This is a genomic window from Micromonospora sp. NPDC049240, assembly GCF_040647835.1.
Taxonomy (GTDB): Bacteria; Actinomycetota; Actinomycetes; order Mycobacteriales; family Micromonosporaceae; genus Micromonospora.
Genome location: NZ_JBEZCX010000002.1, coordinates 1 through 57,671 on the forward strand (window position 1 = coordinate 1; position 57,671 = coordinate 57,671).

A 57,671-nucleotide genomic window follows, 5' to 3' on the forward strand; every position below is an offset into this window, starting at 1 on the left:
CCTGTACACGCTCTACGACGGGTCGCTTCCCCCCGGCTACAGCCCGATGAAGAAGCAGGGCGCGATCATCCTGGGCAGCGGCGGCGACTGCTGCAAGCCCGGCGGTGGCGCCAACCTGAGCGCCGGCACGTTCTACGAGGGCGCCATGGTCGCCGGTTATCCGTCCGACGCGACCGAGAACGCGGTCCAGGCCAACGTCGTGGCCGCCGGCTACCGCTGAGACCACCCGCACCCCCCACCGGAAGGACAATGATGTTAGCGCTATCAACGAGACCTGATCGCCGTGGTCGGCGCAGGCTCGCGCTGCTCGCGAGTCTGCTCGCGATGATCGGGCTGTTCCCGGCGATCGCCCGGGCGGACAACCCGATCGTGCAGACGATCTACACGGCCGACCCGGCACCACTTGTCTACAACGGCCGGGTCTACCTCTACACCGGTCACGACGAGGACAACTCGACCTGGTTCACCATGAAGGAGTGGCGGGTCTACTCGTCCGACGACATGGTCAACTGGACCGACCACGGTTCCCCGCTCAGCCTCGCCACCTTCAGCTGGGCCAAGCAGGACGCGTGGGCCGGCCAGGCGATCTACCGCAACGGCAAGTTCTACTGGTACGTACCCATGGTCGTGCGGGCGACCGGCCAGATGGGCATCGGGGTGGCGGTCGCCGACAGCCCGACCGGCCCGTTCCGGGACGCCATCGGCCGCCCCCTGGTGAGCAACGGCGAGATCGACCCCACCGTGTTCATCGACGACGACGGCCAGGCGTACCTCTACTGGGGCAACCCGCGGCTGTGGTACGTGAAGCTGAACGCGGACATGACCTCGTACTCCGGCAGCCCGACGCAGATCCCGCTGACCACCGCGGGTTTCGGCACGCGGACCGGGGACGCGAACCGGCCCACCCTCTACGAGGAGGGGCCGTGGGTCTACAAGCGCAACAACCTCTACTACAACGTGTTCGCCGCCAAGTGCTGCTCGGAGTTCCTCGCCTACTCGACGGCGCCCGGCCCGCTCGGGCCGTGGACCTACCGCGGCACGGTCATGCCCACCCAGGGCAGCAGCTTCACCAACCACCCCGGGATCGTCGACTTCAAGGGCAACTCCTACCTCTTCTACCACAACGGCGCGTTGCCGGGCGGCGGCGGTTTCACCCGGTCGGTGGCGGTGGAGAAGTTCACCTACGGCGCGGACGGCTCGATCCCGACCATGTCCATGACCACCACCGGGCCCCCGCAGGTCGGCACGTTGAACCCGTACGTCCGGCAGGAGGCCGAGACGATCGCCTGGGGGCAGGGCGTCGAGACCGAGGTGGCCAGCGGCGGCGGCATGAACGTCGGCTACATCGACAACGGGGACTACATCAAGGTCAAGGGCGTGGCGTTCGGCACCGGCGCGACCTCGTACACCGCCCGGGTGGCCTCGGCCGGCAGCGGCGGCACCATCGAGCTGCGCCTGGACGGCACCAGCGGCCCGCTGGTCGGCACCTGCCGGGTGTCCGGCACCGGCGGCTGGCAGACCTGGGCCGACACCACCTGCCCGGTCAGCGGCGCCACCGGCACCCACGACCTGTACCTGCGGTTCACCGGCGGCAGCGGCTCGCTGTTCAACCTCGACCACTGGCGGTTCAGCTCCGGCACCAGCACCCCGCCGCCCACCACCCCGCCGCCGACGACCCCGCCGCCCACCACTCCCCCGCCGACCACGCCGCCGCCGACCAACGGCCCCTGCACCGCCAGCTACCGCACCACCAGCACCTGGTCCGGTGGCTTCCAGGGCGAGGTGACGGTCACCGCCGGCGCCTCGGCGATCAACGGCTGGACGGTGGGCTGGAGCCTGGCCGGCGGCCAGAGCATCAGCCAGATCTGGGGCGGGACGCTGAGCACCAGCGGCTCCACGGCGACGGTCCGCAACGTGTCCTACAACGGCTCGGTGCCGGCCGCCGGCTCGACCACGTTCGGCTTCCTCGCGAACGGCTCGCCGTCGACCCCGTCCCTCACCTGCACCAGCCCCTGAGAGGAGCAGACATTGCGTACCGGAAAATGGCTCGCCGCGGTCGCGGCGCTGGCCCTGTCGGTCACCGGCGTGCTGGCCCCGGCCGGCCCGGCGGCGGCCGAGTCCAACGGCGGGGTGCGGGTGATGCCGCTCGGCGACTCGATCACCGAGGGCACCCAGGTCCCGGGCGGCTCCCGGATCGGGCTGTGGCAGCGGCTCGCCGCCGGTGGCTACCGGGTCGACTTCGTCGGCTCCCAGTTCAACGGGCCGAGCAACCTCGGCGACCACGACCACGAGGGCCACCCGGGCTGGCGGATCGACCAGATCGACGCCAACATCACCGGCTGGCTCAACACCTACCAGCCGCGCACCGTGCTGCTGCACATCGGCACCAACGACATCCTGCAGAACTACAACGTCTCCACCGCGCCGAACCGGCTCTCCACGCTGATCGACCGGATCACCACGACGGCGCCCAACGCCGACGTGTTCGTGGCGCAGATCATCCCGTTGGCCAACGCCGGCCAGGAGTCGGCGGTGCGGACGTTCAACGCCGCCCTGCCCGGCATCGTGCAGTCCAAGGTGAACGCCGGCAAGCGCGTCCACCTGGTCGACCAGCACGCGGCGCTGACCACCGCCGACCTGATCGACGGCATCCACCCGACGGCCACCGGCTACGACAAGATGGCCGCCGTCTGGTACGCCGCGTTGCAGTCGGTGTCCGGCAGTATCGGCACGCCGGGCACCGGCGGCGGCACCTACCAGAACGTGCAACTGGTCGGTGCCGGGTCGGGCCGGTGCCTGGACGTGCCGAACGGCAGCACCACCAACGGCACCCAGGTGCAGTTGTACGACTGCTGGGGCGGCACCATGCAGCGCTGGACGTACACCGCCAGCAAGCAGTTGCAGGTGCTCGGCAACAAGTGCCTGGACGCGAACGGGCGCGGGACCGCGAACGGCACGGCGGTCATCATCTGGGACTGCAACGGGCAGACCAACCAGCAGTGGAACGTGAACGCCAACGGCACGATCAGCGGCGTGCAGTCCGGTCGCTGCCTGGACGCGGCCGGCTACGGCACCGCCAACGGCACGCGGATCAACCTGTGGGACTGCCACAACGGCTCCAACCAGCTCTGGAGCACCCGCAGCTGAGGTGAAAGGCGGGGCCCCTTCTTAACGCCTCCGGCATAGAAGGGGCCCCTTCTCACCCTTGACGGAAGGAGTACGTCATGCCGAGACATCGGCTCGTCGTCGGGGTCATCGCGGGGGTGGCGGGGCTCGTGCTCGCCATGGGCGGCGCCGCGCTCGCCGCCGGGCAAGGGCCCGTCGGCGTCGGCCCGCTGGCGGCGACCGCCGGCTGCGGCAAGGCGCCGGCGCTGACCAGCGGCTCGCACACGATCTCCAGCGGCGGCCAGAACCGCTCGTACATCCTGCGGATCCCCGACAACTACGACAACAACCGCCCGTACAAGCTGATCTTCGGCTTCCACTGGAACGGCGGCACCGCGGGCGACGTCGACTCGGGTGGGACCAGCGGCTACCTGTGGTCCTACTACGGGGTCCGGGCGCTGGCGAACAACAGCGCCATCTTCGTGGCGCCGCAGGGCAACGGCAACGGCTGGGCCAACCCGAACGGTCAGGACCTGACCTTCGTCGACGACATGGTCCGCACGTTCGAAGCCGGCCTCTGCGTCGACACCACGCAGCGGTACGCGATGGGCTTCAGCTACGGCGGCGGCATGAGCTACGCCATCGCGTGCGCCCGGGCGAACGTGTTCCGCGCGGTCGCGGTCTACTCGGGCGCGAACCTCAGCGGGTGCAACGGCGGCACCCAGCCCATCGCGTACCTGGGAATTCACGGGCTGCGGGACGGCACGCTGCCGATCTCGGCGGGGCGTTCGCTGCGCGACCAGTTCGTCCGGAACAACGGCTGCACCCCGCAGAATCCGCCCGAGCCGGCGCAGGGCAGCCTGACGCACGTCGTCACGTACTACTCGGGCTGCCGGGCCGGCTACCCGGTGGCCTGGGGCGCGTTCGACGGGCCGCACGCCCCCAATGCCGTGGACGGCACCGCCGACCCGTTCGCACCCGGCGAGCGGTCCTGGACCCAGGCGGTGGTCTGGCGGTTCTTCACCCAGTTCGACGGCACCACGCCGACGAACCCGCCGACCACCCCGCCGCCGGCGTCCGCCCGGCAGCTCGTCGGCGGGCAGTCCGGCCGCTGCGTCACCGCACCCGCCCAGACCTCCGGTACGCAGGTGCAGTTGCAGGACTGCGCCGGGCAGTCCGGCCAGCTCTGGACCGCCACCTCCGGCCGGCAGTTGCAGCTCGCCGGCAACCTCTGCCTGGACGCGAGCGGCGCCGGCACCGCCAACGGCACCGCGGTGATCGTGTGGACCTGCAACGGCCAGGCCAACCAGCAGTGGACCGTCAACGCCAACGGTTCGATCATCGGCGCGCAGTCGGGGCTCTGTCTCGATGCCAACGCCGCCGGCACCGCCAACGGCACGCGGCTCATCCTCTGGGCCTGCAACGGCGGCGCCAACCAGCAGTGGAGCTGGCGCTGACGTGTTAAGCGGGGCCCCTTCCCATGCCGTAGGCGTTAGGAAGGGGCCCCGCCTTACGTCAGCTCCGGAGGGTCCAGCGTTGGTTGGCGCCGTTGAGGCACTGCCAGAGCTGGACCTTGGTGCCGTTGGTGGTGCCGAACGCGCTGGCGTCCAGGCACAGCCCGGACTGTACGCCGGTGATCGAGCCGTCGGCGTTGAGGTTCCACTGCTGGTTGGCCTGGCCGTTGCAGTCCCAGACGACCACCGCGGTGCCGTTGGCGGTGCCCTGACCGGAGGCGTCCAGGCACTTGGTGCCGTACACCGTGAGCTGCTTGCCCGTGGTGTAGCTGAAACGCTGGTTCGTGCCACCGTGGCAGTCCCAGAGCTGGACCTGGGTGCCGTTGGTGGTGGTGGAGCCGGGCACGTCCACGCACCGGCCGGACTGGCCGCCGACGATCTGGACGTTCTGGTTGGTGGGTACGCCGCCGCCGGGCGGCAGCAGGGTGACGGTGGACGTGTCGTTGATGTTCGCGTGCGACACGGTGACCGTGGTGCCGTTGTTGGCCAGGGTCACCACGCTGTCCCGGACCGTGACCGGGCCGGCCACGGCGCCGCCGCTGTTGTACGGGATGTTCTGCACCACCACCCGGACCTGGTTGTTCACCACGATCCCGCTGGTCGCGTCCAGGCGCTGGACGTTGAGGGTGACGTTGCCGGTGGTCGAGTTGCCGCCCACGAGGATCTTCGCCGAGCCGGCGTCCCGGGTGGCGAACGCGTCGTAGGAGGCGCTCGGCGTGACCGCGACGATCTGGCCGGTCATCGAGCCGTAGAACTGGTAGGCCCACCATTCGCCCCTGGGCTGGTACTGCCCGCTGGAGTTTCGGGTGAGCAGGCTGGCCAGGTCGTTGTGCAGGTTCTGACCGCCGGCCCAGTTGGCCCGCAGCCCGTCCGCGCCGGCGCGTTCCAGCCGGGCCAGGTACCACGCCCCGCCGGCCGGGTTCTGCTGGTTGGACGCGCCGTACTCGTTGATCTGGTGGGGTCGCGGGTGCGGGATGCCCCGGGAGTCGAGCGTCTGGTTGGCGGTGGCCACGTTCGCCACCGGGTCACCGGGCAGCGAGTGCCAGCTGAAGATGTCCGGCACCACGTTGTTGGCCTTGACGTAGTCGAGATACTGCGTCCACCAGCCGCTGGTGGACGGCACGCACGCGCAGCTCGGCCCGACGATCAGCATGCCCGGGAACGTGGCGCGGATGCGTTGGTAGGTGCGTCGCCACAGCTCGAAGTACTGCGACTGGGGCCGGTTCCAGAACAGGCTGATGTTCGGCTCGTTCCAGATGTCCCACTGCACCGTGATCCCGGCCGCGCGTACGTCGGCGAAGAGTCGGTCCAGGAAGCGGTCGTAGTCGCTCCAGTCGCCGTTGTCGCCGGGGAAGCGGCTGATCGCGGCGCCGTCGGCGCCCCACAGGTCGTGGTCGAGCAGCACGAACGTGCCGCCCAGGGCCGCGGTGCGTCGGGCCTGCGCCACGGTGGCGTTCCACCGGCGGTCGTAGCCACCGCCGACCCAGCCCTGGCCCGGCAGTTGGGCGCCCCCGGCGCGCATGGCCCGGAACCGCACGTCCCGGAAGTAGTTGTCCGGCGGGTTCTGACCGTTCTCGGTCATCCCGTAGATCCAGCCCGAGCCACGGTAGGTCGGCGTACCGAGCGCGGTGGAGAAGGTGACGGTGAGCGACTCGTCGGCGGCCCGGGCGGGGGCCGCGACGACCGCGAGCGAGCAGACGACGGCGACGGTGCCGGCCGCGATCCGGGCGGCGAGGCCACGGATCCGGGGTGCCCGGGGGCGGGGGAGGTCCACTGGTGACTCCTTCGGCAGGGCGGGGATGCTGCGGAGGACGTCCTGGCGAATCGATTCGCCGCGCAGCTTAGGCGTTGACATCGATAAATGTCAACGCAATGACCCGGCTGTGACATCGGTGTTTCCTGAGCAGGCATCGAACATCTTGACCGTCTCGCCGGAGCGGCCTATGTTCGGTCGAACCGATTCGCCCACCGCTTGCCGAGGGGGCACACCATGACGACATCCGCGTGGCGGCGGGGCGTGGCCGGCGCCGCCCTGACCGCTCTCGTCCTCGCCGGCGGCGCCTGCGCCGCGACGGACGGCCCGGACCGCGGTACCGGCGGGGCCGCGTACACGGTCTGGGACCCGTATCCGCAGTTCGCCGCCGGATCCGACTGGGAGAAGCTGCTCCAGAGTTGCGGCAGCGCCGCGGGCGTGACGGTGCGCCGCACCGGTTACGACACCACGGACCTGACCAACAAGGCGCTGCTCGCGGCCCAGCAGAGCAACTCACCTGACGTGCTGATCATCGACAACCCGGTGATCTCGACGCTGGCCCAGGCCGGCGCGTTGACCTCGGCGGACGAGACCGGGCTGGACACCTCCGCGTCCGCGCCCAACCTGCTCGGCGCCGGCCGGCTCGACGGCAGGGCGTACGGCGTCCCGATCGGGGCCAACACGCTCGCGCTCTGGTACAACAAGGATCTGCTGGGTCGGGCCGGCGTGGACGTCGCGTCGGTGACGGACTGGCCCTCGCTGACCGCCGCGCTGGCGAAGGTCACGGCCGCCGGCAAGAAGGGCATCACGTTCTCGGCGATCGGCACCGAGGAGGGCAGCTTCCAGTTCCTGCCCTGGTTCTGGGGTTCCGGCGCCCGCCTCACCGCGCTGGACTCGCCGCCGGCGGTGTCCGCGCTGACGCTGTGGAAGGACTGGCTGACCCGGGGGTACGCGCCGAACTCCGTCATCAACAACACCCAGACGACCAGTTGGCAGGAGTTCGCCGGTGGTGACTTCGCGTTCGCCGAGAACGGCACCTGGCAGCGCGCCAACGCCGAGAAGCTCGACTTCGCGTACGGGATCATCCCGGTGCCGGCCAGCGCCGGCGGCACCGCACCGGCCCCGACCGGCGGCGAGTTCGTCTCCGTCCCGGTGCAGCGCGACACCGGCCGGTACGACGTCTCGCGCCGCCTGGTGTCCTGCCTGACCAGCCCGGACAACCTGCTGACCACCGACACCACGCTGTCGTACGTCGCGCCGGTGGCGGCCGTGCAACAGAAGCAGGTCGCGGCCGATCCCGCGCTGAAGGTGTGGGTCGACGCGGTGAACGCCGCCAAGGGCCGCACCGGCGACGACCTCGGCACGCGGTACCCGAAGATCTCCGAGCAGCTCTGGACCGCCGTGCAGGGCGCGCTCAGCGGCGCGAAGACGCCGCGGGCGGCGCTGTCCGCCGCCCAGGGCGCGGTCGCCAAGTAGCTCCATGAGCCGAAACCGCACCGACCGGTGGACGGCGTGGGCGTTCCTGGCCCCGGTCACGATCTATCTGCTGGCCTTCTACGCCTACCCGCTCTACCGCAACGTCGAGCTGAGCCTGCGGCGTTACACGGTCCGGTCGTTCGTCTCCGGCGGCGCCCCGTTCGCCGGGCTGGACAACTACCGGGACGTGCTGACCCACCCGACGTTCGGGCCGGCGCTCGCGCACACGGCGGTGTTCACGGCGGTGTCGCTGCTGTTCCAGTTCGCCATCGGGCTGGCGCTCGCGGTCTTCTTCCACCGGCACTTCCCGTTGTCGCCGACGCTGCGGGCGTTGTTCCTCGTACCCTGGCTGCTGCCGCTGATCGTCTCGGCCTCCACCTGGTCGTGGATGCTCAACAGCGACGCCGGCGTGGTCAACGCCGCGCTCGGCGCGCTCGGCGTCGACCCGGTCAACTGGCTGACGTCGCCGCGGTGGTCGCTGGTCTCGGTGATCATCGCGAACATCTGGATCGGCGTCCCGTTCAACCTGGTGGTCCTCTACAGCGGCCTCCAGGCGATCCCGACCGACGTGTACGAGGCCGCGGCGCTGGACGGGGCGAGCGGGTCACAACGGTTCTGGCGAATCACGTTCCCGCTGCTGCGGCCGGTGTCGGCGATCACCCTGCTGCTCGGGCTGATCTACACGCTGAAGGTCTTCGACATCATCTGGATCATGACGCGGGGTGGTCCGACCGACTCGTCCACGACGTTCGCCACCTGGTCCTACCGGCTCGGCTTCGGCAGCCTGCTGCCCGAGTTCGGGCCGGGCGCGGCGGTCGGCAACCTGCTGATCGTGGTCGCCCTCGGGTTCGGGTTGGCCTACGTCCGGGCCCAGCGGAGGCAGCGGTGGTGAGCAGCGGGCGGGGCCGGGGCGGCTGGTGGCGTACCGGCCTGGGGGTGGTGTTCACCGCGCTGATGCTGTTCCCCGTCTACTGGATGGTCAACGTGTCCCTCACCCGGGACACCGACCTGCGCGCCGACCCGCCGCACCTGTTCCCGACGCACGGCACCGTCGAGGGCTACCAGGTGGTGCTGCGGGACCAGTTGCCGTACCTCGGCACCAGCCTGCTGATCGGGCTCGGCACGGTGGCGCTGACCGTGGCCCTCGCCGCGCCCGCCGGCTACGCCCTGGCCACGTTGCGCCCGGTCGGCGGCGGCGTGCTCCGGTTCGTGCTGCTGATCGCGCAGATGATTCCCGGGATCATCATGGCGATGGGGTGCTACGCCATCTATCTCCGGCTCGGCATGCTCAACTCGGCGGCCGGCCTGGTGCTGGCCGACTCCACCATCGCCGTGCCGTTCGGCGTGCTGATCTTCACGGCGTTCATGTCCGGCATCCCGGGCGAGGTGCTCCAGGCCGCCGTGGTGGACGGCGCGGGCCGGTGGCGGACGTTCCGCTCGGTGGTGCTGCCACTGAGCCGCAGCTCGATCATCACGGTGTCCCTGTTCGCCTTCCTCTGGGCCTGGTCGGACTTCCTGTTCGCGTCCACGCTGGACGCCGGCGGCGCCGCGCGGCCGGTGACACTCGGCATCTACCGCTACATCGGCAACAACAACCAGCAGTGGAACGCCATCATGGCGACCGCCGTGATCGCCTCCGTCCCCGCCACCGTCCTGCTGATCGTGGCCCAGCGGTACGTCGCCGCGGGCGTGACAGCCGGCGCGGTCAAGGACTGAGCGAGCCGTCCGCACCACAGAAAGGCAGTCACCCCCGATGACCGTCGCCCCCTCCGGCCCGACGTTCTCCGTCCGGGAGATCCCGTTCAGCCACTACGGGTCCTGGCTCAGCGTCTCCCCCGTGGTCGCCGAGCACACCTGGGCCGACGACCTGCACCTGGTCTCGCACCGCAACGGCATGCACCCGGTGCTCCGGTTCACCCCGCCGGCCGACGCCGAGGTGACGGCCCGACCGGCGCTGCTGAGCTGGCACGACCGGCACGGCCGGGTCGAGGTGACCTACGCGGGCCCGGACACGCTCCGGCTCCGCGGCCGCGGGGCCGGGCTGCGGATCAGCGCCGCCGCCGCCACGCTGACCCCGTTCAGCGGCACGTACCTCTACGACGACCCGGTGGACTCCGCGTTCGTGTTCACCTCGTACGAGACCGGCCGCCGGTACCGGGCCACCGTGCTCACCGGCGCCGCCGAGGCGGTCGGCACGCAGGCCCTCGGCACCGCGGCCCGCGGCCTGGTCCTGCCGGCCGACCGGCCGTGGGAGGTGGCGATCGAGGAGTACGCGACGGCCCGCCGACCGTACGCGGCCGACACGGACTTCGACGACCTGGTCGCCGCCGCCGACGCGGACTTCACCGCGTTCGTCGAGGCGGTCGCCCCGTGGCGCGGCCCGGCGACCCCGGCCGCCGAGCTGGCCGGGTACGTGTTGTGGTCGGCCACGGTGGCGCCGGCCGGCTTCGTCACCCGGCCGGCCACGCTGATGTCGAAGCACTGGATGAACAAGGTGTGGAGCTGGGACCACTGCTTCAACGCGCTCGCGCTGGCGGCCGGCCGGACCGACCTCGCCCGGCACCAGTTCCACCTGCCGTTCGACCATCAGGATCCGGCCGGCGCGCTGCCCGACTCGGTGACGCACTCGGAGGTCCTGCACAACTTCGTCAAGCCGCCCGTACACGGCTGGGCGTGGCGGCAGTTGCGGCGACGGTCCGGTCGGACGGTGCCGCGCGCGGAGCTGGTCGAGGTCTACGAGCGGCTGACCCGGTGGACCACGTTCTGGCTGGACCACCGGCGGGCGCCCGGCCGACGGCTGCCGCACTACCAGCACGGCAACGACAGCGGCTGGGACAACGCCACGACCTTCGACGACGACCGGGTGATCGAGGCGCCCGACCTCGCCGCCCTGCTGGTGACGCAGGTGGAGTGCCTCGCGGAGCTGGCCGCCGAACTGGACCGCCCGGCGGAGGCGGCGCGGTGGGCCGATGTCGCCGGCGAGGTCCGCGACGCGCTGCTGGGCGAGCTGTGGACCGGTGAGCGGTTCACCGCGCGCAGCGCGCGGACCGGCGCGAGCAGGTCCAGCACCAGCCTGCTCGACCTGATGCCGATCGTGCTCGGCGAGACGCTCCCGGCCGGTGTCGCCGCCACGCTCGCCCGCCGGCTCGAGGCCCACCTCACCGAGCACGGGCTGGCCACCGAGCCACTCGACTCACCGCACCACGTGGCCGACGGGTACTGGCGCGGCCCGATCTGGGCCCCGGCCACCGTCCTGATCGAGGACGGCCTGCGCCGGGCCGGGCACGTCGCGCTCGCCGACGAGGTCAGCCGGCGGTTCCGGCTGCTGTGCGAACGGTCCGGCTTCGCCGAGAACTTCGACGCCAAGACCGGCGCGGGCCTGCGGGACCGGGCGTACACCTGGACCGCGAGCGGCTATCTGCTGCTCGCCGGCGACGACCGGCGGCGGCGGGGGTGAGCGGAAGGCCCGGGGTGCGGTCAGGACGCGCCGCGCCGCGCCGGCGCCGGGCCGGTGCTGGCGCGCAGCGAGACCGGCGGGCGGTAGAGCCGGTGCCGTGGCGCGGTCCCGGGCGCGGCGATCCGCTCCAGCAGGAGCGACACCGCCTCCGCGCCCATGTCGACGATCGGCACGTCCGCGGCGGTCAGCGGCGGACGGAGATTCTCCGCCCAGTGCCGCGCGGCGACGCCGGTGAGCGAGAAGTCGCGCGGCACCACGAGCCCGGCGGACTCCAGTGCCCGCTGCATGCCGGGCAGCGCCGCCTCGTTGACGGTGGCCACGGCGGTGACCTCGGGACGGGTCGCCAGCAGCTCCTCGACGCACGCCTCACCGGCGGCGACGTCGTCGCCGCAGCAGACGTCGACGCCGGTCAGGCCACGTTCCGCGACCGCCGCGGCGAAGCCGCTCAGCGCCCGGCAGCCGGGGCCGTAGCCGGCGGCGACGAGTTCCGCCGAGCGGTTGACCAGGGCGACGTGGCGGTGCCCCAGGTCCGCCAGGTGGTGCACACAACTGGCGATGAGACCGTCGTAGTCCACGTCCACCCAGCTCGTGCCCGCCGGCCGGGCGGTGCGGCCGATGGTCACGAACGGCAGGCCGGTCTGCTCCAGCCGGGTCACCCGCTCGTCGGTGAGCCGGATCTCCATCAGCACGACGCCGTCGACACGGCGGCCGGTCACGATCCGTTCGAACGACCGGTCGTGGTCACCGCCGGACGGCGACAGCAGCACGTCGAGGTCGGCCCGCGCGGCGGCCTCGACCACGCTGGCGACGAAGCCGAGCTGCATGTCGGTGAGGCGTCGGCTGGCGGGCGGGATGACCAGGCCGATGGTGCGGGTCCGGCCCTCCTTGAGGGCGCGCGCGCTCGCGTTGGGGCGGTAGTCCAGCTCGTCGATGACCGCCTGGATGCGCTGCCGGGTGGCCGCCGAGACCGGCCGCTTGCCGCTCAGCACGTACGACACGGTGCTGCGGGACACCCCGGCCCGCCGGGCGATCTCACCGATGTTCATCCCGCTCCCGGCAACGGTCGTCGAATCGGTTCACCTGGTGGGACGACCCTAGGTCGGGGCGGTGACGGGTGTCAACGCGCGTTTCCGCCAACCAATCGACTTGTTTCGATATTGACAACTGCTTAACATGAGACGTCATACCTATAAGCGCCGCTGGAGGTTCCGTGAACGCATCCGCCCTGCGACGGTCGGCCGTGACCGGCCTCGCGCTGGCCACGGCGATCGCCGGTGTCGCCGTCGCGGCCTTCGCCACGTCCGCCTCGGCCGCCGCCACCACCGTGTACGCGTCCCCCGGCGGCACCGGCAGCGGCTGCACCGCCGCCCAGCCATGTTCGTTGTCCACCGCCCAGGCCACCGTGCGCTCGCTGGTCGGCGGCATGTCGGACGACATCGTGGTGCAGCTCTCCGACGGCGTCTACCGGGTGACGTCACCACTGACGTTCGGCGCGGCCGACTCCGGCACCAACGGCCACACCGTGCGGTGGCAGGCCGCCTCCGGGGCCCACCCGGTGATCAGCGGCGCGAAGCAGGTGACCGGCTGGTCGGTCGCGGACTCCGGCCGCAACATCTGGCGGGCGAGCGTCGGCGCCGGGCAGAACACCCGGCAGCTCTACGTCGACGGCCAACTGGCCACCCGGGCCCGGACGGCGGTGAGCCGGTCGGACTTCAGCGCCTCGGCCACCGGCCTGCGGATCACCAACGGCAACCTGAACTACCTGAACAACCTGGCCAACGCCAACCGGGTCGAGGTGGAGGGCATCAACTCGTTCACCGACCGGTACTCGCCGGTGCAGAGCATCAGCGGCGGGCTGCTCACCATGGCGCAGCCGGCCTGGAACAACAACAACTTCGGCTACGACACCCTGATGAACCCGTTCCGCGCCGGCCCGTTCTACCTGGTGAACGCGTACGAGTTCCTCGACTCCCCCGGCGAGTGGTACGTCGACACCGGCACCGGCACGCTCTACTACATCCCGCGCTCCGGGCAGAACATGTCCACCGTGGACGTCGAGTTCCCGGTGACGCAGTCGCTGGTCACCGTGGGCGGCAGCTACGCCAGCCCGGCGCACCACATCGCGTTCTCCGGCCTCACCTTCACCGGCACGAGCTGGCTGGGCCCCAGCAGCAACCAGGGTTGGGTCGACCAGCAGACCGGCTCCTACATCGCCGGCACCTGGTCCTGGCCCGCGTGGGGCTCCTGCACCTCCGGCTGCCAGCAGTTCGAGGCGGCCCGACCGAGCTGGTCCCAGATGCCCGCCGCGGTGCAGATCTCGGCCGCCAACACCATCACGTTCAGCGACTCCCAGTTCGTCAACCTGGGCCAGACCGCCGTGGGCATCGGCAACGACGCCAACGCGCACGCCACCGGCGTCGGGCTGGGCGCCAGCAACATCACCGTCACCCGGTCCGAGATCGCCCGCAACGCCGCCGGCGGCTTCGTCATCGGCGGCGTGCGCGCCGACGCGCACCACCCGAGCGACTCCCGGATGACCAACCGGGACATCACCGTCAGCAACAACCGGATCCACGACCTCGGCCTGGACTACCGCGGCATCAGCTCGGTGCTGCCCACGTACGTCACCAACGCCACGATCAGCCACAACGAGATCTACAACCTGCCGTACTCCGGCCTGACGATCGGGTACGGCTGGGGCGCCAACGACGCCGGCGGCAACAACGAGTACGCCCGCCGTGGCCTGTACAACTACCAGCCGCGCTACAGCACCCCGACCACCGCGTCGAACAACCGTGTGGTCGGCAACCACGTCCACGACGTGATGCAGCAGATGAACGACGGCGGGTGCATCTACACGCTGGGCTGGGACCCGAACGCGTTGATCAGCGAGAACTACTGCCTGCGGACCAACGGCTACTTCGGCGTCTACTTCGACGAGGGCTCCAAGTACTACACCGTCACCAACAACGTGTTCTCGAACACCGGCACCTGGGCCACCGCCAACTACTGGGGCGGCGAGAACATGGGCAACTGGACGCTCACCAACAACTGGTCGACCAACAACAGCACCAACGTCACCAACGGCGACCGCGGCAACGTGGTCTACGGCAACACGACGGTCAGCAACGGCAACTGGCCGGCCGGCGCGCAGACCGTGATGAACGCCGCCGGCCCGCAGGGTTCCGGCGGCCCGACCACCCCGCCGCCGAGCGGCACCGCCCAGCAGATCGTCGGCGGCCAGTCCGGTCGCTGCGTGGACGTGCCCAACTCGTCCACCACGAACGGCACCCAGGTCCAGCTCTGGGACTGCGGCAGCGCCACCGGGCAACGCTGGACCGTCACCGCCGGCCGGCAGCTCCAGGTGTACGGCAGCAAGTGCCTGGACGCCAACGGCCAGGGCACCAGCAACGGCACCGCCGTGATCATCTGGGACTGCAACGGCCAGCCCAACCAGCAGTGGACCGTCAACGCCAACGGCACCATCACCGGCCAGCAGTCCGGGCTCTGCCTGGACGCCAACGCCGCCGGCACCACCAACGGCACCAAGCTGATCCTGTGGGCCTGCAACGGCGGGGCCAACCAGCAGTGGAGCCTGCGGGGCTGACCGGGGCGCCGGCGAGGAGACGAACGTGAGGGTCACCGGCTACCGCAGCCTCACCACCGCGCACGACTGGGGACGGCTGATCGGCGACGCCAACGGGGTGATGCCGCGGACGCGTACCGACGTGCCCGTGCTGATCCTGGAGACCGACGTCGGTCTGGAAGGCGTCGGTCTCGGCCCGCACGGGGACGTCGAGCGGGTCTTCCGCGCGGTCGACGGCGCGGACCCCCGCGCCGCCCCGGCGCTCTACGACCGGATGCTGAACCAGGTCTTCAAGACCGGCCACGCGGGTGCGACGTTCGGCACCGTCGGCGCGCTCGACATGGCGTTGTGGGACCTCAAGGCGAAGGCGGCCGACGAGCCGCTCTGGCGCACCGTCGGCGCCGCCGACCGGTTCGTCCCCGGCTACGCCTCCGGGCTCGACATCGCCCTCGACGACGACGCGCTCGCGCGACTGTACGAGCGCTTCGCCGAACGGGGCTTCACCGCCGCCAAGCTCAAGGGCGGCCACGACGTCGGGCGGGACCGACGCCGGCTGGAGGCGGTCCGGGAGATCCTCGGCCGCAACACCAGCCGCCCGGCGCTGATGGTCGACGCCAACGAGTCGTGGAACCGCGCCCAGGCCGTCCGGTTCGTCACCGCGCTGGAGCGCACCGTCGACCTGACCTGGGTCGAGGAGCCGGTCCGCCGGTGGGACGCGGCCGGCCTCGCGGCGGTGCGGCACGGCGTCCGGGCGGCGGTCGCCACCGGCGAGAACCTCACCGGCCTGGAACAGTTCCGGCCCCTCCTGGACGCGGACGCCGTCGACGTCGTCCAGGTGGGCAGCGTCTGGGGCGTCACCCACTTCCTGCGGACCGCCGCGGTCGCGCACGGGCGGGACCTGCCGGTGAGCCCGGTGGCCTACCACGCCAACCCGCTGGCCGCCGCCGCCGCGGCGGTGCCCAACCACCTGTCGTGCGAGGTCCAGGACTTCACCTGGCCGATCGGGCTGACCGTGGACCAGGAGATCGCGGACGGCGGCATCGTCCTCGGCGACCGGCCGGGGCTGGGCATCGAGGTCGACGAGCAGCGCCTCGCGCCCACCGACGCGCCCCGCTCGGCGACCGGCCCGCACGTCCGGCCCGACCGCGCCGGCCTGCGGCTCGTCCCCGACCCCTGAGCTAGCGCGCCGTGCCGCCGCCCGGCCCCACCAACCGGCGCCGCTGCCACGAGGTGACGATGTGGTCCCGCATGGTGCGTTCGGCGGCGGCCACGTCCTGCCGGGCGATGGCGTCGACCACCCGCGCGTGCTCGTCGAGCGTCGACTCGAACGCGCTCTCGTACGCCATGCCGTGAAAGCGGCTGCTCTCCATCGCCCGCCGGTAGAGGCGCTTGCAGATGTTCTCCGCCAGGCGGTTCCCGGACAGCTCCATGACGGTGAAGTGGAAGACCACGTCCGCCTGCCGGAACGAGTCGCTCTCGTGCCGGATCTCGCGCATCACGGCGAGCGCGTGCTCGACCCGGGTCAGCTCCTCCGGCGTACGCCGGCTCGCCAGCGTGCCCGCCATGGCCGCCTCCAGGCTGCCCCGGACGATCGTCAGCTCGTCCAGGACGCCCAACGACTCGTCGTTGTCGATGAGCGCGGAGAGCACCACCGGATCCAGCATGTTCCACGAGCCGACCCGGGCCACCTGGGTGCCCCGGCCCTGCGAGACCACCACCAGGCCCTTCTCCTCGAGCCGCTTCACCGACTCCCGGATGACCGTCCGGCTCACGCCGAAGTGCTCGCTGAGCGGCCCCTCCGGCGGGAGGAGCTGCCCCGCGTCGAGCTGCCCGGTGACGATCAGCTCGACCAGCTCACTCACCACCGCCACCCCCAACCGTTCGGCCGGGCGGCGGGGTGGAAAGGCGAACCCGTCCAGGCGAGCCGTCATGAGCACACCCTAGTGCAGCGCCACGGCCACCCTGGGGCGTCGTGACCGGGTCACGCGCCGACCCCGTCCAGCTCGGTGAGGGCGTCGGCGGGCAGTTCCAGGGCCGCGCCGGCGACGTTCTCGCGCAGGTGCGCGACCGCGGACGTGCCGGGGATGAGCAGGATGTTCGGTGCGCGGTGCAGCAGCCAGGCGAGCGCGACGGCCATCGGCGTGGCCGCCAGCCGGGTCGCGACCCGGTCCAGGACGTCGGACTGCATCGGCGAGAAGCCGCCCAGCGGGAAGTACGGCACGTACGCGACGCCCTCCCGGGCGGTGCGGTCGACCAACTCGTCGTCACCCCGGTTGGCGAGGTTGTAGAAGTTCTGCACGCACACCACCGGGGCCATCGACTGCGCCTCGGTGAGCTGTTCCGAGGTGACCGTGCTCAGCCCCAGGTGCCGGATCAACCCCTGCTCCCGCAGGTCGGCGAGCGCGCCGAACGGCTCGGCGATCGAACCCGGCACGGGTGCGTCCATGCCGCCGACCCGCAGGTTCACCACGTCGAGCGCGTCCAGGCCGAGGCGTCGCAGGTTGTCGTGCACCTGCTCGGTCAGCTCGGCCGGGGTGCGGGCGGGCGGCCAGCCGCCCTGCGCGTCACGGCGGTTGCCGACCTTGGTGACGATGTGCAGGTCGTCCGGGTACGGCGCGAGCGCCTCGCGGATGATCTCGTTGGTGACGTGCGGCCCGTAGAAGTCCGCCGTGTCGATGTGCCGGATGCCCAACTCCACCGCCGTGCGCAGCACGGCAACCGCGGCGGCCCGGTCCCGGGGCGGCCCGAACACGCCCGGACCGGCCAACTGCATGGCGCCGTAGCCGACCCGGGTGAGGGTCAGGTCGCCCACCGGGTAGGTGCCGCCGGGAAGTGCGTGGTCCGTCATGGTTCCCTTCCGCGCGCCGGAGTCTCCGGCCCACGACCCGTACGATGCCCGCCGCCGGCCGGCGCGACCAGGGTCCGCCGGTCCCGGGATCGGCGGACCCTGGCCGGGTGCCGTCACGCGGTGAGCAGGCGCTCGATCCGCGCGTACTCGGCGGCCATCTCGGGGCTGGCCAGGAAGTCGTCGAGATCGGCCGGGACCCGGTGGTCGACCTGTTCGACGGCGCGGACGGCAAGCTCGTGGATCTCGTCGCGGCGGCCGGTCTCCAGATAGGTCGTCCAGTGTTCGAGCGCCGAGACGGCGATGAGCAGCTCCGGATCCATGTCCCCGTCGCTGAGGACGCCGTCGTCGATGCGGCTGAGCAGCGCGCGCAGTTCGGCCGCGCCGGCCGTCGCGGCGTTCGCCCGCGCGACGGTGAACGCCGCCACCGCGTCGTCGTCGAGCTCACCCGCGGCGGCGATTCCGGTCAGTTCGTCGTCCCGGACGACCCGGGCCACCGTCTCGGCGCCGAAGGCGCGCACGGCCTCGTCGCGGGCACCGGCGACCAACCGGCGGACGGCCGCCTCGAATTCCTGGTATGTCACGGCCCGCAGTCTAGGGACGGCCGGTGACAGGTTCACCGGGACCGGAGCAGGCCGCGTCCGGTCAGGAACGCGCGCAGCGTCTCGGCGTCCCCGGCGGGCATCAGCCGGCGCGGGATCACGGTGGCCGGCATCCGGCCGACGTACACGATCCAGAACTCCGGGGTGTCCGTCACCCGGCTCACCCCGTCCCACGCGATGCCGGCGGACTCCGAACCGCTGCGCATCATGATGTTGTCGTCGGTGATCTCGTAGCCGCCCTCGACGGCGTACTCACCGGAGCGGCGGCGGGCCCGCCACTGGACCCACGGCGCGTACAGCATCGACAGCACGCCGGCCACGAGCAGCGACGTCCACAGCGGCGCGGCCCGATCGGCCCACCCGAACGCCCACGCGGCGGCCAGACCGACCGCCCCGACCGTGGCCAGCGCCGCGCCGAGGCGGCCGAACGGGCGCAGCCGGACGCCGCTGAGCGCGGCGGCCACCCGGCCCGGGTAGGTGGGATCGGCGGGTATGTCGAAACGGATGTGCACGCCTCGCACCCTAGTGGCCGGGCCCGAGTTGTGATCGCTCACAGTGGAGACCACACCTCCGGGGCAGGCGCTTCCGGGGGGATCGGGCGAGAGTTTCGGGCCGAGGCGGCGTTTTTACCGGAACGCTTCCGGTTGAAGATGTTATCGATAACCTGCTATCTTTCGGCACGGGAGCGCAGGGCACGCTTCCACGATCCGGTCGACCGGCACGGCGCTGCACCGGCCTTCTTCCGCCGCCCGACCGGCCGGTGACCGGTCCGGGCCGTTCCGCCGACGCCAGCCGACCGGAGGTCGCTGCCGGATTCCGTTCCGGCCCGGCCGAACCGCTCTCCCCCGCCACCTCGCAGGCGACCCGGCACGGCTTCCGCTTCCGGCGGCACGTCAGCGGTCGCCGGGCGCCCACGCGCACACCACCGCCACCAGACATCGACGGCACGGAGGCAAGCAATCGTGAAACGTACCCCGCTTCTCTCATCCCTCGCCGCCGCGGCCCTGCTGTTCGCGGCGGCCGCGGGCGGCGTGCTGAGCGGCGGCCTCGGCCCCGCGGCGCAGGCCGCGACGAACGGCACGCTCGCGGCGACCGCCGGCTGCGGCAAGGCCCCCACGCTCACCAACGGGACGCGCACCATCTCCAGCGGCGGACAGAACCGCAGCTACATCCTGCGGATCCCGGACGGGTACGACCGGAACCACCCCTACCGGCTCGTCTTCGGCTTCCACTGGCTGAACGGCTCCGCGAACAACGTCGCCTCGGCCGGCTACTACGGACTCCTGCCGCTGTCGAACAACAGCACGATCTTCGTCGCGCCGCAGGGCATCGACAACGGCTGGGCCAACACCAACGGCCGGGACCTCACCCTCTTCGACGACATCTCCCGGCAGGTCGAGAACGACCTCTGCGTCGACACCACCCAGCGGTTCGCGCTCGGCTGGAGCTACGGCGGCGCCATGAGCTACGCGGTGGCCTGCGCCCGGCCCACCGTCATCCGCGCGGTGGCGGTGCTGTCCGGCGCCAACCTGAGCGGCTGCAACGCCGGCACCCAGCCGGTCCCCTACTTCGGCATCCACGGCACCCACGACAGCGTGCTGAACATCTCCATGGGCCGGTCGCTGCGGGACACGTTCGTCCGCAACAACGGCTGCACCGCGCAGACCCCCCGTGAGCCGGCCCTGAACAGCTTCACCCACATCACCACCGTCTACTCCGGCTGCCGGGCGGGTTACCCGGTGCAGTGGGCCGCCTTCGACGGGGACCACACGCCGAGCCCGGTGGACGGGTCGGGCAGCCCGAACGACTCGCGGACCTGGACCTCCGGGGAGATCTGGCGGTTCTTCAGCCAGTTCGCGTCGACCACGCCGCCCACCACCACGCCGCCGACCAGCACGCCGCCCACGAGCACGCCGCCCACGAGCACGCCGCCCACCTCGACCCCGCCCACGACCACGCCGCCGACGACTCCCCCGCCGACCGGCTGCGCGGCCAGCTACCGCACGATCAACACCTGGCCGGGCGGCTTCCAGGGTGAGGTCACCGTGGCCAACAACACCACCGCCACGATCAACGGCTGGACGGCCCGCCTGACCCTGGCCAACGGCCAGGCCATCAGCAGCCTCTGGGGCGGCGTCAACACCGGCACCACCGGCACCGTCCAGGTCCGGAACGCCCCCTACAACGGCACGTTGGCCCCGAACGCGTCGACCACCTTCGGGTTCACCGCCACCGGTGACGGCGGCACCGCGCCCGGCAACGTCGGCTGCACCGCTTCCTGACGGCACCGAACCGGGTCCGGAGCCGGACGGCTCCGGACCCGTTTCCCTGCACGGGACACGGCCGGTACGTACAGTGCGGGGACAGCGCTGCCGCGAAGAGGAGAGCCATGTCGAAGCCACCGCTGCCCGAGCCCGCCGTCGCCATGCTCCGCAAGCCGAACCCCGCCGTGATCGCCACGCTGCGCCCCGACGGCCAGCCGGTCTCCGCGGCCACCTGGTACCTGTGGGAGGACGGCCGGATCCTGGTGAACATGGACGAGGGGCGGCGCCGGCTGGGCCACCTGCGCAACGATCCCCGGGTCACCCTCACCGTGCTGGACGAGCAGGGCTGGTACACCCACCTCAGCATCGTCGGCCACGTGGTGGAGCTGCGCGACGACACGGACCTGGCGGACATCGACCGGCTCGCCCGGCACTACACCGGGCAGCCGTACCCGCGGCGGGAGCGCGGCCGGGTCAGCGCGTCGATCGAGATCGACCGTTGGCACGGGTGGGGCGCGCTCAAGGACAACAGTCAGGTCGGCTGAGCCGGCCGGGCGAGGAGTGCGCATGCCCGCTCGACCGGGCCGGTGGCGGCGCTGGCGCTGGGTGGTGGCCGCCGTGGTCGTCCTGACGGTGACCGCGACGGCCGCGCTGGCGCTGGCGTACCCGTCGGTAGCCGCCACCACCTGCCCCCGCTGCTACGGGTTGGTGCCGGTACGCGACGGTCTCTACGCCGAACCCGACCTGTCGGACGCCGACCGGCGGCGGCTGGTCGAGGTGTACCGCGACGCGAGCCGGCGGGTCGACGACTTCTACCAGGGGCGGAAGAGCGACCCGGCGGTGCTCGCCTGCCTCACGTCCGACTGTTACCGGCGGATCGGTGGCGGCGGCGAGCGCGGGATCGCGATCCGCAACCGGGCGCTGATGCTCTCGCCCCGCGGCATCTCCCCGGAGATCGCCGCGCACGAGTTGTCGCACGTGGAGTTCCACGCGCGCCTCGGTTCCCGCCGCGACGAGGTTCCCCAGTGGTTCGACGAGGGGCTCGCCGTGCTGGTCTCCGACGACCGGCGGTACCTCGCGCCGCCGACCGCGCCGGACCGCTGCCGGGACACCGCGCCGGGGCCGCTACCGGAGACGCTGACCGACTGGTTGCGCGCCGCCGGCGCGGACGAGCAGGTGTACGCCAGGGCCGCCTGCCGGGTCCACCGGTGGGTGGTGGCACACGGTGGGCGGACGGCTGTGCTCGACCTCGTCGATCGGCTCCGCCGCGGCGAGTCCTTCGCGACGGTCGTCGACGACTGAACCGTCCACCGGGAAGAAAACAACAAAGGCAAGGAGCAGAACTCCTCGCCACTATTAACGTATACCGCACCCCCGGGCTTGCGGCAAGGCCCCGATCGTGACGCACAATCGTCGGCCGAACGCAGAAATCGGCCCACCATGGGGGAAATGACATGTTCGATGTGATCGTCGTCGGCGGCGGCCCGACCGGCATGATGCTGGCGAGTGAACTGCGCCTGTACGGCGTCGACGTGCTCGTGCTGGAGAAGGAGACCGAGCCGCCGCCGTACGTGCGGTCGCTCGGGCTGCACGTCCGCAGCATCGAGATCCTGGACCAACGGGGACTGCTGGAGCGTTTCCTCGACCACGGCAGGACGTATCCGATCCGCGCCGGTGAGATCCGGGGATTCTTCGCCGGAATCGAAAAGCCCGCGCCCGCCGGATTGGACACCGAGCACGGATATGTGCTCGGCATTCCACAGACGCTCACCGACCGGCTGCTCGCCGAGCACGCGGCCGAGGTCGGCGCCGAGATCCGGCGCGGTGACGCCGTGGTCGCGCTGGACCAGGACGACGACGGCGTGACCGTCGGCCTCGACAGCGCGACCGCGACGCCGTTGCGGGCGCGATTCGTCGTCGGCTGCGACGGTGGGCGCAGCACGGTCCGGAAGCTGCTCGGGGTCGGCTTCCCCGGTGAGCCGTCGACCGTCGACACGTTGCTGGGCGAGATGGAGGTGACCGCGTCCCCGGAGCACATCGTCGAGGTGATGACCGAGGTACGCCGGACGGAGAAGCGGTTCGGGCTGGGCCCGTCCGGCCGGCCGGGCGTGTTCCGGGTGGTGGTGCCGGCGGCGGGCGTGGCCGAGGACCGGGCGACGCCGCCGACGATCGAGGAGTTCCGCAGCCAACTCCACCGGTACGCCGGCACCGACTTCGGCGTGCACTCCCCCCGTTGGCTGTCGCGCTTCGGTGACGCCACCCGGCAGGCCGACCGCTACCGCGTCCGGCGGGTGTTCCTGGCCGGGGACGCCGCGCACGTCCACCCGCCGATGGGTGGGCAGGGGCTCAACCTCGGCCTCCAGGACGCGTTCAACCTGGGCTGGAAGCTGGCGGCGGCGGTCACCGGCCGGGCGCCCGACGACCTGCTGGACACCTACCACGCCGAGCGGCATCCGGTGGCCGCCGACGTGCTGGACAACACCCGCGCGCAGATGCACCTGACGAGCACCGAACCCGGGCCGCAGGCGGTCCGGCGGTTGCTGGCGGAGTTGATGGACGTGGACGCCGTCAACCGGCTCCTGATCGAGAAGATCACCGCGATCAGCGTCCGGTACGACCTCGGCCCGGGCCACGAGTTGCTCGGGCGGCGGCTGCGCGACGTCCGGCTCCGGTCCGGACGCCTGTTCGAGGTGATGCGCACCGGCCAGGGGCTGCTGCTCGACCGGACCGGACGGCTGTCCGTGGCCGGCTGGGCCGACCGGGTCGGCCACGTCACCGACCCGGACGCCGACCTGGACGTGCCGGCGCTCCTGCTCCGGCCGGACGGGCACGTGGCGTGGGCCGGCGACGACCAGCGGACGCTCGACGTGGCGCTGGCCCGGTGGTTCGGCGGCAGCCGCGTCGGCGTCGGCCGGGACGCGCCCGCCCACTAGCTGTCCGGCCCGGCAGGGCCGTCGACGTGGGTGACGGGTGGTCCGGGGTGTGGTCGCGCGGTCGGACCACACCCCGGACGCCTTCAGCGATCCCCGACGGGTCAGCAGCCGATCCGGCTGGACCCGACCGCGACGTCGTCGTACCAGAGCGTGTCGGACCCGCCGCCGTAGCTCTCCCAGCCCAGCTTCAGGTCGGTGAGCTGAGGCCGCCAGGTGCGGTTGTACCACTGGCCGTCGATGTCGTGCGTCGGTACGCCGTCCGCGGTCAGCCCGGGCACGGCGACGCCGTCCAGCCAGGTACGGAGCTGACCGGCGGAGCCGTCCACCATGAACTCCAGGCAGGCCCACCGGTTGGTGGGCAGCGGCAGGCTCTGCGCCACCCCGGCCGGGCTCTGCTCGGGCAGCGTGGCGTCGTCCGAGGCGCGGTTCCACTGCATCGCGCCGTTCTGGCCGCCCATCCGCAGGTCCTTGTTGCCGTCGGCGGCGTCGGTCATGGCCATCATCGTGGTGTGGTCGGTGGGCTGGGCGGTGGTGTGCCGCACCCAGATCCGGCCGTACCGGACGCTGCCCAGGCTGCCGAGGTTCTTCGTGGACCGGATGAACACGTGGTTGCAGTAGCCGGCGGCGCCGTTGATCCGGACGGCTCGGCTACCGCTGTGCGTGGTGGTGGTGTCGACGGTGGCCGTGCCGGCGCCGGCGCAGTCCGGGTTCACCACGGTCCAGTCGCCGGACGGCGTCGCGCCGGTCTGGTTCTCGAAGCCGTCGCAGAGCGCCGCCCCGGCGCAGCCGGCCGGCGGCGGCGCGGTGGTCGGTGGGGGCGTGGTCGGCGGCGGCGTCGTCGGAGGTGCGGTGGTGGGCGGCGTGGAGGTGGGCGGCGCGGTGGTCGGCACCATCGTGGTGGGCGCGCCGGTCGGCCCGGCGCCGTTGCACGGCACACCGTTCAGGGTGAACCCGGTCGGCGCGCCGCCGCCGGCGGAGAACGTGCCCTGCACGCCGAACTCGGTGGCGCCGCCGGCCGGGATGCTGCCGTTGTACGACACGTTGCGGGCGGTCACCGTCGATCCGGACTGGGTGACCGTGGCGTTCCAGCCGTTCGTGACGCGCTGGTCGCCGGGGTACGTCCAGGTGACCGTCCAGCCGGAGACGGCGGTGTCCCCGGGGGAGACCTTGACGTTGGCGGTGAACCCGCCGGACCACTGGTTGGGCGTGTAGTCGACCCGGCAGCCCTGGGCGGCGGCGGCCGGGCCGGCGAGCAGGGCAGTGCCGGTCGCGGCCAGGGTGGCGGCCAGCGCGGCGACGGCCGCCAGGATCGGGGCGGGGCGGGCGCGGAGAATCGTCATGGAGGGTCCTTCTGCCATCGAGCGGGGCGGAGGCGACGCGGCGGCGCGCGGCCCGGACGGACGCGGCGCGGCAACGTGCCCTGGATGTGGCGCGGCGGTGCGCCACGGCGACCGGTCGGCGCGTACCGCCGACGTGCCCGGCTCGGGGTGGAGCTGTCAGCCGCCGACGGCCCGGTCGGAGGACCTCGGCGACGCCCACCCCCAATCTATTGACAGATCCCTATTCAATCAAGCGTCGGCGGTCCACCCTCCGGACAGCTGATCGACAACGGCCAGCGCATCGCAGACCATCTATCCCATGGAAGCCCCATCCACCGACGCTCGGGACCGCACCGAGAGCGCACCCCCCGAACAGCCCACCGCCGACCCGGCCCCGGGCCGGCCGTGGTGGCGCCGCACCCGCACCGAATGGGTCCTCGCGGCGCTGGCCAGCCTGCTGGTGTCGGTGGCGCTCACCTGGCCGACGCTGCGGCACCCGGCGAGCACCATCCCCGGCGACCTCGGCGATCCCACGTTGCAGGCGTGGCAGGTGGCCTGGGCGGGGCACGCGCTGCTGACCAACCCGCTCGACCTCTGGCACTCGAACACGTTCTATCCCGAGCGGTACACGTACGCCTACAGCGACACGCTGCTCGGCTACGCCCCGGCCGGGATGCTCGGCACCGGCTTCGAGGCGGCCGTGATCCGGTACAACGTGCTCTACGTGCTGCTGCACGCGCTGGCCTGCTTCGGGGCGTACGCGCTGGCCCGGCAGCTCGGCGCGAACCGGTGGGGCGGGGCGGTCGCCGGGGTCGCCTGGGCGTTCGCGCCGTGGCGGCTGGCGCACTCCGGGCACCTGAACATCCTGTCCAGCGGCGGCATCGCGCTGTGCCTGGCGATGCTGGCCCGGGGGCACGGGTGGTCGCTGCGGCACGGCTACCGGCCGGAGCGGCGGCGGCCCGGCTGGGCGTTCGCCGGGTGGCTCGTCGCCGCCTGGCAGGTCAGCCTCGGCTTCGGCATCGGGCTGCCGCTCGTGTACTTCCTGCTGGCCGCCGTGCTGGTGGCGGCCGGCTGCTACGGCTGGTCCTGGTGGCGCCGACGGGAACGACCGCCGTTCGGCCGCCGGCTGCTGCTGGCGGACCTGGCCGGCGGCGCCGTGTTCGGCGCGGTGACGCTCCTGCTCGGCCTGGTCTTCCTGCGCGTCGTCGACCTCAACCCGCAGGCCCAACGCACGCTGGACTGGACGAAGATGTTCTCCCCGCCGCTGATGGGGTTCCTCACCGCGCCCGGGGACTCGTGGCTGTGGGGCGAGCGGCACGCCGCCGCACGCGAGCAGCTCTCCTGGCCGCCGGAGATGGCGCTGCTGCCGGGCATGACGCTGATCGGGCTGGCCGCGGCGGGGCTGGTCGTCTCGGCGTACCCGCTGCGGCGCCGGGTGGCGCTGGGGGTGGGGGTGCTCGGCACGGTGCTGCTGGGGTTGGGCGCCACGCTGGGCGGGGACGGCGATCCCGGCTACCTGACGTTGTCCACGCACCTGCCGGGCTGGGACGCGTTGCGCACGCCCGGCCGGATGATGCACTGGACCAGCCTGCTGCTCGCGCTGCTGGCCGCCGGGCTGGTGACCGCGTTGGCCGAGTCGCCGGGACGGTCCACCGGCCGCCGCTGGTCACGGTTCCTCATGCCGCTGGTCCTGCTCGCGCCGCTCGCCCTGGTCGTGGTGGAGGGCGTCAACACCACGCCCCACCCGGAGGTGCCCCGACCACCGGCGGCCATGCGGGCGGCCCGGGATCCGATCCTGGTGCTGCCGGCCGGTGGCGTGGGCGACCTGACGTACATGCTGTGGACGACCGACGGCTTTCCCCGGGTGACGAACGGGCTGGCCGGCTTCGAGCCGGTCAGCCAGGCGCAGACCAAGGCGGCGATCGCGTCCTTCCCCGACCCGGGCAGCGTGGCGTACCTGCGCGGGATCGGCGTGCGGTCGGTGGTGGCCGTCCCGAGCCGCGCCGCCGGCACACCCTGGGAGGGCATCGAGGCCCGGCCCGTCGACGGGCTCGGCATCACCCGGGAGGATCTCGATGGCACGCTCGTCTTTCACCTCTGACCGGGGCGGGCCGAGGTGACGCGGGTGCGGCTGTCCGTGGTGGTGCCCTGCTTCAACGAGGAGGCGTCGGTCGAGCGGCTGCACGGGACCGTGCGCGCCGCGCTCGCCGAACTGCCCGACGTGGACGTCGAGGTGGTCTACGTCGACGACGGCAGCACCGACGGCACCCTCGCGGCGCTGCGCCGGCTCGCCGCCGCCGACGCGGACGTCCGCTACACGTCGCTGAGCCGCAACTTCGGCAAGGAGGCGGCGATGCTCGCCGGGCTGCGGCGGACCACCGGCGACGCGGTCGTGATCATGGACGCCGACCTGCAACACCCGCCGCGGCTGCTGCCCGAGATGCTGACGCTCTACCGGCAGGGCTTCGACCAGGTGATCGCCCGCCGGGACCGGCGTGGTGACCGCTTCGTCCGGACGCTCGCGTCCCGGTCGTTCTACCGGGCCATCAACTGGTGGATCGACGTACGCCTGCTGGACGGAGCCGGCGACTTCCGGCTGCTGTCCCGGCTCGCGGTGAACGCGATCCTGGCCATGCCGGAGTACAACCGGTTCTCCAAGGGTCTGTTCTCCTGGATCGGCTTCCGGACCGCGGTGGTGACCCACCGCAACGAGATCCGGCAGGCGGGGCGGAGCCGGTGGACCTTCGGCAAGCTCTTCAACTACGCGTTCGACGGCCTGCTGTCGTTCAACAACCGGCCGCTGCGGCTCGCGATCTACGGCGGCCTGTTCCTCACCCTGATCGCGGTCGCGTACATGGCCTGGGTGGTCGCGGACGCCGTCGAGAAGGGCATCGACGTCCCCGGTTACACCACCATCATCGTCAGCGTGATCGGCCTCGGCGGCATCCAGATGATGCTCCTCGGGGTGATCGGGGAGTACATCGGCCGGATCTACTACGAGACCAAGCGCCGGCCGCACTACCTGGTGCAGGAGACCGAGCGGCCGGCCGGCCCGGACGAGCGTCCCGGGAGGTGACCGCGCAATTCGGTGGACCGGCCGCGCCGGCTCTGCCAGCCTGACGCGGAGACGGGCCGAACCGACGACGGGAGCACGACGATGCGAGGACTCGAAACCTTCCCGCCCATCCGGACGCGAGCTTTCGAGGACCCGTCGACCCGTGCAGACCGTCAACCTCGGCATCGTCGCCCACGTCGACGCCGGTAAGACCAGCCTGACCGAACGCCTGCTGCACGCCACCGGCGCCATCGACCGGCTCGGCAGCGTCGACGCGGGCACCACCCGCACCGACAGCGGCGAGATCGAGCGTCGGCGGGGCATCACCATCCGCAGCGCCGTCGCCGCGTTCGACGTCCGCGACCGCCAGGTCAACCTGCTCGACACGCCCGGGCACAGCGACTTCGTGGCCGAGGTCGAACGCGCGCTCGGGGTGCTCGACGCGGCCGTCCTGGTGCTGTCCGCGGTCGAGGGCGTCCAGCCGCACAGCCGGCGGCTCATGCGGATCCTCCGGTCGCTGCGGCTGCCCACCCTGATCTTCGTCAACAAGATCGACCGGGTGGGCGCCCGCGTCGACGAGCTGGTCGCGGACGTGCGCCGACTGCTCACCCCGGCCGTCGCCCCGCTGGGCGCGGTCCGCGCGCCCGGCACTCCCGGGGCCACGTTCCGGATCGACCAGCCACGGTACGACCACGGCGCCGCCCAGCGGCTCGCCGAGGTCCTCGCCGAACACGACGACGAGTTGCTGGCCGCCCTGGTCGACGACCTGCCGCCCGACCCGGACCGGATCGACCTGGCGCTCCGCGCGCAGACCGCGGCCGGGCAGGTCCACCCGCTGCTGTTCGGTTCGGCGCTGTCCGGGGTCGGCGTGCCGGAACTGCTGGACGCCGTCGCGACCCTGCTCCCGGCGTCGCCGCCGGCCGAGCCCGAGCCACGGGCCCGCGTCTTCGCCCTGGAACGCGACCCGACCGGCGAGCGGGTGGCGTACCTGCGGTCGTACGGCGGGCGGCTCCGCGCGCGGCAGCCGGTCACCGCGTACCGCCGGGAGCCGGACGGCCGGATCACCGCGACGCGCGCCCGGATCGTCCGGCTCGACGTGGTCGGCGCGACCACCGACCGCCCGCAGCCGGCCGCGCTGACGGCCGGGGCCATCGCGCGGGTCACCGGCCTGACCGGGGTACGCCTCGGCGATCAGCTCGGCAGCCCGGCCGGCCTCGACGGACGCGCGCACTTCCCGGCGCCCACGCTGGAGGCGGTGGTGCGTCCCCGCGACCCGGACCGGGCCCTGGCGCTGCACGCCGCGCTGCTGGACCTGGCGGACGCCGACCCGTTCATCCGGACCCGGGTGGCCCCGGACGGCGGCACGAGCGTGCTGCTCTACGGCGAGGTGCAACGCGAGGTGCTGGCCGCGACGCTGACCGAGACGTACGGGATCGAGGCGGACTTCGGGCCGGGCCGGCTGATGCACGTCGAGCGACCGGTCGGCACCGGCAGCGCCGTGGAGATCATCGGGCACGGCTTCTCCGGCACGGTCGGGTTCCGGGTCGAGCCCGGTTCCGGCGTGGACTACCGGCTGGCGGTCGAGCTCGGTTCGCTGCCGCTGTCGTTCCACCGGGCCATCGAGGAGGCCACCCGCGCCGCGCTCGACCAGGGACGCCACGGCTGGCCGGTCACCGACATCCGGGTCACGCTCACCCACAGCGGCTACTGGTCGCCGATCACCACCGCCGGGCACTTCCGGGACCTCGCGCCCCACGTCCTCATGCGGGCGCTCGCCGAGGCCGGCACCCGGGTCTTCGAGCCGTGCCGCCGGTTCGAGGCGGAGGTGCCGGCCGACCGGCTCGGCCCGGTCACGACGTACCTGGGCCGGCTCGGCGCCCGGATCGACAGCGCCGACGAGATCGCGGCCGGCTGGCGGATCGGCGGCGTCCTGCCGACCCGGCTGGAACCGGAGGCACAGCAGCGGCTGCCGGACCTGTCCCGCGGCGAGGGGTTGTGGTCGTCGACGCCCGGCGGGGACCGGCCGGTGGTCGGCGACCCGCCCGGCCGGCCGCGCACCGACGGCAACCCGTTCGACCGGGTGGAATACCTGCGCTTCCTGGCCCAGCGCCGGTGACCGGCCCGGCAGGCGCCGCCGTCCGCGCCTCCTGAGTACGCCGACTCATGCCCGCCACATCGACCTCGGCCACGCTGGACCGCATGACGTCTGCCACCACCGCCACCGCCCGCCGGGGCGGACCGATCGTCGGGCTGCTTGTCGTGCTCTGGGTCTGCGGGCTGATCGCGACGGCCACCTGGTGGGTGGGCATCGGCCTGCGGCAGTGGTCGGTCAGCTACGGCGACGCCCCGGGTGAGGTCGCGGACCTGCGCCACCGGGCGACGCTTGCCCTGCTGACCTTCGTCCTGGTGGCGGTCGCCGGGCCCGTTCTCGTCGCGCTGGTGGCGTACCACCTGCGACTGGTCCGTACCGCGATCGTCTTCCTGGTGCTCGCCGTCGGGCTCGCCGTGCCCGCCCTGCCGATCGCCGTGCACGCCGCCCGGGACCTGAACCCGGCGCCGGCCCCGACCACGCCCGGCCCGCCGGGACACTGCATGGAGCACAGCGGTGGTGACACCCGCTGCCCGGGCGGTTGACCACCCTCCCGACAGTCGGCAACAAATCTAGGAATCTCGATCTATGGAAGTGGGTAGAGGCGGGGTCCCGGGCGGTGCGCCCGGGACCGATCGGAGGTTCGATGCGCAGACCCCGCACGCTCCTGCTGCCGGCCGCCACCATGGTGATCACCCTGGGCACCGGGCTGCTGCCCGCCCTGGCCCAGCCGGCCGTGGACCACACCCCCGCCGACGCCGTCGACGAGCGCACCTGCATCCGCACCATCGAGGGGGTGGACTGGTTCTTCGATCCGTGCGTCGCACCGGACGAGCCGTTGCCGCCCGACGTGCGGACCGGCATCGAGGAGGACCGGCAGGCCCGGTGCGGGCCGACCGGCGCGCCCTCGACGACGCCACTCGCGGTCGCCCTGACGGCGACGCCCTCGGCTTCCTCGACCGCGACCGTCGCCCCGACCAGCGTTCCGACCTCCACCGGCAGCGCGGGTCCGGGTCCGAGCGGATCGGTCGACCCGTCCGCCTCGGCGGTGTCGCCGAGACCGTGCCCGGTCACCCCGAGCCCCACCGTGCCGGCGTCCGGCCCGCCGTCGTCACCCGGCACGACCACGTCCGCCACGCCGCCGACCACCGCCGCGCCATCCAGCAGCACCGTGACGCCCAGCGCCACCGTGCCGCCCAGCGCCTCGGTCCCGCCCAGCGCCACCGCGCCACCCAGCAGCAGCGCACCGCCCAGCACCGCGCCGCCCAGCAGCACCGTGCCGCCCAGCGCCACCGTGCCGCCCTCGGGGAGTCCGTCACCGCCTGCCGGCGGCTGCGCGGCGACCGGCGGCACCGCGCCCACCGACAGCCGACTCCCCGAAGCGGAGAAGGACCGGCTCTGCCCACCGAACCGGAATCCGGCCGCGCCCGCGGTGCTGGTGGCAACCGGCGACTCCGTCACCTCGGCGCACATCCAGGCGAAACACCACCACGAACCCAAGAAGTGCGCCGTCAACCAGAACACCCAGGCGGACCAGCGCGGCCTGCCCGGCAACGACATGACGTCGAGCTACGCGGGCAGGTACGTGACCGCGCTCAACCAGGACGTGGTGGAGTACTACAACTTCGCGCGCACCGGCATGGGCACCGGCGACATCCTCGGCGCGCCGGCGACCTATCCGGACGCCTGCGAGAACCTCTGGTCGCGCACGTCGCCGCCGATAGCGCTGGCCGAGGCGGCCGTGGCCAAGGCCAAACAGGATCGGCGCAAGGCGTACTTCGTCACCACCGGCGGGATCAACAACACCAACTGGACCCAGGTGGCCCAGGGCATCGCGATGTGCGGCATGGCCGAGTTGATGCGGACGGAGATGGTCAAGTACTTCATCCGGAACAACCTCCCGCTCAACGCGGTGATGCGCTGGTACGACACGACCGGCAAGCAGGTCGGCCGGGACGACGTCATCAAGGGCGGGGCGTGCCAGGTGGTGCTCCAGGAGAACGTCAACGCCGGCAACGAGAAGGAGGTGACGATCGACCGGCTCCGGTTCGTGGTGCCCGCCTTCGACGGACCGGCCAACTACGCGAAGATCACCGCGGACGTCAACGCGATCACGACCCGGATGGTCCGCGCCGGGGCGGACAAGGTCGTCTGGATGGGCTACTACGACATCACGCCGGCGAAGGTGGCGCTGGGTTCGTTCGCCCAGACGTACGTGCAGAACACGAAGTTGCCCGACCCGGTCAAGGGCGCGCTGCCGAACATCCCCGACGTCGAGGTGGACCTCGTGACGCAGCCGGCGTGGAAGACACAGGTCCAGGCCTGGACGAAGGACGTCAACAACGCCATCCGGGCGAGCATCCTGCCCGCCGACCCGATCGTCCGTTTCCAGCCGGCGCCGGCCCTCACCTCCGACAAGATCCAGAAGAAGTTGATCGGTGGGTGCCCGCACCCCAACCTGCCCGGGCACGACGAGTTGGCCAAGGCACTGGACGCCGCGATCAAGGCGTAGGCCGCACGGAACCGGGCCGGTACGCGGATCGCGTACCGGCCCGGTCGCCGGGATCGGGCGGGGCGCCCTGGGACAGTCTCGGCCTCATCCACGACCGGCTCGGCCACCACCGTCGGGCGGCCCGGTGCTACGGCCGGGCGCTGACGCTCTACCAGCGCATCGGTGACCGGTACGACGAGGCGGACACCCTGACCCGGCTCGGTGACTGCCGACACTCCGCCGGTGACCGGGCCGGCGCGCTCCGCACCTGGCGCCGGGCCCTGGTCATCCTCGACGGCCTCGGCCACTCGGACGTCGACCGGGTCCGCGAGCGGCTGGCCCGGGCGGCGCCGGGCGAGCCGGGGTGATCAGTCGTCCTGGTGGCGGCGGAGCATCTTCTCCGTCTCCGGGTCGTACTGGAGCTCCCGCACCTCCTGCGGGCACCGGCAGGCGTCGGCGATCCGGGTCGCCCAGGCCAGGCCCTCCTCGCGGGTCTCCGCGTCGACGATCACGAACCCGCCGAGGAACCTCGCGGCCTCCGGGTCAGGGCCCTCGGTGACCGTCCCGTCCGCGGCCACGACGCTCGCCCGCTGGCGTTCGACCCCGATGCCGAACACGTACGCGCCGGCCTTCACGGCGTCCTCCATCACCGCGTGCGAGGCCTTGTCCACGTCGGCCATCTCCTCGGCGGGGATGTGGTCCATCGCGCCGTCTTCGAACGAGATCAGGTACCGCTTCATGCCATGACTCCCTTGTCCCGGGCGACTCTCTCCGGTCACCCCTCCCCTGTCCCTACCCAAACAGGACGATCAGATATCGACGCCCGTACCGGAAGATTCTCCATCAGGTTTCCCGTCCCCGCTTACCGAGCGTGGTGCCGGCACCACCGAAAAGGACTGGACCGGGTGACGCCCGGGCTTGTAACTTGCGGCTGACCGTGACCCGGCCCGAGGAGGTGAGACCCATGAACCGTATCGATGTGGGTGCTCCGCCTCCGGTCCCGGTCGGGCGATCGACGTAGGTGTCGCCGGGAGCGCCCTCGCCACCACGGCGCTTCCCGAAAGGCAACACCATGTTCGATGTGATCATCGCCGGCTGCGGGCCGGTCGGCGCGATGCTGGCTGCCGAACTACGGCTGCACGACGTCCGGGTGCTCGTCCTCGACAAGGAGACCGAGCCGACGTCGTTCGCCCGCATCGTCGGTCTGCACATCCGCAGCATCGAGCTGCTGGCCATGCGCGGGCTGCTGGCGCGCGTGCTCGAACGCGGGCGACGGCGTCCGGCCCGCGGTTTCTTCGCCGCCATCGACAAGCCCGCGCCGGAGGGCCTGGACTCCGCGTACGCCTATCTGCTGGGAATCCCGCAGCCGGTCCTCGTCCACCTGCTCGAAGAGCACGCGGTCGCGCGGGGTGCGCAGGTCCGGCGGGGTTGTGCGGTGGCCGGCCTCGGGCCGGACGACGACGGGGTGACCGTCGAGCTGGCCGACGGGCAACGGCTGCGCACGCGCTACCTCGTCGGCTGCGACGGTGGGCGCAGCGCGGTGCGCAAGCTGCTCGGCGTCGGCTTCCCCGGCGAGCCCGCGCGGTCCGAGACGTTGCTGGGCGAGCTGGCCGTGGGCGTGTCGCCCGAGGAGATCGCCGCCCGGGTGGCCGAGGTCCGGGAAACCGACAGGCGGTTCCTGGTGGCGCCCGTCGGCGTCGGGGTCTATCGCGTCATCGTCCCCGTCCCGGGCGTCAGCGACCGCGCGAAGCCGCCGACGCTTGAGGACTTCCGACGCCAGCTCCGCGTGGTCGCCGGCACCGACTTCGGGGTGCACTCCCCGCGTTGGATGTCCCGCTTCGGGGACGCCACCCGGCTCGCGGAACGCTACCGCGTCGGTCGGGTGCTGCTGGCCGGCGACGCGGCCCACATCCATCCGCCGATCGGCGGGCAGGGCCTCAACCTCGGCCTCCAGGACGTGTTCAACCTCGGGTGGAAGCTGGCCGCGCAGGTCCGGGGCTGGGCGCCGGACACGCTGCTCGACACCTACCACGCCGAACGCCACCCGGTCGCCGCAGACGTGCTGGACAACACGCGCGCCCAGATGGAACTGCTGTCCACCGGGCCGGGCCCACGAGCCGTCCGCCGGCTGCTCACCGAGCTGATGGACATCGACGAGGTGAACCGCCGCCTGATCGAGAAGATCACCGCGATCGACGTCCGCTACGACCTCGGCGAGGGACCCGACCTGCTCGGTCGCCGCCTGCCCGACGTCGACGTGCGGCAGGGCCGCCTCTACGACCTGCTGCACCACGGCCGCGGCCTGCTGCTGGACCGCACCGGCCGGCTGACCGTCGACGGGTGGTCGGACCGGGTGGACCACCTCGGGGATCCCACCGCCACGCTGGACGTCCCGGGCGTGCTGCTCCGCCCGGACGGCCACGTCGCCTGGGCCGGCGACGACCAGCGGGACCTGGACAGGCACCTGTCCCGCTGGTTCGGCGAGCCACACGCACAGGCCCCGAGCGCCCCGCCGGCCTGAGCGTCGGCCGCCCCGGCCCCGACGTACCCCGGGGACCGGACGTGACCGACGTCCGGTCCCCGGACCGCCCGCGTACCGGCGAATGCGCTTGCCGGGCGGACGCCGGCCTGTCACGCTCCGTCCATGATCGACAAGCCCGACGTCGACGAACGGTCGCTGGCGGCGGAGGTGGCCGCCGCCTGGGCGCTGGACGTCTCCGCTCTCGTCTTCCTGCCGGTCGGCCTCGACGGCCGGGCCTGGGCCTACCGGGTGGACACGGTCGGCGGCGGGCGCTGGTTCCTGAAGCTCCGGCTCGGCGAGTTCACGCCGGCGGCCGTCCGGCTGCCCGGCCTGCTCCGGGCCCGGGGCATCCGGCAGGTGGTCGCGCCGATCGACCGGCCCGACGGCGGCACCCCGCACGCCTTCGGGGACCACCACCTGCTGCTCTACCCGTTCCACGACGGCGGGAGCCGGTGGGAGCGCGGCCTCACGGACCAGCAGTGGATCGAGTACGGCGAGTTCCTGGGTCGCCTGCACACGATCACGCCGACCGCCGGGATCGCCGGCCTCCTGCCGGCCGAGACCTACCGGTCGAGCGCCGGCGAACGGCTGCGGACGCTGGGCCGGCAGGCGGCGGCGAGCGCCGCCCTCGGCGCGTTCTGGCACCGGTACGGCGACGCGCTGCACCGGTTGTCGGCGACCGTCGACGAGCTGGCCGCCCGGATGACGCCGGCCCGGCACGTCGTCTGCCACGCCGACATCCACCCCGGCAACCTGATCGCCGACGGCGACGGCCCGCTGCACGTCGTGGACTGGGACGCGCCGGTGCTCGCGCCGCGCGAGCGGGACCTGACGTTCGTCCTCAGCGGTGACTTCGGGGACCATCCGATCGACGCGCGCCGCGCGGAACTGTTCCGCCGGGGCTACGGGCCGTGGGAACCGGACCGGACCAGGCTGAGCTACTACCGCGCCGAGCGGCACCTCGACGACGTCGCCGCGTTCCTCGCCGGCATTCTCGCCCCCGGGGCCAGCGCCGAGTCCCGCGCCAACGACAGGCACTGGCTCACCCGCATCGCCGAGAGGGTCGCCGACCCCGGTTACGCGCCCTGATCTGCTGCCTGCTGTCCGGGACGGATCAGACGATCCTGAGGTTGGCCATCATGCCCATCGCGCTGTGGTCGACCATGTGGCAGTGATAGGGGTAGACGCCACGCCAGGTGTCGAACGTCGCCTGCAACCGCACGCTCTGCCCGGGCCAGACGATCACGGTGTCCTTCAGCCCGGACTCGGTGGGATCGGCCGGCGCGCCGTTGCGGTCGAGCACCCGGAACTGCACCAGGTGCATGTGGAAGTTGTGCGGCATGACCACGTTGGCGTTGGTCACCGTCCACTCCTCGGTGCTGCCCCAGGCGATGGTGGTGTCGATCCGGGCCGGGTCGAAGACCTTCCCGTCGATGTACGCCTGATGCCCACCGGAACCCGCGTCGTCCATCCGCAGCTCGATGCTGCGGCGCACGGTCGGCGTGGGCAGCGGCGGCAGCGTACGCAGCCGCTGCGGCACCGACGTGCGGTCCGGGCCCTTCGCCGGTACGACGTCGAAGCGCATCACCTGGCCCACCTGCTCGGCCGGGCCGGGCCCCATCAGGTTCTGCAGCACCACCGAGGTGCCCGGCTGGTAGCGGGCGAAGTCGACCACCACGTCGAGCCGCTCACCCGGTGAGAGCAGCACGTACGGCATGGTGACCGGTGCCTCCAGCAGGCCGCCGTCGGAGCCGATCACCGTGATGTCCCCGCCGTCGGCGAGCCGCAGCAGATAGAACCGCAGGTTGCTGGCGTTGACCAGGCGCAGGCGGTAGCGGCGGGCCTGCACCTCGAAGCGCGGCCACGGCCGTCCGTTGACCAGCAGGGTGGTGCGGTTGTCGGCGTCGTCCATGGTCCAGACCAACTGGGCGTTGGCATCCAGGTGCGCGTCGCGCAGCACCAGCGGGACGTCGAACCGGCCCCGGGGCAGCGGCAGCGCCGCCTCGGTGCGGTCGGTGAGCAGGTAGAGGCTGGCCAGGCCCCGGTAGAGGTGCTCCGCCTCCATGTGGTGGGTGTGGTCGTGCATCCAGAGCGTGGCGTGCGCCTGCCGGTTCGGGTAGGTGTAGACCCGCTCGCCGCCCGGCGGGATCGTGGCGTCGCCCGAGCCGTCGTCCTCGGGGGCGGTGGCGCCGCCGTGCAGGTGCACCGCCGTGGGCATGGTCAGCCGGTTCCGCTGGCGGACCACCACCCGCCGACCCGAGGTGGCGTGGATCGTGGGGCCGGGCAGGTCGCCGTTGTAGGTGTACACCTCGGTGCGCGTGCCGGGCAGGATCTCCAGTCGCCGCCGGTGCATGGTGACCGAGTAGTAGTCGGTGGTGGCGGTCCGCAGCACCGGGCGCAGGGTCTGCGGCACCGTCAACGGCACGGTGAACGGCGTCACGGGCGTGGCCGTCGGCGCGGCGGTCCCGGCCGTGGCGGGAGCCGCGCCCCACTGCCCGGCCAGACCGGCCAGGCCACCGGTCGCCCCGACGATGCCCGACGCCGCGCCGAGGCGCAGCAGTTGACGACGAGTGGACAAGGCAGTTCCTTCCCCGAAGGTGCGCGAGAGGTGCCGGCAGCCGCGGTCGGCTGGTGGGCCGGGCGGTCGTCGCAGGCACGATGATCCCGGTGAATCCGTCGGGAGGAGACCCCTATCGACCGCACATCCGCAACCGGCCGCCCCCTTAGCGCGTCCCCGCCCCTGGTCGCGGCCGGGTCTCCCCGCGACGCCGGGGCCGAAACCATCACGGGTCACCGGTTCCGCCGGGCAACCTGAGCACCACCTGGGAGTTGTGGTCCGACCGCATCGAGGCGGGCGCGGCGGGGTAGGTACGACCGGTATGGCCGACACCGCGCTGCTCGACCTCGCCGCCGACTACCAGGTACACGACGGATACGACGACGACCCGGTCCTGCTGCTGCCCGACGGCAGCCCGGTGGAGACCTGGCGCGACGGCTACCCGTACGACGAGCGTCTCGACCGGGAGGAGTACGACCACCAGAAGCGGTTGCTCCAGATCGAGCTGCTCAAGTTGCAGGACTGGGTCAAGGACACCGGCGAGCGGTTGGTGGTCCTCTTCGAGGGCCGAGACGCCGCCGGCAAGGGCGGCACGATCAAGCGCTTCATGGAGCATCTCAACCCGCGCGGCGCGAGCGTGGTCGCGCTGGAGAAGCCGGACGAGCGTGAGGCCGGCCAGTGGTACTTCCAGCGTTGGCTGGCGCATCTGCCGGCGGCCGGGGAGATCGTGCTGTTCGACCGGTCCTGGTACAACCGGGCCGGCGTGGAGCGGGTGATGGGCTTCTGTTCCCGTAAGGAGTACCTGGAGTTCCTGCGGCAGGCCCCGGACCTGGAACGGATGCTGGTCCGTTCCGGCATCCGCCTGGTCAAGTTCTGGTTCTCGGTGTCCCGCAACGAGCAGCGCACCCGGTTCGTCATCCGCAAGGTCGACCCGGTGCGTCAGTGGAAGCTCTCGCCGATGGATCTCGCCTCACTCGACCGCTGGGACGACTACACCGAGGCCAAGGAGGCGATGTTCTTCTGGACCGACACCGCGGACGCGCCGTGGACGGTGGTGAAGAGCAACGACAAGAAGCGGGCCCGGCTGGAGGCGATGCGCCACGTGCTGCACCGCTTCGACTACGCCGACAAGGACGAGGCCGTGGTCGGCACGCCGGATCCGCGCATCATCGGGCCGGCCGGGCTCGACCTGGACCCGGAGGACCAGCCGGTGCCGATCTTCCCCCGCCCCTGACGCCCGGGCCGGTCAGTCGGTGCCGATGATCCTCCCGCCCAGCCCGGACCGGGACGTGGGCTGACCGACCAGCTCGACGAGCACCTCGTCGCGGCGGCCGTCACCGGACACGGCGGTGACGGCGTCGGTGAACGCGGAGACGAGTTGCGCGACGACCCGGGCCGAATGCGGGCGCGAACACTTCTTCGCGCATGCCGAAGGTGACCGAGCCGCCAACGGCGGACTGCACCTGCCGCAGCCGCTGCTCGACGTGTACGGGTCGGTCGCCCTGGCGGCGTTGGCGCTGGGCGGGCCGGTGACGGCGCTGCTCGGAGCGCTGCTGCCGGCCGGGTGGGCGGCCCGGGCCCGGACCGCGACCGCCCTGCGCACCGAACAGCGGGAGTTTCGCCCCCGGTCGCGCTGACACCGCGCCCGGCCGGCGGGAGGATGGGGGCATGGGTTCCCCGGATCACCGCTACCTGCTCGACAACGCCCGGGTCGAGGCGGGTGAGCGGTTCACCTGGCTGGCCGAGCTGTTCGACGGGGTCACGCGTGGGCACTTCGACCGGCTCGGGGTGGGGCCGGGCTGGCGCTGCTGGGAGGTCGGCGCCGGCGGCCCCAGCATTCCCGAGGCGCTGGCCACGGCCGTCGGGCCGACCGGTCACGTGCTGGCCACCGACCTCGATCCGGCCTGGTTGGACCCGCACGGCCGGTACGAGGTGCGCCGACATGACATCGTCGCGGACCCGCCGCCGCAGCCCGGCACGTTCGACCTGGTGCACGCGCGGCTCGTGCTCGTCCACCTGCCCGACCGGGCCCGGGCGTTGGCGACGATGACGGCGGCGCTGCGGCCCGGCGGATGGCTGGTGGTGGAGGACGCCGACACCGAGTTGCAGCCACTGGCCTGCCTCGACGAGGTCGGCCCGGCGCAGCGGCGCGCCAACCGGCTGCGCCGGGCCGTCCGGGAGTTGCTGACCCGCCGCGGCGCCGATCTGCGCTTCGGCCGTACGCTGCCGCGGGCGTTGCGGGCGGCGGGTCTGGTCGAGGTGACGGCCGCCGGTTGCTTTCCGATCGGCGGCGTGGCCTGCGACCGGCTGGAGGCCGCGACGGTGCGCATGGTCCGTGGCGAGCTGCTCGCCGCGGGGCTGGCCGACGACGTCGAGATCGACGCCCACCTGGCCGCCGTCGAGGCCGGCGAGCTCGACCTCACCCTCGCGCCGCTGATCTCGGCGTGGGGACGCCGTCCAGGCTGAGCGGTCGGCGGGGGCTCGCCGGCCGGCGCGCGCCGCGAAGCCCTTGCCCTTCGCCGGGGGCAGCCTTAGGTTGCATTGATGATCCTCAGTGGGGAGCCGCGCCCCAGCCCTGCGCGGAATGCCGGCCACGGCGAGCCGGGGCCCGAGGATCTCGACGGCATCGCCTACCTGCGAGGGCTCTCGAGGCGGGGGTTCCTCACCGGCGCCGCGCTGGCCGCGTCCGGGGTGTCGGCCGCCTTCGCGCTGCTGCCCGGCGCCGCCCGGGCCGCGGGCAGCTATCAGCGGCCCTGCGGGAACGTCCGGATCTCCAGTTCCTGGCAGGACCACCGGAACCGGACGCCGCCCTCGGCCGAGCCGGGCACCGACTACGCGGTGGCCACCGGCACTCCGGTCGTGGCCGCGGCGAACGGCACGATCCGCCTCGTGAAGACCGACACCTCCACCGCGACCGGACGCGTCGTGGGGATGGCCCACGACGACGGCAACTACACCCGACACCTGCACCTGTCGAGGATCGCCGTCTCCACCGGGCAACGCGTGTCGCGGGGCCAGACGATCGCCTACTCCGGCGCGTCGGCGAACGGCAGCGACCAGGGTGTCGGGCCGCACGTGCACACGAGTCTCTGGCTGAACACCGGCAGCCCGACGAATTTCGGCGCCACCACGGATTTCGAGAACCACGTCGGAGACGGGGGCAACCCCAACCCGCCGGACCAGGAGGCAGACGAAGTGTTCATCGCGAATGTGAGAGGCAACTGGTACCTCGTGGTCCCGCAGGGCTCCGGCAAGCCGCGGGCGGTGGTCCTCGGCGGCGACAGCAACGCCGCCGCGTCCGGCCTGCCCGTGCTGAACTTCACCTGGGACCCGTCGATCAACGCGCTCCGGGCCGCCGTCGACGGCATCGGCTGACGCCACCCGGCGGGTCACGCCAACCGGCCCGGGAAGGAACGGCGCTCCCCGCCGGGCCGTACCGGGCCACCGTGAGGGCGTTGTGGTCACCGTCGATGATGGTGGGGTGACTCGGGTGTTCCGGCGTCGGCTGCGGCGGCGCGTGGTCGTGCTCGCGGTGGTGGCTGTCGGTTGTGCGCTGGTGGCCGTGTCGGCCTGGTGGTTGCCGGCCGGTTGGTGGTCGCCCCGCCCGGGGTGGACGGGCACCGAACAGGCCGGCTGGATCGCCGGGATCGCGGGCGCGGTGTTCGCGCTGGCGTCGTTGGTCTTCGACCGTCTCGACGCTCGTGGGGCACGTGCCGCGGGGTCGGCCCGGGTGGGTGGGGTGGTCCGGATCGGTCGGGTGCCGCAGCAGGCCGCCTGGTTCCAGGACCGCGAGGCCCGCGTCGATCTGATGCGGGCGGCCCGGACCGGGCGGACCGCGGTGTTGACACAGGTGCTGTCGGGGATGGGTGGTGTCGGCAAGACGCAGTTGGCCGGCCAGTTCGCTCGTCACCTCGACACCAATGGTGAGCTGGACGTGTTGGTCTGGGTCACGGCGTCCAGTCGTGACGCGATCATCGCCGCCTACGCGGAGGCGGCGCGTGCTGTCGGTGTGGCGACCGCCGATCTGGAGCCGGAGACAGCGGCGGGGCGGTTGCTGGTCTGGTTGGAGCGCACCGACCGGCGGTGGCTGGTCGTGTTGGACAACCTCGACGCGCCCGGCGATGCCGCCGGTTGGTGGCCGCCGGCCAACCGTGACGGCCGTACCGTGGTCACCACCCGCCGTCGGGATCCGGTCCTGCACACCGACGGTCGCGTCCTGGTGCCGGTCGACCTGTTCACCCCCGCCGAGGCCGTCGACTATCTCACCCGGGCCACCGGCACCACCGGCGACCAACAGGGCGATGTCGAGGCGTTGGCCGCCGACCTCGGCTATCTGCCGCTGGCGGTCGCGCAGGCCGCGGCGTTCATCCGCGATCGTGGCATCGACGCGGCGGCCTACCGGGACCGACTGGCCGGTCAGCGCCTGGCCGATCTCGCGCCGCCCGACGACGCCCTGCCCGACGACCACCGGGCCACGGTCGCGGCCACCTGGCTGTTGTCCCTGGACGCCGCCGACAACCACCCGCCCCGGGGGTTGGCCCGACCGGTACTGGACCTGGCCGCGCTGCTCGATCCCAACGGGATCCCGGAGGCGGTCTTCACCACCGACGCGGTCGTCGCGCACCTCGGCGCGGTGACCGGCCAGGACGTGGCAGCACCGATGGTGACCGACGCCATGCGTAACCTGCATCGACTCAACCTCGTCACCCAGGACGCCGCCACCGCCGGCGTACGCGTGCATGCCCTGGTGCAACGCGCCACCCGCGACCACGGCGACCCGGCCCGGCTGGGCGCCGCGGCCCGCGCCGCCGCGGACGGGCTGCTCGCCCTCTGGCCGGACATCGACCGGGATCCCAAGTACACGCAGACCCTGCGCGCGAACACCACCACCCTGCGGGCCGGCAGCGGGGACAGCCTGCTGCTCCCCGCCCCCCACGGACTGCTGTTCCGCAGCATCCGAAGCCTCGGCGACACGGGCCAGGTCACCGCCGCCGCCACCGCCCTCGAACAGCTCCTCACCGACTGCCTGCGGGTCCTGGGCCCCGACCACGGCGACACCCTGACCACCCGCCACAACCTCGCCTACTGGCGGGGAGAAGCCGGCGACCCCACCGGCGCCGTGGCCGCCTTCGAACAGCTCCTCACCGACTGCCTGCGGGTCCGGGGACCCGACCACCCCCACACCCTGGACATCCGCCACAACCTCGCCTACTGGCGAGGAGAAGCCGGCGACCCCACCGGCGCCGTCGCCGCCTACGAACAGCTCCTCACCGACCAGCTCCGGGTCCGGGGACCCGACCACCCGCACACCCTGGCCACCCGCGGCCACCTCACCCGCTGGCGGGTGGAAGCCGGCGACACCACCGGCGTCGTCGCCGCCTTCGAACAGCTCCTCACCGACTATCTGCGGGTGCTGGGGCCCGACCACCCCGACACCCTGGCCACCCGCGGCAATCTCTCCTACTGGAGGGGGAAGTCCGGAGACATCGCCGGCGCCGTCGCCGCCTTCGAACAACTCCTCACCGACCAACTCCGGGTGCTGGGGCCCGACCACCCCGACACCCTGATCACCCGCAACGACCTCGCCGGGCGGCGGGGAGAGGCCGGCGACGCCACCGGCGCCGTCACCGCCTACCGGCAGCTCCTCACCGACCAGCTCCGGGTGCTGGGACCCGACCACCCCGCCACGCTGATCACCCGCCACAACCTCGCCCGGTGGCGGGGAGAGGCCGGCGACCCCGCCGGTGCCGTCACCGCCTACCGGCAGCTCCTCACCGACCGGCTCCGGGTGCTGGGACCCGACCACCCGCACACCCTGACGACCCGGCACAACCTCGCCCACTGGCGGGGAGTGGCGGGCGATCCCACCGGCGCCGTCGCCGCGTACGAGCAGCTCCTCACCGACCGGTTCCGGGTCCTGGGAGCGGACCATCCCGACACCGTGAACACCCGCCACAACCTCGCCGGATGGCGGGAGCGAGCCGGCGACCCCACCACCGATGCTTCCCAGGACGACGGGCCGTAGGCCCCGCGCCCGCCACCGCGCGGGCCGGGACGTGCACGTCCCACCCCGGCCCCGCCCGATCGAGGGATGCGGCCGGGGCGTGGCTGGCCGCCCGTCCGTCAGCGCGGAGCTATGCGGAGTTGCGCCATCTGCGGCCGTGCCGGCCGATGAGCCGGTCGGCGTCGGTCGGCCCCCAGGAGGCGGCCTCGTAGGTGGGGATCGGCGTGTCGTCCTTCTCCCAGTTCTCGATGATCGGATCGACGATCCGCCAGCACTGCTGCACCTCGTCGCTGCGGATGAAGAGCGACGCGTCACCGATCAACGCGTCCAGGAGCAGCCGCTCGTACGCCTCCGGGGACTCCTCGACGAACGTCTGGTCGTACGAGAACTCCATGGTGGCGGTGCGGACCCGGAACGAGTGGCCCGGAACCTTCGCGCCGAAGCGCAGCGAGATGCCCTCGTTCGGCTGGATCCGCAGGATCAGCGCGTCAGCTTCGAGGCCGGTGAGCTGGTCGGTCGGGATCGGCAGGTGCGGCGGGCGCTGGAACTGCAACGCCACCTCGGTGAGCCGGGCCGGCAGGCGCTTGCCGGTGCGCACGTAGAACGGCACCCCCGCCCACCGCCAGTTGTCCACGTTGAGCCGCAGCGCGGCATAGGTCTCGGTCCGCGACAGCGGGTCGACGCCTGCCTCCTCGCGGTAGCCGGCCATCAGTTCCTCGCGGGTGCCGCCCCGGGTGTACTGCCCGCGGACCGCGGCCTCGGCGATGTCCCGGTCGGTGGGGAGCCGGATCGCCTGCAGCAGCTTCACCTTCTCGTTGCGCAGGCCCTCGGCCTCGAACGAGGCGGGCGGCTCCATCAGGGCCAGCGCGAGGACCTGGAGCACGTGGTTCTGCACGATGTCCCGCATCGCGCCGGCCTCCTCGTAGAAGCCGCCACGGGTGCCGACGCCAAGGGTCTCCGCGACGGTGATCTGCACGTGGTCGACCCAGGAGCGATCCCAGATCGGCTGGAAGATCGAGTTCGCGAAGCGCAGCGCCAGCACGTTCTGGACGGTGTCCTTGCCCAGATAGTGGTCGATCCGGAAGACCTGGTGCTCGTCGAACGCGCTGTGCACGACGGCGTCCAGCTCCCGGGCCGTGACCAGGTCGCGCCCGTACGGCTTCTCGATGACCAGGCGGGAGAAGGAGCCCTCACGTGGCCGGTTGAGCCCGACCCCGGCCAGCCCGTTGATCACCGGCTCGAAGGCGCCGGCCGGGGTCGACAGGTAGAAGAGCCGGTTGCCGGACGTACCCCGCTGCGCGTCCAGCTCGTCGAGGGTCTCGACGAGCCGCTTGTAGGTCGCCGGGTCGTCGTAGCCGCCGGCCACGTAGCGTACGCCGCCTCGGAGCTGGCGCTTGTCGGCGAGTTCGCGCCCGCCGAGGGCGCTCTCGGCGAACTGCTCGTCGGTCATCGGCGTACGCGCGACGCCGACCAGCGCGAACTGGTCCGGAAGCCGCTCGTGTCGAGCCAGGCTCTCGACTGCGGGCAGCAGCTTGCGTCGGGTCAGATCACCGGAGGCGCCGAAGATCACCAGCGTGGCCGGCGGGGCACTCCGCTCCTGGATGAGCTGAGATGCGTGGTCCATGGTCTGCGTTCCTCCGGGCACTAGGGGTGTCGGGGTCGGGTGGTGCCGCGCTGCCATGCCTGAGATTGTGCGACTGATGCGGTCGTGCCGGGGCCACGCGACGTTGCTCCCTTGGTCGAGGAACCTGAGCGTCGCATGCCGTCCTGAGGGGCCGGCGGCTCGGTGGCGGGTTCGGTGCGTCGCCGTGGCCCCGCCCCGACGTCCGGCCGCACACCCGCACGCCCTCCACCGGGTTAACGAAAAAGAAACACGCTGGCCACCAATTTCGAGCAGAAACCGCCTGATCCATCGGTCAGCGAAGTGGTCGAATCGAAGTTGACCGAATGCTGGCGCATCGTCTGTCGTCATTGCATAATGGCTCCGCCGCACCGCCACCCCCGGCGTGCCGACGCCGAGTGGAGGGCCATCCTTGAAGCGCGACAAGTCGCCCGTCCTACCCGGGTCCGGCACCACCGACTACGCGCGTTACATGCGCACCGACGTGCTGCTCGGACTGCAACGAAACCCGGACGAGGTCATTCACCGCGATGAGTTGCTGTTCCAGGTGGTGCACCAGTCCAGCGAGCTGTGGTTCAAGCTGGCCGCCGCCGAGGTGACCGAGACGACCGCACGGGTGGCCGTCGGCGACCTGGCCGGGGCAGCGGCACTGCTGGCCCGGGCCACCCTCGCCGTACGCCTGGTCACCGACCAGTTGGAGATGCTGGACCACTTGTCCCCCGCGGACTTCCAGGCGATGCAGCCCGCGCTGGGCAACGGATCCGGCGCCGAGTCGCCGGGCTGGCGGCACGTCCAGGCGGCCAGCCGGAAGCTCGACCGTGCCTTCGCCGACCACCTTGCCGCGCACGGGTCCACCGCGGTGGACCTGCGACCAGGAGACCGCACGGATCCGACAGGCCGGCTCGCCGAGACGATGGTGGAGTGGGACGAGCGGGTGGCGTTGTGGCGGTTCCGGCACTACCAGGTGGCGCTGCGGGTCGGGGGCCATGCTCCGGCGGGCGCGCCGAACAGTTCGGCGACGGTGCTCGCCCGGCTCGTCGAGCACCGGTTCTTCCCGGACCTGTGGCAGGCCCGACTCCACACCCCCGGTGGCAGCCCCGGGACCGACCCGCTCTGACGGCCCGCGTCCGACGCAGGGTCTCCGGTGCACCTGCGTGACAGTCGTCCTCACCCCGAAGGGCTGCCCGTGCGCGAATTGACCAACTGGTTGTCCGGAACGACGGACCCCCACACTTTTCCCTACGCGGCGGTGCTGCGAGAATTCCACCGGGTCGGCAAACACTTCGTCGAGCCGCGACTACTCGAACTGCTCGACGGAGCGCGGCAACGCCTCGCCGCCCCCGAGCGGACCGGGAGCGGTACGGCGCCCGGGCTCCTGGCCGACTTCCTCGACGCCACTCTCGACAAGTGGGACGGGCGATACGACTACCGCAGTTATCTGGCGCTGCGTCTGCTGCGGTTGCCGACCGGCGAGGACGAACCGGTCGCGACCGGAGGCGACGACACCACCACGCGGCGCGACCGGGACCGGCTGTTCGCCAGGCTGGTCGCCGACGCGGTGACGTTCGAGGTCACCGCCGCCCGGGGCGCGGCCGACCTGTTCCCGCTCCGGCGTCCCGCGTGGGCGGTGGTGGCCAAGCGCTGCCGGCTCGGCACCCGGGCCGCCGCTCCCGCGCTGCGGCGCCTCGGCCACCCGACGTGGCCCGACGACACCGCACCGGCTGATGCCGCAGCCGCACTGCACACCGTCGCCGCCACCCTCGATCCCCCGTCGGACCTGTCGCTGCGGTTGAGCATGCTGCCGGTGCACGTGACACACGACGAGTACCTGTTCATCCGGGTGCTGCAGGCCTACGAGTGCCTGTTCGCCGCACTCGTCGACGAACTCGACGCCACCGTCGCCGCGCTTGCCGACCTCCGGCCCACCCCCGCCGCCGACCGACTGGCGTACGCCCGCGACCTGCTCGACGACGCCGGTCCGCTGTTCTCGCTGCTGGCGACCATGCAGCCGGAGTCGTTCCGGACGTTCCGGCAGTACACCGAGGGAGCCAGCGCCATCCAGTCCCGCTCCTACAAGCGGGTGGAGTCGCTCTGCCGGACCCCGCTCCAGGGCCGGCTGGACTCGGTGGCGTACCGGTCGGTTCCGGAGGTGCGGGCGCGGGTCCGGGCCGGCCGGGCGACGATCGACGAGGCGTACCGCGCGGCCGTGCGCGACGGTCGACTCGACGGCCCGGACCGGCGGCTGGTGGCGCGGCGGATGGAGGAGTTCGCCGCCGCCCTGCTCCGGTGGCGGCGCACCCACCACCGCATCGCCACCCGGATGCTCGGGCAGCGTTCCGGCACCGGCTACACCGAGGGCACACCCTACCTGGCGGCGGTCCGGGACGTGCCGGTGTTCACGTCCGTCGACCGCCGGCCCGGCCCGTTCGAACCGGTGGGAGGGCAGCGCGCATGAGCCCACCCGAATCGGGACCCGGCAGCCCGCCACAGTGCCTCGACGAGGCCACGCACGCCGCGCTGCGGGCCGAGTTCCCGGTGCTGCGCACCTGTGTGTACCTGAACAGCAACTCCACCGGCGCGGTGCCGGCCGGGGCGGAGACCGTGCTGCGCGACTACTGGGAGACGCTGCGCACCTGGCGCGACGACGTCTGGCAGGGCTGGCACGTCGGCCTCGACCGGTACGCCCACTCGGTGGCCCGCCTGCTCGGCGCGCCACCGGGCAGCGTGGTCACCGACGGGAACCTCAGCACGCTGCTGGCCCGGGTGGCCTCCTGCTTCGACTACCGCCCACCCCGCGACCGCGTCGTCACCACCGACCTGGAGTACCCGACGGTCCCGTTCATCTTCCGGGCGTTCCGCCGCTACGGCGCCCGGCTCGACGTGGTCGGCGACGGCGGACCCCACCTCGACCAGGACGCCCTGGAAGCCCGTCTCGACGAACGGACGCTGCTGGTGTGCGTGTCGCACGCCAGCTTCACCTCCGGCGCCACGGTCGACCTGGCCCGCCTGGTCGCCCGCGCGCACGACGTCGGCGCGCTCGTCGTCGTCGACGCCTTCCAGACCGTCGGGGTGGTGCCGCTGGACGTCACCGCCCTCGGCGTCGACATCGTGCTCGGCGGCGCGCACAAGTGGCTCTGCGGTGTCGGCACCGCCTTCCTCTACGTCCGGCCGGAACTGGCCTCGACGCTGGAACCGGCGGCCACCGGCTGGCAGGCCGGGGACCGGGCGTTGACGTTCCAGCCGTCCGACGGATGGGCGGCCGGCGCGCAGCGGTTCGCCGGCGGCACGCCGTACCCGCTCACCGCCCTGATCTCGCAGGTCGGCCTCGACCTGCTGGCGGGCATCGGCGCCGACGCGGTCCGGGCGCACTCCCTGGTCCTCACCGGGCGGGTCCTGGACCGGGCCGCGGCGGCCGGGATCCGCGTGGTCAGCCCCACCTCGCCCGAGCGTCGCGGCGGCGTGGTCTGCCTGGACGTCCCCGACGGCGAGGCGGTCAAGCGCCGGCTGGCCGCCCAGGGGCTGATCGGTAGCTGGCGCGGCTACCTGCGGATCGGACCGCACGTCTACAACACCCTCGACGAGGTCGACGCGTTCATGGACGCGCTGACGAAGGAGCTGCCCCGATGACCGTCGCCCTCTCCCCACGGGCGCTGATGAGCCTGCTCGCGAACGGCCCGAAGGCCATGGACGTGCTGGCGACCGCGTTCAACACCGGGCTGCTCGACGCGCTGGAGCCCGGCCCGGCCCGCCTCGACGCGCTCGCCACGCAGTTCCGGATGCGCCCGTTGCGGCTGTACAAGTTCCTCGACTGTCTGGAGAGTCTCGGCCTGCTGACCCGGGAGGCGTCCGGCGACGACATCGGCGACACCACCTACCGGGCCCTGCCCGGGTTGCGGGACGCGGTCGCCGCGGTGGTCGGTCCGGACGCGGTCGAACGGGACCGCGACCGTTACCCGTGGCGGCTGCTGCACGGCCGGCTCACCGAGAGCCTGCGCGGCGAGGTCAGCATCGGCGACGACGACTTCGCCTGGCCGCCCCGGACCGACGCCCAGACCGCCGAGTTCGAGCGCAGCATGGCCGTCGGGCTCGGCCCGGTGCTGGAGAGCGTCGGGCGGCACGCCGACGCGCTCTGGTCGGACCGTCGCCGCCTGCTGGACGTCGGCGGCGGCGACGGCACGCTCGCCGCGCACATCCTGGACAGCGCGCCCCACCTGCGGGCCGACGTCTACAACCTGCCCGCCGTGGCGCCCCTCGTCGCGGCCACCCGCGTCGCCCGCGGCCATCCGGACCGGCTCGGCTTCGTCGGCGGCGACTTCCTGGCCGAACCGCTGCCGCCCGGCTACGACGCGCTGTCCTTCGTGCGCGTCCTGCACGACTGGCCCGACGACGTCGCCCGCCGCCTGCTGGAGCAGGCGTACGCCGCCCTGGAGCCGGGTGGGCTGATCGTGGTCAGCGAGGAGTTCCGCACCCCGGACCGCCTGGCCATGCAGTTCTTCTGGAGCTACTTCCTCATCGGTGTGGACACCTGCGTCAGCCGGCTCCGCGAGACCGACTTCTACACCACGCTGCTCACCGAGATCGGCTTCGCACGAACGGCGGTGCTGCCCGGCACCTGGGAGCTGATCATCGCGTACAAACCGTCCACGGCCGGTTGACGGGCCCGTCCCACCTCACGCCGGCACACCGGAGACGACATCCGCGACGTTGCCCTGGTAGCAGGTCGCGGTGGAGATGGCGGGGGCGGTCACGGCCGGGCCGGAGACGACGTACCGCTGGCCGGTCTGCGCGTTGCGGCACTGGATCTGGACCCGGTAGACGCCGGTGTCGCACTGGGCGGTGCCACGGCCGTAGTAGTGGTTGCTGCCCTCGTGGACCCACTCCGCCCAGGAGACGCAACCGGTGACGCCGGTCGTCGGCAGTGGATCGTCGACGGGGTACACGCCCTCGGCGACGTTGCCGCTGTAGCAGGTCGTGGTGGCGGTGCCGGGCGCGTTCACCGCGTACCCGCCGTAGACGACGTACCCCACCCCGGTCTGGAGGTTGCGGCACCGGAGCTTGACCTTGTATCGGCCGCTGGTGCACTGCACGTTGCCCCGGCCGTAGTAGTAGCTGTTGCCGCCCTCCTGCACCCACTCCACCCACGTTGTACAGCCGGAAGCCGCGGCCTGGGCGCTCAGGTCGACCCGGGCGGTCGCGCCGGCAGGGGCCGGCGCGGCCAGGACGGAAAGGCCGAGCATCGTCGTCGCCATCAGCGAACGCGCATACCTCGTCACACACGCCTCCTGAAAGAGTGGACGGACGTCGATACTACAACCGTTCGTGACCGCTCGATCAAGTCTGCGTGACCGGTGCCGACGGCTGCGCCCCCGGCGTCGACACCGTCCCGGGTGGACCGGCCCCGCGGGGCTGGTCCACCCGGGACGGCACGGCTCAGGGGGTGTACGGGGTGTCGGTGTGGCTCAGCTCGGTGACCGTGACGCCGGAGAGTCGGTAGACGGTGGTCCGCCTCGTGTTGAGCTCGGCCATGCTCGCGTCGTCGGACCGGGTCAGCCAGACCACGGTGGCCTTCTGCCCGGTGATCCCGATCGAGGTGACCGGGGTCCGGTCGCCGAGGTCGACCACCGTGCGGTAGGCCGGCTTCCCGGCCGCGTTGTGCCAGAAGACGACACTCCAGAACTGGCCGGTCCCGCCGGTGCGCACCACCACCGCGCGGGCGGCGTCGGCGGCCTTGTCGCCGTCCAGATCACCGACCGCACAGGGCTTCTGGAGTGCCACGCCGGTGCCGTCCTCACCGTTCCAGATGCCGTCGAGCAGCGGAATGTGGTCGGTGTGATCGTAGAACGGCGCCTTCGGGCTGCCCAGGTCGGCGCCGGCGAGTTGACCGCAGGTCAGCGCCGGGACGGCCTTCGGCGGGGCCGGTTGCGGGTCGCTCGCCGGCTTCGCCGGCGCGGACGCGGCCGACGTGGGGCTGTCGGCGGTCGGCGCGGACGAGGTGGCGTCCGGTGTCACCTCGTCGGCCGGGGCTGCGGCAGTCGCGGTGACGGTGGTGGTGGCGGTGGAGACGGGGCCGGAGTCGCCGGCACACCCGGTGGAGAATCCGAGCAGGGTGAGGGCGACGACGATCGGCAGGGTCCGGCGCATCGGCGGGCGGTGTCCTCTCTGAGATGGTGCCCGCACCGTACGGAACCGGTGCCACCCCACCGGTTCCGTACGGCGCCCCCGCGGCATGCCCCTCCGGGGATCAGGCCGCCGGTCGCTCGTCGTCGGGGACGACCAGGGTCAGCCGGCGACGCCGGGCAGCGAGGAACAACACGCCTCCGGCCGCCAGCGCCGCGACGCCGATGCCGCCGATCAGTCCGGCCTGCGGCCCGGTGACGGGCAACCCGCCGTCACCGCCGCCGACGCCACCACCGCCGTCACCGCCGTCACCGTCACCGCCGTCACCGCCGCCGCTCTTGGCGGCCAGCACCACGGCGAACCCGTCCCGATTGTCGCTGCGGTCCACGTCGGCCACCCGGGCGGCGACGGCGTTCGCGGGCAGTTCGGCTTGCGCGGCCTTGGCGCGGTCGTTCGTCGGCCGCTCGGCGAGGCCCTCCACCCGCACGGTTCCGCCCGGCAACGTCGCCGGCGCGGTGGCGGACGCCGAGGTCGTCACCAGGTTGTACAGCTCGACCGCCGAGTAGACCGTGTCGTTCGGATCGGTGTCCTCGACGGCCGGCACGAGGGTGAGGCCCTGGTAGGTGCAGACCGCCGACCGCCCGGCGTCGCCGAGCACGCACTGGGTCGGCGGCCTGGTGAAGGTGACCCCCTCGGGCAGGCGCAGCGTGACCCGCACTCCGCTGACGGCCTTCCGGCCCTGGTTGGCGATGGTGTGCCACACCGCGCCCGTCTCACCGGGGTTCAGCGTGCCGGTGTGCTCGGGCGTGCCGCCGGCGCCGATCCGCACGGACTCCTTCACGTCCCGGGCGACCACCGAGAGGTCGGCGCTGGGCTGGTCGACCAGCTCCAGCGGGAACCATCCGGTGTTGTCGGCCGGATTCGCGTCCTTCTCCGGGCTGATGGTGACCGTGACTTCGAACCTGCCCCGGTAGGGCCCCGCCGCGCCGAAGAGCCTGGCGTCGACGGGAACGTCGACGGTCTCGCCCGGCCCCGGGATCAGCTCCGGCAACAGTTCGCAGTAGAACCCCCCGAAATCACCGTCGCACTCGCCCACCCCACCCGAATGCCAGATCAGGGCGACCGGCAGGGGCTCCGGGAGGCCCTCCGACGGCTGGCGGACTCTGACGACGACACTGCTCGGGGTCTCGTCCCCCCGGTTGCTGATCTTCAGGTGGACGACCTTCTTCTCGACCCCCCGCGTGATCCTCGTCCCGGACGCGTCGACCGCGAGGTCCGGACCCTTCTTCGCCGCCTCGGCGGGACCGGCGGGGACAGCCACCCCGGCGAGGAGGAACAGCGCGGCGGCAGTTCGCGACAGCCGCCGACGACCACAGCTCATGGCACAACCCTTCCGGACGTGCGGACAGTGTGGCTGAGAACACTATCGACAATCGGCTTCCACCAGTGCCCCGCACGCGCGGCGGCCCGAGGCCCTCTCCATGTCGCCTCGCCGGGTCAGTCCGGGCGGTTCGCGTCGGCCGCGGGCGCACCCGGGCCGGGCCGGGTGGCGACCTGATCGGGGTGGAGTTCGGCGTGGCAGGCGCCGCAGCGGTAGGCGGCCCGTACCGGCCCTCCGCAGCCGTCGTGCACCAGCAGCCGGGGCGGACCGGCCGGCTCGGGATAGTGGCGGTCGCCCCACCACATCAGCTGGGCGACGACCGGGGTCAACTCCCGGCCCTTGGCGGTGAGGTGGTACTCGAAACGCTCGGGTCGCTGCTGGTAGGCGCGGCGTTCCAGGACGCCCTCGGCGACGAGGAGGCGGAGCCGCTGGGTGAGCACGGTCCGGGTGACGCCGAGGCTGGCGACGAGTTCGTCGAAGCGACGCCGGCCGACCAGGACGTCCCGGAGGACGAGCATGGTCCAGCGCTCGCCGACCACCTCCAGGCTGCGGGCGAGCGAGCAGGTCTGATGCGCGTAGTCCTGGCCCAGCATGAGGCGGCCAACCCTACACCCAGTGAGTTGCGTGAAGCGACCCACCGATCCTACGGTGAGTCGCGTGATGCTACTCGCTCGGTGCCCGGCATCCGGCGAGCCACCTCTGCCGGAAGGGCGACCTCCGCCATGACCACATCCGAGACCCACCCCACCCCTGCCGCCTCCCGCAGCCGCGCCCACCAGCGGTTCCTCGAACGGTACGGTCCCACCGCCCTGGTCACCGGCGCCTCCTCCGGCATCGGCCGGGAGATCGCCCACCGCCTCGCCGAACGCGGTCTCGATCTGGTGCTGGTGGCCCGCCGCGAGCCCGAGCTGCGGGAGCTGGCCGCCGACCTCACCACGCGGCACGGCATCGACGCGCAGGTGCTGCCGCTGGACCTGGCCCGGCCGGAGAGCCTCGACGCGCTCGCCGCCGCGACCGCCGGCGCCGACATCGGTCTCTGCGTCGCCGCCGCCGGCTTCGGCACCTCCGGCCCGTTCGTCGCCGCCGAACTGCCCCGCGAACTGGAGATGCTCCAGGTCAACTGCGCCGCGACGTTGGCCCTGAGCTGGCTGTTCGGACGACGGTTCGCGGACCGGGGCCGCGGTGGGATCATCCTGCTCAGCTCCATCGTCAGCTTCCAGGGCGCGCCCAACGCGGCGAACTACGCCGCCACCAAGGCCTACGTCCAGACGCTGGCGGAAGGGCTGCACGCCGAACTCAGACCCCACGGGGTCGACGTGCTCGCCTCCGCGCCGGGCCCGGTCGCCAGCGGCTTCGCCGACACCGCCGGCATGCGCATGGGCAGGACCCTGACCCCCGAGGACGTGGCGCAACGGTCGCTCGACGCGCTCGGCCGCCGGCCCACCGCCTTTCCCGGACTGCTCTCCCGCATCCTCAAGGACAGCCTCGCCCCGCTGCCGCGCCGGGCCCGCGTCCGCGTCATGGGTGGGGTCATGGCCGGCATGACCAAGCACCGCCGCTGAGCCTCCTCAGCTTCGCGATCGTGGTCGGGGCGCCGGGGTCGCGGGCAATCTCGGCGACGATGTCCCGGGCGACGGGCCGGTGCGTGATCTCGGCCGGTGCGGTGCGCTCGACCTCGGTCACCAGGCGAGCCGCGTTGCCGGCATCTCCGGCATGCAGGTAGGCGCGGGCCACGTCGAGCAGATGCGCGGCACGGTGCTCGGCGGGCAGCCACCGCCAACCGGGCCGCGCGACGGCCCGCTCATGTCGGACGACCGCCGCACGAGCCTCCCCGGCTTCGACGGCTGCGGCGGCGCGAGCCAGGTCGACGGCGGTGGGACCGAACCCGGTGCGGTGATGGTCGCACCCGTCACCGACCCGCTGCGCCATGCCGTCGGCCTCGTCGAGCAGTTCGCCGGCGGCGGCCTCGTTCCCGTCCTGCGCCGCCGCCAGGCCGGCCTGGACGAGCAGGGTCCCACACAGGGACAGCTCCGCCGGTGCGCCGTGGTCCAGCACGGGCGGGGCGATCCGGTACGCGGCACCGAGCAGCACCGCCTTCGCCTCCCGCACCCGACCGAGCGCGCGTAACACCTGCCCGAGCTGCACGGCTGCGGCGGCCACCAACTCCCGGTCACCCGTGGCGGCGAGCATCGCCCGATCCCCCGCCAACCACGCCAGCTCGGCGTCGCCGAGCTTGAGCAACAGAGAAGCGGTGATCCGGTACGCCTCGACGAGCGGCACCCGACCCGCCACCGGGACCTCGGCGTGGGTGCGTTGTGCATGGGTGAGCAAGCCCGGCACGAGGTCGACCAACTGTGGGTAGCGGGCGTGCTGGAACGTCGTCCACGCGTACCCCACATCCCGCGACATCCGGTCCACCGGCACCACCGGTCCACCTCCCGACCTGCCCAACGGGATCTCGTAGCGAGACAGCGCCGCCCTGATCCGCCCGACGCCATCACCGCGACTCGCCACCGCGACCGGTGCGAGGTCCTGGCCGACCAGAGCGGCGGCGTCGACACGAAGCACGCGGGCGATCTCCTGGAGCGTCGAGAGCTTGTCCAGCGACCGGACGCCGCGTTCGACCTTGCCCACCCAACTCTTCGACTTGCCGAGCCGGTCGGCGAACACCTGCTGCGACAGCTTCCGCCGACCCCGCCAGTACGCCACCCGCCGTCCGACCGGCGACAGCTCAACGCTGCCCACGACGCCACCGCCGATCCGGTACGGCCCGGGTGGTCTCCTCCACCGGAATGCGAGCCGCCTCCGCCTCGGCCAACAGCCGACGCTTCGCCGCCTCCCGCTCGACCGCCTGGATCTGCTCGCCCCGGCTCACCGCAGAATCGTCGCCCTTACCCGACATTCCCCACCTCCGCCGCACTAGGTGACGGAAAAGCTACGGAAGGCTACATGCCGGAAAGGGTAGGTTTCATACCCCCTGGATCACGCGACGAGCCCGACCTTCATCGCGAGGTCACGGGCCTCCTCCCGGGTGGACCGTGGGCCGTCGAGGAGGTCCAGCGTGATCTGACGGGCGTACCCGTTGAAGCGGATCGTCTCCGGCGCCGACTGGTACGCCCGTCCGAGGAAACCTACTGCCGCTTCCATGTCGTTCTTGCCGTGGTGCGCCCGCGCGACCTCGATGAGGTGACGCGCCCGGCGGGGCCTCGACGGAATTGCCGCCGCGTCGTGGCGGCGTGCCTGCCGCACCGCCTCACCGGACTTCTGCAACTCCACCGACACCGTGACCGCGTGAGCGCCCATGACGACCCGCGAGAACGACGTCTGCGGCTGGTAGAAGTCCGGCGGCAGTCGATGCGCCACCCGGTCGGCGCGGTCCCAGAACCGCCAGGCCCGACCCTCCTCACCGGCGCGCGCGGCGGTGTAGGCGGCCTCGAAGTTCACCGCACCCCACAACGCCAACAGATTGGCGTTCGCGTCGGCTGTGTGCGGCTCCAGGACCGACAGAACGTCCAGGGTCACCGCCATCGCGGTGTCCCAATCCCCCGCGTCCCGGTGCACCTGGCACAGGAACCACCCCGCGCCCGCCACCGCCTCCGGCTCCCCGGACTCCTGTGCCGCCACCATCGCCCGGTCGGCGACCCGCCACAGCAACTCGGCGGCGGGTTGGTAGGCGAGGAACATCTGGGCCAGCCCGAGCGTCTCCGCCAACAGTGCCTGTGACTGCCGACGCTCGCCGCCCTCGTACCCCAGGGCGGCGCGTTGCACGTCCCGCAGCAGCCCCGGTAGCAGACCGCCCAGCACCGTCCGATGATCCGACGCCTGATGACGTGCCCGCCATGCCGCGTCGAGGCGCGTTCTGAGGGTGGACAAAGGCTCGGGAGGCGCGTCGGCGGAGAGCGAGAAGCGGTTCACCGCGTCCCGCACCAACGCCAACGCCGGATGTTCCGGCCCGTTCACCACGGCCGACCGGTCGCTCAACTCCCCGACCAGGGCAGACACGTCGACCTTGAGAGCACGCGCCATACGGTCCAGCATGTGCACCCGCGGCGGCAGGATCCGATCCGTCTCGACCGCCTTGACCCACTCGGCGCTGCGCCCCACCAGCCCGCCGAGCACCGCCCTCGTCTTCCCGGACCGCTCCCGGTAGACCTTCAGTCGCTGCCCGAACGTCAACTCCGGCAAGGAATCCATCCCGGACCTCCTCGTAGCGCGGAACGCACCACCGGCCCACCGGCCGCGTCAGTCCACGCTACCGGTCCTCCGGTCACCTCATCAGTCCCACACTCCAGCCAGATCATTCAGCGGACTGTCAGCGCCCGCGACGGCACAGGAGAACAAGCCAGCCGGACGGTCGGCGACATTACGGCGACATAGCACTACCGTGGTGGTCGTGGCCGTCTCCAACACCGCGTTGCGCGCCGTCCGCACCGAATTGCGGATGAGCCAGGGCGACTACGCCCGCGCGCTGGAAGTCGTCACCGGGCTACCCATCTCGCTCCTGGGCTTCGCCGCAGTGCCCAACGGGCACGTCACCGACGACGAGCACGGCGGCCACGATCTGACCTCTCCCGTGTCCGACCTGGCCACGCCCACACCGACGGCCAAGCCCACCTCGGCCCACCGATCGTACGAGGGCGTGTGGCTCAGCCGTTACCAGTTCTACTCCAGTGGGCGGGGAGACTCCTTCGCCGGACAACACTTCGTCGTGCTGCTCCAGCACGCCGACAGGCTGACCGCGCGCAGCCTGCCCGGCTCGGCGTCATCGTCGCTCTCGCTCGACCTGAGCGTCGACGGTGCCGTCGTCACCGGCACCTGGGTCGAGCAGACCGACCCCACCGGCTACTACCGGGGTGCCAGATACCACGGGGCAATCCAACTCATCGCCGAGCCCACCGGCCGACGGATGGCCGGGAAGTGGATCGGCTTCGGCAAGGACATGGACGTCAACACCGGCCCATGGGAGCTTGTCTTCCAGGAC

50 protein-coding genes (1 of these 50 running past the window's edge) are annotated in these 57,671 nt (G+C 72.4%); 33 read left to right on the plus strand and 17 right to left on the minus strand.

All coding sequences use genetic code 11. The features are described 5' to 3' along the window. From AB0B02_RS03280 to AB0B02_RS03295, 4 genes are all read left to right on the plus strand, one after another. A partial coding sequence (locus AB0B02_RS03280; protein ID WP_357296557.1) for an arabinofuranosidase catalytic domain-containing protein occupies window positions 1-220 on the plus strand: 220 nt, incomplete at its 5' end. Window positions 221-324: 104 nt separating this feature from the next. Next, on the plus strand, window positions 325-2,016 hold the full coding sequence (locus tag AB0B02_RS03285; protein ID WP_357296558.1) for a family 43 glycosylhydrolase: 1,692 nt from the start codon (window positions 325-327) through the stop codon (window positions 2,014-2,016). Window positions 2,017-2,028: 12 nt separating this feature from the next. Further along, window positions 2,029-3,147 carry an RICIN domain-containing protein gene (locus AB0B02_RS03290; RefSeq protein ID WP_281934899.1) on the plus strand — a complete coding sequence of 373 codons (1,119 nt, stop codon included), beginning with the start codon at window positions 2,029-2,031 and terminating at the stop codon, window positions 3,145-3,147. A gap of 77 nt (window positions 3,148-3,224) precedes the next feature. Then, the gene (locus AB0B02_RS03295; protein ID WP_357296559.1) at window positions 3,225-4,562 is read left to right on the plus strand and encodes a ricin-type beta-trefoil lectin domain protein; all 1,338 of its coding nucleotides are present in this window, start codon (window positions 3,225-3,227) and stop codon (window positions 4,560-4,562) included. Between the two features lie 58 nt (window positions 4,563-4,620). Here AB0B02_RS03295 and AB0B02_RS03300 read toward each other — a convergent pair whose 3' ends face one another. Beyond that, on the minus strand, window positions 4,621-6,393 hold the full coding sequence (locus tag AB0B02_RS03300) for a ricin-type beta-trefoil lectin domain protein (protein WP_357296560.1): 1,773 nt from the start codon (window positions 6,391-6,393) through the stop codon (window positions 4,621-4,623). A gap of 216 nt (window positions 6,394-6,609) precedes the next feature. On the opposite strand from AB0B02_RS03300, the gene AB0B02_RS03305 reads away from it, so the two are divergent. From AB0B02_RS03305 to AB0B02_RS03320, 4 genes are all read left to right on the plus strand, one after another. After that, window positions 6,610-7,848, plus strand: a complete 1,239-nt coding sequence (locus AB0B02_RS03305) for an extracellular solute-binding protein (protein WP_281934905.1) — start codon at window positions 6,610-6,612, stop codon at window positions 7,846-7,848. 4 nt (window positions 7,849-7,852) lie between these two features. Continuing rightward, window positions 7,853-8,740, plus strand: coding sequence for a sugar ABC transporter permease (locus AB0B02_RS03310; RefSeq protein ID WP_281934907.1), 888 nt, complete (start codon window positions 7,853-7,855; stop codon window positions 8,738-8,740). Between the two features lie 62 nt (window positions 8,741-8,802). Beyond that, window positions 8,803-9,564, plus strand: a complete 762-nt coding sequence (locus AB0B02_RS03315) for a carbohydrate ABC transporter permease (RefSeq protein ID WP_281936237.1) — start codon at window positions 8,803-8,805, stop codon at window positions 9,562-9,564. Between the two features lie 37 nt (window positions 9,565-9,601). Then, window positions 9,602-11,305, plus strand: coding sequence for a glycogen debranching protein (locus tag AB0B02_RS03320; protein ID WP_357296561.1), 1,704 nt, complete (start codon window positions 9,602-9,604; stop codon window positions 11,303-11,305). Window positions 11,306-11,325: 20 nt separating this feature from the next. On the opposite strand, the gene AB0B02_RS03325 is transcribed toward AB0B02_RS03320, so the two are convergent. Continuing rightward, on the minus strand, window positions 11,326-12,351 hold the full coding sequence (locus AB0B02_RS03325) for a LacI family DNA-binding transcriptional regulator (protein WP_357296562.1): 1,026 nt from the start codon (window positions 12,349-12,351) through the stop codon (window positions 11,326-11,328). A gap of 164 nt (window positions 12,352-12,515) precedes the next feature. Here AB0B02_RS03325 and AB0B02_RS03330 point away from each other — a divergent pair, with 164 nt between their 5' ends. Both AB0B02_RS03330 and AB0B02_RS03335 read left to right on the plus strand, forming a co-directional pair. Continuing rightward, window positions 12,516-14,912, plus strand: coding sequence for an RICIN domain-containing protein (locus tag AB0B02_RS03330; RefSeq protein WP_357296563.1), 2,397 nt, complete (start codon window positions 12,516-12,518; stop codon window positions 14,910-14,912). 25 nt (window positions 14,913-14,937) lie between these two features. Beyond that, the gene (locus tag AB0B02_RS03335) at window positions 14,938-16,068 is read left to right on the plus strand and encodes a mandelate racemase/muconate lactonizing enzyme family protein (RefSeq protein ID WP_357296564.1); all 1,131 of its coding nucleotides are present in this window, start codon (window positions 14,938-14,940) and stop codon (window positions 16,066-16,068) included. A gap of 1 nt (window position 16,069) precedes the next feature. Here AB0B02_RS03335 and AB0B02_RS03340 read toward each other — a convergent pair whose 3' ends face one another. From AB0B02_RS03340 to AB0B02_RS03355, 4 genes are all read right to left on the minus strand, one after another. Then, on the minus strand, window positions 16,070-16,822 hold the full coding sequence (locus tag AB0B02_RS03340) for a FadR/GntR family transcriptional regulator (RefSeq protein ID WP_281934917.1): 753 nt from the start codon (window positions 16,820-16,822) through the stop codon (window positions 16,070-16,072). Between the two features lie 50 nt (window positions 16,823-16,872). Beyond that, on the minus strand, window positions 16,873-17,739 hold the full coding sequence (locus AB0B02_RS03345; protein ID WP_357296565.1) for an aldo/keto reductase family oxidoreductase: 867 nt from the start codon (window positions 17,737-17,739) through the stop codon (window positions 16,873-16,875). A 113-nt stretch (window positions 17,740-17,852) separates the two neighbouring features. Continuing rightward, on the minus strand, window positions 17,853-18,320 hold the full coding sequence (locus tag AB0B02_RS03350; protein ID WP_281934921.1) for a hypothetical protein: 468 nt from the start codon (window positions 18,318-18,320) through the stop codon (window positions 17,853-17,855). A 32-nt stretch (window positions 18,321-18,352) separates the two neighbouring features. Then, a complete protein-coding gene (locus AB0B02_RS03355) occupies window positions 18,353-18,850 on the minus strand; it encodes a YcxB family protein (protein ID WP_357296566.1) in 498 nt (165 codons plus the stop codon). A gap of 447 nt (window positions 18,851-19,297) precedes the next feature. Between AB0B02_RS03355 and AB0B02_RS03360 the strand changes: the two genes are divergently transcribed. The 4 genes from AB0B02_RS03360 (at window position 19,298) to rox (AB0B02_RS03375) (ending at window position 23,535) form a co-directional block, all read left to right on the plus strand. Then, the gene (locus tag AB0B02_RS03360) at window positions 19,298-20,620 is read left to right on the plus strand and encodes a cellulose binding domain-containing protein (protein ID WP_357296938.1); all 1,323 of its coding nucleotides are present in this window, start codon (window positions 19,298-19,300) and stop codon (window positions 20,618-20,620) included. 107 nt (window positions 20,621-20,727) lie between these two features. Beyond that, complete coding sequence (locus AB0B02_RS03365; RefSeq protein WP_357296567.1) at window positions 20,728-21,147, plus strand: PPOX class F420-dependent oxidoreductase; 420 nt, start codon at window positions 20,728-20,730, stop codon at window positions 21,145-21,147. Window positions 21,148-21,169: 22 nt separating this feature from the next. Beyond that, a complete protein-coding gene (locus tag AB0B02_RS03370) occupies window positions 21,170-21,904 on the plus strand; it encodes a hypothetical protein (RefSeq protein WP_357296568.1) in 735 nt (244 codons plus the stop codon). A gap of 152 nt (window positions 21,905-22,056) precedes the next feature. After that, the gene (rox, locus tag AB0B02_RS03375; RefSeq protein ID WP_357296569.1) at window positions 22,057-23,535 is read left to right on the plus strand and encodes a rifampin monooxygenase; all 1,479 of its coding nucleotides are present in this window, start codon (window positions 22,057-22,059) and stop codon (window positions 23,533-23,535) included. Window positions 23,536-23,636: 101 nt separating this feature from the next. Here rox (AB0B02_RS03375) and AB0B02_RS03380 read toward each other — a convergent pair whose 3' ends face one another. Beyond that, window positions 23,637-24,875: a cellulose-binding domain-containing protein gene (locus AB0B02_RS03380; RefSeq protein WP_357296570.1), complete on the minus strand. Its 1,239-nt coding sequence runs from the start codon at window positions 24,873-24,875 to the stop codon at window positions 23,637-23,639. Window positions 24,876-25,173: 298 nt separating this feature from the next. On the opposite strand from AB0B02_RS03380, the gene AB0B02_RS03385 reads away from it, so the two are divergent. The 6 genes from AB0B02_RS03385 to AB0B02_RS03410 all read left to right on the plus strand — a co-directional run bounded on the left by AB0B02_RS03385 (window position 25,174) and on the right by AB0B02_RS03410 (window position 32,857). Then, window positions 25,174-26,955 carry a hypothetical protein gene (locus AB0B02_RS03385; protein WP_357296571.1) on the plus strand — a complete coding sequence of 594 codons (1,782 nt, stop codon included), beginning with the start codon at window positions 25,174-25,176 and terminating at the stop codon, window positions 26,953-26,955. A gap of 15 nt (window positions 26,956-26,970) precedes the next feature. Next, complete coding sequence (locus AB0B02_RS03390) at window positions 26,971-27,930, plus strand: glycosyltransferase family 2 protein (protein WP_357296572.1); 960 nt, start codon at window positions 26,971-26,973, stop codon at window positions 27,928-27,930. 142 nt (window positions 27,931-28,072) lie between these two features. Beyond that, window positions 28,073-30,025, plus strand: a complete 1,953-nt coding sequence (locus AB0B02_RS03395; protein ID WP_357296573.1) for a GTP-binding protein — start codon at window positions 28,073-28,075, stop codon at window positions 30,023-30,025. An 83-nt stretch (window positions 30,026-30,108) separates the two neighbouring features. Further along, the gene (locus AB0B02_RS03400; protein WP_281934936.1) at window positions 30,109-30,543 is read left to right on the plus strand and encodes a DUF6234 family protein; all 435 of its coding nucleotides are present in this window, start codon (window positions 30,109-30,111) and stop codon (window positions 30,541-30,543) included. 101 nt (window positions 30,544-30,644) lie between these two features. Continuing rightward, a complete protein-coding gene (locus AB0B02_RS03405) occupies window positions 30,645-32,510 on the plus strand; it encodes a hypothetical protein (protein ID WP_281934938.1) in 1,866 nt (621 codons plus the stop codon). Continuing rightward, entirely contained in the window at window positions 32,441-32,857 is a 417-nt protein-coding gene (locus AB0B02_RS03410; protein ID WP_357296574.1) for a tetratricopeptide repeat protein, read from the plus strand. The genes AB0B02_RS03405 and AB0B02_RS03410 overlap by 70 nt, the downstream gene beginning before the upstream one ends. Here AB0B02_RS03410 and AB0B02_RS03415 read toward each other — a convergent pair whose 3' ends face one another. Next, window positions 32,858-33,229, minus strand: a complete 372-nt coding sequence (locus AB0B02_RS03415) for a YciI family protein (protein WP_357296575.1) — start codon at window positions 33,227-33,229, stop codon at window positions 32,858-32,860. It lies immediately after the preceding gene. Between the two features lie 332 nt (window positions 33,230-33,561). Here AB0B02_RS03415 and rox (AB0B02_RS03420) point away from each other — a divergent pair, with 332 nt between their 5' ends. Together rox (AB0B02_RS03420) and AB0B02_RS03425 are read left to right on the plus strand one after the other, a co-directional pair. Then, window positions 33,562-35,010: a rifampin monooxygenase gene (gene rox, locus AB0B02_RS03420; protein WP_357296576.1), complete on the plus strand. Its 1,449-nt coding sequence runs from the start codon at window positions 33,562-33,564 to the stop codon at window positions 35,008-35,010. 123 nt (window positions 35,011-35,133) lie between these two features. Continuing rightward, window positions 35,134-36,099: an aminoglycoside phosphotransferase family protein gene (locus AB0B02_RS03425; protein ID WP_357296577.1), complete on the plus strand. Its 966-nt coding sequence runs from the start codon at window positions 35,134-35,136 to the stop codon at window positions 36,097-36,099. 25 nt (window positions 36,100-36,124) lie between these two features. Here the strand turns inward: AB0B02_RS03425 and AB0B02_RS03430 are convergent, their stop codons facing one another. Continuing rightward, the gene (locus AB0B02_RS03430) at window positions 36,125-37,588 is read right to left on the minus strand and encodes a multicopper oxidase domain-containing protein (protein WP_357296578.1); all 1,464 of its coding nucleotides are present in this window, start codon (window positions 37,586-37,588) and stop codon (window positions 36,125-36,127) included. Window positions 37,589-37,889: 301 nt separating this feature from the next. On the opposite strand from AB0B02_RS03430, the gene ppk2 reads away from it, so the two are divergent. From ppk2 to AB0B02_RS03455, 5 genes are all read left to right on the plus strand, one after another. Next, window positions 37,890-38,801: a polyphosphate kinase 2 gene (ppk2, locus tag AB0B02_RS03435; protein WP_357296579.1), complete on the plus strand. Its 912-nt coding sequence runs from the start codon at window positions 37,890-37,892 to the stop codon at window positions 38,799-38,801. A 115-nt stretch (window positions 38,802-38,916) separates the two neighbouring features. After that, complete coding sequence (locus AB0B02_RS03440) at window positions 38,917-39,204, plus strand: hypothetical protein (RefSeq protein WP_357296580.1); 288 nt, start codon at window positions 38,917-38,919, stop codon at window positions 39,202-39,204. 31 nt (window positions 39,205-39,235) lie between these two features. After that, window positions 39,236-40,033 (plus strand): methyltransferase, encoded by a 798-nt coding sequence (locus AB0B02_RS03445; protein WP_357296581.1) that lies wholly within the window; start codon window positions 39,236-39,238, stop codon window positions 40,031-40,033. Between the two features lie 78 nt (window positions 40,034-40,111). Next, entirely contained in the window at window positions 40,112-40,942 is an 831-nt protein-coding gene (locus AB0B02_RS03450; RefSeq protein ID WP_357296582.1) for a peptidoglycan DD-metalloendopeptidase family protein, read from the plus strand. Window positions 40,943-41,048: 106 nt separating this feature from the next. After that, entirely contained in the window at window positions 41,049-43,592 is a 2,544-nt protein-coding gene (locus AB0B02_RS03455; protein ID WP_281934960.1) for a tetratricopeptide repeat protein, read from the plus strand. A 109-nt stretch (window positions 43,593-43,701) separates the two neighbouring features. Here AB0B02_RS03455 and zwf read toward each other — a convergent pair whose 3' ends face one another. Next, window positions 43,702-45,195, minus strand: a complete 1,494-nt coding sequence (gene zwf / locus AB0B02_RS03460; RefSeq protein ID WP_281934962.1) for a glucose-6-phosphate dehydrogenase — start codon at window positions 45,193-45,195, stop codon at window positions 43,702-43,704. 409 nt (window positions 45,196-45,604) lie between these two features. Between zwf and AB0B02_RS03465 the strand changes: the two genes are divergently transcribed. From AB0B02_RS03465 to AB0B02_RS03480, 4 genes are all read left to right on the plus strand, one after another. Further along, on the plus strand, window positions 45,605-46,309 hold the full coding sequence (locus AB0B02_RS03465) for a tryptophan 2,3-dioxygenase family protein (protein ID WP_281934964.1): 705 nt from the start codon (window positions 45,605-45,607) through the stop codon (window positions 46,307-46,309). Between the two features lie 69 nt (window positions 46,310-46,378). Continuing rightward, window positions 46,379-47,647, plus strand: a complete 1,269-nt coding sequence (locus AB0B02_RS03470) for a tryptophan 2,3-dioxygenase family protein (RefSeq protein WP_308447811.1) — start codon at window positions 46,379-46,381, stop codon at window positions 47,645-47,647. Continuing rightward, the gene (locus AB0B02_RS03475) at window positions 47,644-48,819 is read left to right on the plus strand and encodes an aminotransferase class V-fold PLP-dependent enzyme (RefSeq protein ID WP_281934968.1); all 1,176 of its coding nucleotides are present in this window, start codon (window positions 47,644-47,646) and stop codon (window positions 48,817-48,819) included. Before AB0B02_RS03470 ends, AB0B02_RS03475 begins: the two co-directional genes overlap by 4 nt. Then, a complete protein-coding gene (locus AB0B02_RS03480) occupies window positions 48,816-49,847 on the plus strand; it encodes a methyltransferase (RefSeq protein WP_281934970.1) in 1,032 nt (343 codons plus the stop codon). Before AB0B02_RS03475 ends, AB0B02_RS03480 begins: the two co-directional genes overlap by 4 nt. A gap of 15 nt (window positions 49,848-49,862) precedes the next feature. On the opposite strand, the gene AB0B02_RS03485 is transcribed toward AB0B02_RS03480, so the two are convergent. The 4 genes from AB0B02_RS03485 to AB0B02_RS03500 all read right to left on the minus strand — a co-directional run bounded on the left by AB0B02_RS03485 (window position 49,863) and on the right by AB0B02_RS03500 (window position 53,283). Further along, window positions 49,863-50,465 carry a hypothetical protein gene (locus AB0B02_RS03485; RefSeq protein ID WP_281934971.1) on the minus strand — a complete coding sequence of 201 codons (603 nt, stop codon included), beginning with the start codon at window positions 50,463-50,465 and terminating at the stop codon, window positions 49,863-49,865. Window positions 50,466-50,622: 157 nt separating this feature from the next. Further along, window positions 50,623-51,333, minus strand: coding sequence for a hypothetical protein (locus AB0B02_RS03490; RefSeq protein WP_281934973.1), 711 nt, complete (start codon window positions 51,331-51,333; stop codon window positions 50,623-50,625). Window positions 51,334-51,433: 100 nt separating this feature from the next. After that, a complete protein-coding gene (locus AB0B02_RS03495) occupies window positions 51,434-52,690 on the minus strand; it encodes a hypothetical protein (protein ID WP_281934975.1) in 1,257 nt (418 codons plus the stop codon). A 116-nt stretch (window positions 52,691-52,806) separates the two neighbouring features. Next, on the minus strand, window positions 52,807-53,283 hold the full coding sequence (locus AB0B02_RS03500; RefSeq protein WP_281934977.1) for a helix-turn-helix domain-containing protein: 477 nt from the start codon (window positions 53,281-53,283) through the stop codon (window positions 52,807-52,809). Between the two features lie 129 nt (window positions 53,284-53,412). Here AB0B02_RS03500 and AB0B02_RS03505 point away from each other — a divergent pair, with 129 nt between their 5' ends. Further along, window positions 53,413-54,252, plus strand: a complete 840-nt coding sequence (locus AB0B02_RS03505) for an SDR family oxidoreductase (protein ID WP_281934979.1) — start codon at window positions 53,413-53,415, stop codon at window positions 54,250-54,252. On the opposite strand, the gene AB0B02_RS03510 is transcribed toward AB0B02_RS03505, so the two are convergent. The 3 genes from AB0B02_RS03510 to AB0B02_RS03520 all read right to left on the minus strand — a co-directional run bounded on the left by AB0B02_RS03510 (window position 54,221) and on the right by AB0B02_RS03520 (window position 56,884). Continuing rightward, the gene (locus AB0B02_RS03510; protein ID WP_281934982.1) at window positions 54,221-55,435 is read right to left on the minus strand and encodes a helix-turn-helix domain-containing protein; all 1,215 of its coding nucleotides are present in this window, start codon (window positions 55,433-55,435) and stop codon (window positions 54,221-54,223) included. The two genes, AB0B02_RS03505 and AB0B02_RS03510, sit on opposite strands and share 32 nt — an antisense overlap. Continuing rightward, window positions 55,422-55,565, minus strand: coding sequence for a hypothetical protein (locus tag AB0B02_RS03515; protein ID WP_281934984.1), 144 nt, complete (start codon window positions 55,563-55,565; stop codon window positions 55,422-55,424). The genes AB0B02_RS03510 and AB0B02_RS03515 overlap by 14 nt, the downstream gene beginning before the upstream one ends. A gap of 107 nt (window positions 55,566-55,672) precedes the next feature. Then, window positions 55,673-56,884: a helix-turn-helix transcriptional regulator gene (locus AB0B02_RS03520; protein WP_357296583.1), complete on the minus strand. Its 1,212-nt coding sequence runs from the start codon at window positions 56,882-56,884 to the stop codon at window positions 55,673-55,675. Window positions 56,885-57,074: 190 nt separating this feature from the next. On the opposite strand from AB0B02_RS03520, the gene AB0B02_RS03525 reads away from it, so the two are divergent. Further along, window positions 57,075-57,671, plus strand: partial view of an XRE family transcriptional regulator gene (locus tag AB0B02_RS03525; protein ID WP_357296584.1) — the 5' portion only. The gene runs 51 nt beyond the window's last position; 597 of the gene's 648 nt are visible here — the first part of the coding sequence; its start codon is at window positions 57,075-57,077; its stop codon lies beyond the right edge, outside the window.

Bases quoted from the DNA above. Each gene is read 5' to 3' on its own strand.
- AB0B02_RS03475 (WP_281934968.1), top strand. From the start codon at position 47,644: ATGAGCCCACCCGAATCGGGACCCGGCAGCCCGCCACAGTGCCTCGAC.
- AB0B02_RS03450 (WP_357296582.1), top strand. From the start codon at position 40,112: ATGATCCTCAGTGGGGAGCCGCGCCCCAGCCCTGCGCGGAATGCCGGC.
- AB0B02_RS03325 (WP_357296562.1), bottom strand. From the start codon at position 12,351: ATGAACATCGGTGAGATCGCCCGGCGGGCCGGGGTGTCCCGCAGCACC.
- rox (WP_357296569.1), top strand. From the start codon at position 22,057: ATGTTCGATGTGATCGTCGTCGGCGGCGGCCCGACCGGCATGATGCTG.
- AB0B02_RS03305 (WP_281934905.1), top strand. From the start codon at position 6,610: ATGACGACATCCGCGTGGCGGCGGGGCGTGGCCGGCGCCGCCCTGACC.
- AB0B02_RS03425 (WP_357296577.1), top strand. From the start codon at position 35,134: ATGATCGACAAGCCCGACGTCGACGAACGGTCGCTGGCGGCGGAGGTG.
- AB0B02_RS03405 (WP_281934938.1), top strand. From the start codon at position 30,645: ATGCGCAGACCCCGCACGCTCCTGCTGCCGGCCGCCACCATGGTGATC.
- AB0B02_RS03315 (WP_281936237.1), top strand. From the start codon at position 8,803: ATGCTGTTCCCCGTCTACTGGATGGTCAACGTGTCCCTCACCCGGGAC.
- AB0B02_RS03285 (WP_357296558.1), top strand. From the start codon at position 325: ATGATCGGGCTGTTCCCGGCGATCGCCCGGGCGGACAACCCGATCGTG.
- AB0B02_RS03380 (WP_357296570.1), bottom strand. From the start codon at position 24,875: ATGACGATTCTCCGCGCCCGCCCCGCCCCGATCCTGGCGGCCGTCGCC.
- AB0B02_RS03490 (WP_281934973.1), bottom strand. From the start codon at position 51,333: ATGCGCCGGACCCTGCCGATCGTCGTCGCCCTCACCCTGCTCGGATTC.
- AB0B02_RS03505 (WP_281934979.1), top strand. From the start codon at position 53,413: ATGACCACATCCGAGACCCACCCCACCCCTGCCGCCTCCCGCAGCCGC.
- AB0B02_RS03340 (WP_281934917.1), bottom strand. From the start codon at position 16,822: ATGACGGCTCGCCTGGACGGGTTCGCCTTTCCACCCCGCCGCCCGGCC.
- AB0B02_RS03500 (WP_281934977.1), bottom strand. From the start codon at position 53,283: ATGCTGGGCCAGGACTACGCGCATCAGACCTGCTCGCTCGCCCGCAGC.
- AB0B02_RS03295 (WP_357296559.1), top strand. From the start codon at position 3,225: ATGCCGAGACATCGGCTCGTCGTCGGGGTCATCGCGGGGGTGGCGGGG.
- AB0B02_RS03345 (WP_357296565.1), bottom strand. From the start codon at position 17,739: ATGACGGACCACGCACTTCCCGGCGGCACCTACCCGGTGGGCGACCTG.
- AB0B02_RS03480 (WP_281934970.1), top strand. From the start codon at position 48,816: ATGACCGTCGCCCTCTCCCCACGGGCGCTGATGAGCCTGCTCGCGAAC.
- AB0B02_RS03495 (WP_281934975.1), bottom strand. From the start codon at position 52,690: ATGAGCTGTGGTCGTCGGCGGCTGTCGCGAACTGCCGCCGCGCTGTTC.
- AB0B02_RS03385 (WP_357296571.1), top strand. From the start codon at position 25,174: ATGGAAGCCCCATCCACCGACGCTCGGGACCGCACCGAGAGCGCACCC.
- AB0B02_RS03400 (WP_281934936.1), top strand. From the start codon at position 30,109: ATGACGTCTGCCACCACCGCCACCGCCCGCCGGGGCGGACCGATCGTC.
- AB0B02_RS03365 (WP_357296567.1), top strand. From the start codon at position 20,728: ATGTCGAAGCCACCGCTGCCCGAGCCCGCCGTCGCCATGCTCCGCAAG.
- AB0B02_RS03320 (WP_357296561.1), top strand. From the start codon at position 9,602: ATGACCGTCGCCCCCTCCGGCCCGACGTTCTCCGTCCGGGAGATCCCG.
- ppk2 (WP_357296579.1), top strand. From the start codon at position 37,890: ATGGCCGACACCGCGCTGCTCGACCTCGCCGCCGACTACCAGGTACAC.
- AB0B02_RS03310 (WP_281934907.1), top strand. From the start codon at position 7,853: ATGAGCCGAAACCGCACCGACCGGTGGACGGCGTGGGCGTTCCTGGCC.
- AB0B02_RS03520 (WP_357296583.1), bottom strand. From the start codon at position 56,884: ATGGATTCCTTGCCGGAGTTGACGTTCGGGCAGCGACTGAAGGTCTAC.
- zwf (WP_281934962.1), bottom strand. From the start codon at position 45,195: ATGGACCACGCATCTCAGCTCATCCAGGAGCGGAGTGCCCCGCCGGCC.
- AB0B02_RS03445 (WP_357296581.1), top strand. From the start codon at position 39,236: ATGGGTTCCCCGGATCACCGCTACCTGCTCGACAACGCCCGGGTCGAG.
- AB0B02_RS03370 (WP_357296568.1), top strand. From the start codon at position 21,170: ATGCCCGCTCGACCGGGCCGGTGGCGGCGCTGGCGCTGGGTGGTGGCC.
- rox (WP_357296576.1), top strand. From the start codon at position 33,562: ATGTTCGATGTGATCATCGCCGGCTGCGGGCCGGTCGGCGCGATGCTG.
- AB0B02_RS03415 (WP_357296575.1), bottom strand. From the start codon at position 33,229: ATGAAGCGGTACCTGATCTCGTTCGAAGACGGCGCGATGGACCACATC.